The 54,377-nt window shown below is 68.9% G+C and carries 61 protein-coding genes (2 of these 61 running past the window's edge); 36 read left to right on the top strand and 25 right to left on the bottom strand.

The window, feature by feature from the left end:
* Positions 1–512: the 3' portion of an oxygen-dependent coproporphyrinogen oxidase gene (hemF, locus tag HNP73_RS14435; protein ID WP_184151054.1), read on the top strand. The gene continues 373 nt to the left of window position 1, outside the view; 512 of the gene's 885 nt are visible here — the last part of the coding sequence; its start codon lies off the left edge, out of view; the stop codon is at positions 510–512.
* A gap of 215 nt (positions 513–727) precedes the next feature.
* Here hemF and HNP73_RS14430 read toward each other — a convergent pair whose 3' ends face one another.
* Positions 728–1,630 carry a LysR family transcriptional regulator gene (locus HNP73_RS14430; RefSeq protein WP_184151051.1) on the bottom strand — a complete coding sequence of 301 codons (903 nt, stop codon included), beginning with the start codon at positions 1,628–1,630 and terminating at the stop codon, positions 728–730.
* A 112-nt stretch (positions 1,631–1,742) separates the two neighbouring features.
* On the opposite strand from HNP73_RS14430, the gene HNP73_RS14425 reads away from it, so the two are divergent.
* From HNP73_RS14425 to HNP73_RS14410, 4 genes are all read left to right on the top strand, one after another.
* Positions 1,743–2,813, top strand: a complete 1,071-nt coding sequence (locus HNP73_RS14425) for a YeiH family protein (RefSeq protein WP_184151048.1) — start codon at positions 1,743–1,745, stop codon at positions 2,811–2,813.
* A 103-nt stretch (positions 2,814–2,916) separates the two neighbouring features.
* Entirely contained in the window at positions 2,917–3,531 is a 615-nt protein-coding gene (locus HNP73_RS14420; protein WP_246399841.1) for an alpha/beta hydrolase, read from the top strand.
* Positions 3,532–3,607: 76 nt separating this feature from the next.
* Positions 3,608–3,913, top strand: coding sequence for a GNAT family N-acetyltransferase (locus tag HNP73_RS14415; protein WP_184151044.1), 306 nt, complete (start codon positions 3,608–3,610; stop codon positions 3,911–3,913).
* Complete coding sequence (locus HNP73_RS14410) at positions 3,910–4,848, top strand: pirin family protein (RefSeq protein ID WP_184151041.1); 939 nt, start codon at positions 3,910–3,912, stop codon at positions 4,846–4,848. The genes HNP73_RS14415 and HNP73_RS14410 overlap by 4 nt, the downstream gene beginning before the upstream one ends.
* Before the next feature lie 6 nt (positions 4,849–4,854).
* Here HNP73_RS14410 and folK read toward each other — a convergent pair whose 3' ends face one another.
* Complete coding sequence (folK, locus tag HNP73_RS14405; protein ID WP_343063318.1) at positions 4,855–5,409, bottom strand: 2-amino-4-hydroxy-6-hydroxymethyldihydropteridine diphosphokinase; 555 nt, start codon at positions 5,407–5,409, stop codon at positions 4,855–4,857.
* A 124-nt stretch (positions 5,410–5,533) separates the two neighbouring features.
* Between folK and HNP73_RS14400 the strand changes: the two genes are divergently transcribed.
* From HNP73_RS14400 to HNP73_RS23930, 3 genes are read left to right on the top strand one after another with little or no spacing between them, the layout of a single operon-like run.
* The gene (locus tag HNP73_RS14400; RefSeq protein ID WP_184151035.1) at positions 5,534–6,106 is read left to right on the top strand and encodes a LabA-like NYN domain-containing protein; all 573 of its coding nucleotides are present in this window, start codon (positions 5,534–5,536) and stop codon (positions 6,104–6,106) included.
* A 40-nt stretch (positions 6,107–6,146) separates the two neighbouring features.
* Positions 6,147–6,356: a hypothetical protein gene (locus HNP73_RS14395; RefSeq protein WP_184151032.1), complete on the top strand. Its 210-nt coding sequence runs from the start codon at positions 6,147–6,149 to the stop codon at positions 6,354–6,356.
* Positions 6,349–8,874, top strand: coding sequence for an HWE histidine kinase domain-containing protein (locus HNP73_RS23930; protein WP_184151029.1), 2,526 nt, complete (start codon positions 6,349–6,351; stop codon positions 8,872–8,874). Before HNP73_RS14395 ends, HNP73_RS23930 begins: the two co-directional genes overlap by 8 nt.
* A gap of 13 nt (positions 8,875–8,887) precedes the next feature.
* Here HNP73_RS23930 and HNP73_RS14385 read toward each other — a convergent pair whose 3' ends face one another.
* The 3 genes from HNP73_RS14385 to HNP73_RS23925 form a co-directional block, all read right to left on the bottom strand.
* A complete protein-coding gene (locus tag HNP73_RS14385) occupies positions 8,888–10,003 on the bottom strand; it encodes a THUMP domain-containing class I SAM-dependent RNA methyltransferase (protein ID WP_184151026.1) in 1,116 nt (371 codons plus the stop codon).
* A 32-nt stretch (positions 10,004–10,035) separates the two neighbouring features.
* Positions 10,036–10,578, bottom strand: coding sequence for a DUF1697 domain-containing protein (locus HNP73_RS14380; RefSeq protein ID WP_184151023.1), 543 nt, complete (start codon positions 10,576–10,578; stop codon positions 10,036–10,038).
* A gap of 61 nt (positions 10,579–10,639) precedes the next feature.
* Positions 10,640–12,247 carry a cation:proton antiporter domain-containing protein gene (locus tag HNP73_RS23925; RefSeq protein WP_343063317.1) on the bottom strand — a complete coding sequence of 536 codons (1,608 nt, stop codon included), beginning with the start codon at positions 12,245–12,247 and terminating at the stop codon, positions 10,640–10,642.
* A 325-nt stretch (positions 12,248–12,572) separates the two neighbouring features.
* On the opposite strand from HNP73_RS23925, the gene HNP73_RS14370 reads away from it, so the two are divergent.
* From HNP73_RS14370 to HNP73_RS14335, 8 genes are all read left to right on the top strand, one after another.
* The gene (locus HNP73_RS14370) at positions 12,573–13,445 is read left to right on the top strand and encodes a DMT family transporter (protein WP_184151020.1); all 873 of its coding nucleotides are present in this window, start codon (positions 12,573–12,575) and stop codon (positions 13,443–13,445) included.
* A gap of 70 nt (positions 13,446–13,515) precedes the next feature.
* A complete protein-coding gene (locus HNP73_RS14365) occupies positions 13,516–14,388 on the top strand; it encodes a glucose 1-dehydrogenase (RefSeq protein WP_184151017.1) in 873 nt (290 codons plus the stop codon).
* A 186-nt stretch (positions 14,389–14,574) separates the two neighbouring features.
* A complete protein-coding gene (locus HNP73_RS14360) occupies positions 14,575–15,693 on the top strand; it encodes an iron-containing alcohol dehydrogenase (protein ID WP_184151015.1) in 1,119 nt (372 codons plus the stop codon).
* Between the two features lie 14 nt (positions 15,694–15,707).
* Positions 15,708–16,466, top strand: coding sequence for an SDR family NAD(P)-dependent oxidoreductase (locus HNP73_RS14355; RefSeq protein WP_184151012.1), 759 nt, complete (start codon positions 15,708–15,710; stop codon positions 16,464–16,466).
* Positions 16,467–16,608: 142 nt separating this feature from the next.
* Positions 16,609–18,165 (top strand): S8 family serine peptidase, encoded by a 1,557-nt coding sequence (locus HNP73_RS14350; protein ID WP_184151009.1) that lies wholly within the window; start codon positions 16,609–16,611, stop codon positions 18,163–18,165.
* Between the two features lie 9 nt (positions 18,166–18,174).
* Positions 18,175–18,501 (top strand): hypothetical protein, encoded by a 327-nt coding sequence (locus HNP73_RS14345; protein ID WP_184151006.1) that lies wholly within the window; start codon positions 18,175–18,177, stop codon positions 18,499–18,501.
* A gap of 106 nt (positions 18,502–18,607) precedes the next feature.
* Positions 18,608–19,102 (top strand): hypothetical protein, encoded by a 495-nt coding sequence (locus HNP73_RS14340; RefSeq protein ID WP_184151003.1) that lies wholly within the window; start codon positions 18,608–18,610, stop codon positions 19,100–19,102.
* Positions 19,103–19,217: 115 nt separating this feature from the next.
* Positions 19,218–19,412, top strand: coding sequence for a hypothetical protein (locus HNP73_RS14335; protein ID WP_184151000.1), 195 nt, complete (start codon positions 19,218–19,220; stop codon positions 19,410–19,412).
* A 143-nt stretch (positions 19,413–19,555) separates the two neighbouring features.
* On the opposite strand, the gene HNP73_RS14330 is transcribed toward HNP73_RS14335, so the two are convergent.
* From HNP73_RS14330 to HNP73_RS14300, 7 genes are all read right to left on the bottom strand, one after another.
* Positions 19,556–20,071 (bottom strand): DUF2127 domain-containing protein, encoded by a 516-nt coding sequence (locus tag HNP73_RS14330; RefSeq protein WP_184150997.1) that lies wholly within the window; start codon positions 20,069–20,071, stop codon positions 19,556–19,558.
* Between the two features lie 31 nt (positions 20,072–20,102).
* Positions 20,103–20,609: a xanthine phosphoribosyltransferase gene (gene gpt / locus HNP73_RS14325; protein ID WP_184150994.1), complete on the bottom strand. Its 507-nt coding sequence runs from the start codon at positions 20,607–20,609 to the stop codon at positions 20,103–20,105.
* Positions 20,610–20,619: 10 nt separating this feature from the next.
* Complete coding sequence (locus HNP73_RS14320; RefSeq protein ID WP_184150991.1) at positions 20,620–21,234, bottom strand: LysE family transporter; 615 nt, start codon at positions 21,232–21,234, stop codon at positions 20,620–20,622.
* Positions 21,231–22,061: an enoyl-ACP reductase FabI gene (fabI, locus tag HNP73_RS14315; RefSeq protein WP_184150988.1), complete on the bottom strand. Its 831-nt coding sequence runs from the start codon at positions 22,059–22,061 to the stop codon at positions 21,231–21,233. Before fabI ends, HNP73_RS14320 begins: the two co-directional genes overlap by 4 nt.
* Before the next feature lie 73 nt (positions 22,062–22,134).
* Positions 22,135–23,277 carry an N-acetylglucosamine-6-phosphate deacetylase gene (gene nagA, locus HNP73_RS14310; protein WP_184150985.1) on the bottom strand — a complete coding sequence of 381 codons (1,143 nt, stop codon included), beginning with the start codon at positions 23,275–23,277 and terminating at the stop codon, positions 22,135–22,137.
* Complete coding sequence (locus tag HNP73_RS14305) at positions 23,274–24,305, bottom strand: SIS domain-containing protein (RefSeq protein WP_184150981.1); 1,032 nt, start codon at positions 24,303–24,305, stop codon at positions 23,274–23,276. Before HNP73_RS14305 ends, nagA begins: the two co-directional genes overlap by 4 nt.
* A 9-nt stretch (positions 24,306–24,314) precedes the next feature.
* The gene (locus HNP73_RS14300; protein WP_184150978.1) at positions 24,315–25,169 is read right to left on the bottom strand and encodes a glucosamine kinase nucleotide-binding domain-containing protein; all 855 of its coding nucleotides are present in this window, start codon (positions 25,167–25,169) and stop codon (positions 24,315–24,317) included.
* Positions 25,170–25,395: 226 nt separating this feature from the next.
* Between HNP73_RS14300 and HNP73_RS14295 the strand changes: the two genes are divergently transcribed.
* The 4 genes from HNP73_RS14295 to HNP73_RS14280 all read left to right on the top strand — a co-directional run bounded on the left by HNP73_RS14295 (position 25,396) and on the right by HNP73_RS14280 (position 29,564).
* The gene (locus HNP73_RS14295) at positions 25,396–26,658 is read left to right on the top strand and encodes an ABC transporter substrate-binding protein (protein WP_184150975.1); all 1,263 of its coding nucleotides are present in this window, start codon (positions 25,396–25,398) and stop codon (positions 26,656–26,658) included.
* A gap of 56 nt (positions 26,659–26,714) precedes the next feature.
* Positions 26,715–27,146, top strand: coding sequence for a type II toxin-antitoxin system PemK/MazF family toxin (locus tag HNP73_RS14290; RefSeq protein WP_184150972.1), 432 nt, complete (start codon positions 26,715–26,717; stop codon positions 27,144–27,146).
* Between the two features lie 62 nt (positions 27,147–27,208).
* Positions 27,209–28,645: an Nramp family divalent metal transporter gene (locus tag HNP73_RS14285; protein ID WP_184150969.1), complete on the top strand. Its 1,437-nt coding sequence runs from the start codon at positions 27,209–27,211 to the stop codon at positions 28,643–28,645.
* Positions 28,646–28,649: 4 nt separating this feature from the next.
* Positions 28,650–29,564: a carbohydrate ABC transporter permease gene (locus HNP73_RS14280; protein ID WP_184150966.1), complete on the top strand. Its 915-nt coding sequence runs from the start codon at positions 28,650–28,652 to the stop codon at positions 29,562–29,564.
* Here the strand turns inward: HNP73_RS14280 and HNP73_RS14275 are convergent.
* The 3 genes from HNP73_RS14275 to hisB are packed head-to-tail and all read right to left on the bottom strand — an operon-like array spanning position 29,558 to position 31,252.
* On the bottom strand, positions 29,558–30,016 hold the full coding sequence (locus tag HNP73_RS14275; protein WP_343063316.1) for a GNAT family N-acetyltransferase: 459 nt from the start codon (positions 30,014–30,016) through the stop codon (positions 29,558–29,560). The two genes, HNP73_RS14280 and HNP73_RS14275, sit on opposite strands and share 7 nt — an antisense overlap.
* A complete protein-coding gene (hisH, locus tag HNP73_RS14270; protein WP_184150963.1) occupies positions 30,013–30,654 on the bottom strand; it encodes an imidazole glycerol phosphate synthase subunit HisH in 642 nt (213 codons plus the stop codon). The genes HNP73_RS14275 and hisH overlap by 4 nt, the downstream gene beginning before the upstream one ends.
* A gap of 7 nt (positions 30,655–30,661) precedes the next feature.
* A complete protein-coding gene (hisB, locus tag HNP73_RS14265; protein WP_184150960.1) occupies positions 30,662–31,252 on the bottom strand; it encodes an imidazoleglycerol-phosphate dehydratase HisB in 591 nt (196 codons plus the stop codon).
* Positions 31,253–31,635: 383 nt separating this feature from the next.
* Here hisB and HNP73_RS14260 point away from each other — a divergent pair, with 383 nt between their 5' ends.
* The 9 genes from HNP73_RS14260 (at position 31,636) to HNP73_RS14220 (ending at position 39,789) form a co-directional block, all read left to right on the top strand.
* Positions 31,636–32,031, top strand: a complete 396-nt coding sequence (locus tag HNP73_RS14260) for a VOC family protein (protein WP_184150957.1) — start codon at positions 31,636–31,638, stop codon at positions 32,029–32,031.
* 52 nt (positions 32,032–32,083) lie between these two features.
* The gene (locus HNP73_RS14255) at positions 32,084–32,605 is read left to right on the top strand and encodes a Twin-arginine translocation pathway signal (RefSeq protein ID WP_184150954.1); all 522 of its coding nucleotides are present in this window, start codon (positions 32,084–32,086) and stop codon (positions 32,603–32,605) included.
* 16 nt (positions 32,606–32,621) lie between these two features.
* Positions 32,622–34,193, top strand: a complete 1,572-nt coding sequence (locus HNP73_RS14250; protein ID WP_184150952.1) for a GMC family oxidoreductase — start codon at positions 32,622–32,624, stop codon at positions 34,191–34,193.
* Positions 34,194–34,532: 339 nt separating this feature from the next.
* Complete coding sequence (locus tag HNP73_RS14245) at positions 34,533–35,846, top strand: glycosyltransferase (RefSeq protein ID WP_184150949.1); 1,314 nt, start codon at positions 34,533–34,535, stop codon at positions 35,844–35,846.
* 105 nt (positions 35,847–35,951) lie between these two features.
* Positions 35,952–36,410 carry a carboxymuconolactone decarboxylase family protein gene (locus HNP73_RS14240; protein WP_184150946.1) on the top strand — a complete coding sequence of 153 codons (459 nt, stop codon included), beginning with the start codon at positions 35,952–35,954 and terminating at the stop codon, positions 36,408–36,410.
* Positions 36,410–37,267 (top strand): sigma-70 family RNA polymerase sigma factor, encoded by an 858-nt coding sequence (locus tag HNP73_RS14235; protein ID WP_184150943.1) that lies wholly within the window; start codon positions 36,410–36,412, stop codon positions 37,265–37,267. The genes HNP73_RS14240 and HNP73_RS14235 overlap by 1 nt, the downstream gene beginning before the upstream one ends.
* Positions 37,268–37,402: 135 nt before the next feature.
* Positions 37,403–37,741 (top strand): hypothetical protein, encoded by a 339-nt coding sequence (locus HNP73_RS14230; protein ID WP_221288688.1) that lies wholly within the window; start codon positions 37,403–37,405, stop codon positions 37,739–37,741.
* 12 nt (positions 37,742–37,753) lie between these two features.
* Entirely contained in the window at positions 37,754–39,328 is a 1,575-nt protein-coding gene (locus HNP73_RS14225) for a PepSY-associated TM helix domain-containing protein (RefSeq protein WP_184150940.1), read from the top strand.
* Between the two features lie 2 nt (positions 39,329–39,330).
* Complete coding sequence (locus HNP73_RS14220) at positions 39,331–39,789, top strand: hypothetical protein (protein WP_184150937.1); 459 nt, start codon at positions 39,331–39,333, stop codon at positions 39,787–39,789.
* 42 nt (positions 39,790–39,831) lie between these two features.
* On the opposite strand, the gene HNP73_RS14215 is transcribed toward HNP73_RS14220, so the two are convergent.
* The 6 genes from HNP73_RS14215 to HNP73_RS14190 form a co-directional block, all read right to left on the bottom strand.
* On the bottom strand, positions 39,832–40,620 hold the full coding sequence (locus HNP73_RS14215; protein ID WP_184150934.1) for an amino acid ABC transporter ATP-binding protein: 789 nt from the start codon (positions 40,618–40,620) through the stop codon (positions 39,832–39,834).
* 301 nt (positions 40,621–40,921) lie between these two features.
* Positions 40,922–41,584 (bottom strand): amino acid ABC transporter permease, encoded by a 663-nt coding sequence (locus HNP73_RS14210; protein ID WP_184150932.1) that lies wholly within the window; start codon positions 41,582–41,584, stop codon positions 40,922–40,924.
* On the bottom strand, positions 41,581–42,225 hold the full coding sequence (locus tag HNP73_RS14205) for an amino acid ABC transporter permease (RefSeq protein ID WP_184150931.1): 645 nt from the start codon (positions 42,223–42,225) through the stop codon (positions 41,581–41,583). The genes HNP73_RS14210 and HNP73_RS14205 overlap by 4 nt, the downstream gene beginning before the upstream one ends.
* 10 nt (positions 42,226–42,235) lie before the next feature.
* The gene (locus HNP73_RS14200; protein ID WP_246399840.1) at positions 42,236–43,054 is read right to left on the bottom strand and encodes a transporter substrate-binding domain-containing protein; all 819 of its coding nucleotides are present in this window, start codon (positions 43,052–43,054) and stop codon (positions 42,236–42,238) included.
* Positions 43,055–43,228: 174 nt separating this feature from the next.
* Entirely contained in the window at positions 43,229–44,617 is a 1,389-nt protein-coding gene (locus HNP73_RS14195) for an MFS transporter (protein ID WP_184150927.1), read from the bottom strand.
* 98 nt (positions 44,618–44,715) lie between these two features.
* Complete coding sequence (locus HNP73_RS14190) at positions 44,716–46,038, bottom strand: FliI/YscN family ATPase (RefSeq protein WP_184150925.1); 1,323 nt, start codon at positions 46,036–46,038, stop codon at positions 44,716–44,718.
* A 94-nt stretch (positions 46,039–46,132) separates the two neighbouring features.
* Between HNP73_RS14190 and HNP73_RS14185 the strand changes: the two genes are divergently transcribed.
* The 4 genes from HNP73_RS14185 to HNP73_RS14170 are packed head-to-tail and all read left to right on the top strand — an operon-like array spanning position 46,133 to position 47,542.
* A complete protein-coding gene (locus tag HNP73_RS14185) occupies positions 46,133–46,516 on the top strand; it encodes a flagellar basal body protein (protein WP_184150923.1) in 384 nt (127 codons plus the stop codon).
* Between the two features lie 19 nt (positions 46,517–46,535).
* Entirely contained in the window at positions 46,536–46,946 is a 411-nt protein-coding gene (flgC, locus tag HNP73_RS14180) for a flagellar basal body rod protein FlgC (protein WP_184150920.1), read from the top strand.
* A gap of 11 nt (positions 46,947–46,957) precedes the next feature.
* Entirely contained in the window at positions 46,958–47,257 is a 300-nt protein-coding gene (fliE, locus tag HNP73_RS14175; RefSeq protein WP_184150917.1) for a flagellar hook-basal body complex protein FliE, read from the top strand.
* 18 nt (positions 47,258–47,275) lie between these two features.
* Positions 47,276–47,542: a flagellar biosynthetic protein FliQ gene (locus HNP73_RS14170; protein WP_184150914.1), complete on the top strand. Its 267-nt coding sequence runs from the start codon at positions 47,276–47,278 to the stop codon at positions 47,540–47,542.
* Positions 47,543–47,600: 58 nt separating this feature from the next.
* Here the strand turns inward: HNP73_RS14170 and fahA are convergent, their stop codons facing one another.
* A complete protein-coding gene (gene fahA / locus HNP73_RS14165; RefSeq protein ID WP_184150911.1) occupies positions 47,601–48,881 on the bottom strand; it encodes a fumarylacetoacetase in 1,281 nt (426 codons plus the stop codon).
* Positions 48,881–50,242: a homogentisate 1,2-dioxygenase gene (gene hmgA / locus HNP73_RS14160; protein ID WP_184150906.1), complete on the bottom strand. Its 1,362-nt coding sequence runs from the start codon at positions 50,240–50,242 to the stop codon at positions 48,881–48,883. The genes fahA and hmgA overlap by 1 nt, the downstream gene beginning before the upstream one ends.
* 169 nt (positions 50,243–50,411) lie before the next feature.
* Between hmgA and HNP73_RS14155 the strand changes: the two genes are divergently transcribed.
* The gene (locus HNP73_RS14155; RefSeq protein ID WP_184150903.1) at positions 50,412–50,873 is read left to right on the top strand and encodes a MarR family winged helix-turn-helix transcriptional regulator; all 462 of its coding nucleotides are present in this window, start codon (positions 50,412–50,414) and stop codon (positions 50,871–50,873) included.
* On the top strand, positions 50,845–51,486 hold the full coding sequence (gene maiA / locus HNP73_RS14150) for a maleylacetoacetate isomerase (RefSeq protein ID WP_425486636.1): 642 nt from the start codon (positions 50,845–50,847) through the stop codon (positions 51,484–51,486). Before HNP73_RS14155 ends, maiA begins: the two co-directional genes overlap by 29 nt.
* Before the next feature lie 130 nt (positions 51,487–51,616).
* Here maiA and HNP73_RS14145 read toward each other — a convergent pair whose 3' ends face one another.
* A complete protein-coding gene (locus tag HNP73_RS14145) occupies positions 51,617–52,525 on the bottom strand; it encodes an AEC family transporter (protein WP_184150900.1) in 909 nt (302 codons plus the stop codon).
* Between the two features lie 658 nt (positions 52,526–53,183).
* Entirely contained in the window at positions 53,184–54,182 is a 999-nt protein-coding gene (locus HNP73_RS14140; RefSeq protein WP_246399839.1) for a sugar-binding transcriptional regulator, read from the bottom strand.
* Between the two features lie 134 nt (positions 54,183–54,316).
* On the opposite strand from HNP73_RS14140, the gene HNP73_RS14135 reads away from it, so the two are divergent.
* Positions 54,317–54,377, top strand: the 5' end (the start) of a protein-coding gene (locus tag HNP73_RS14135; RefSeq protein ID WP_184150897.1) for a substrate-binding domain-containing protein. 887 nt of this gene lie beyond the right edge of the window; only the first 61 of its 948 coding nucleotides appear in the window; it begins with the start codon at positions 54,317–54,319; the stop codon falls past the right edge of the window.

The following is a 54,377-nucleotide window of genomic DNA, read 5'->3' as shown; positions in this document are numbered from 1 at the left end:
GGGCACCGGCGGTGCACATGAACACCCGGATGTTCTGGACGCCCGGCGCCGCCTGGTTCGGCGGCGGCGCCGATCTCAACCCGATGATCGAGATCCCCGAGGACACCGCGGATTTCCACGCCGCCATGCGCGGCGCCTGCGATGCGCACGACGCGGCCTACTACCCGCGGTACAAGGCGTGGGCGGACGAGTACTTCTTCATCCGCCACCGTGGCGTGGCGCGCGGCGTCGGCGGCATCTTCTACGACGACCTCGCCACCGGTGACTGGGAGGCGGATTTCGCCTTCACGCAGGACGTGGGCCGGGCATTCCTGAAGGTATTCCCCGAGCTCACCCGGCGGCGGATGGGCGAGGCGTGGACGGATGCCGAGCGCGAGATCCAGCTGGTGAAGCGCGGCTTCTACGCCGAGTTCAACCTGATCTACGACCGTGGGACGAAGTTCGGCCTCGAAACCGGCCACAACGTCGAGGCGGTGCTGATGTCGCTCCCGCCCGAGGCCAAGTGGCCCTGAGCGGGGGCGCGTCACGTTGGTCCCGGATCGGAGGCGCGTACCCGGGCCCCGACGGGTCCGGGCACGCAGCAGCCATACGCAGCGGGATTGAACCCGCCGAAAACAGACTCGAGAAACCTGCTGCTTTCCGACCCTGCTTCTGGCCAACGCGACGCCGGGCCAAGGTGAGGCGGAAAGCTTAAGGCGCGGTTAGCGGGGTCTGCGCCGCTCGCCCGTCACGTCTTCTCGCCCGTCACGTCTTTCAGCACGCCCTCGCCCGCGAGGAGCTCGACCAGCGCATCGGCGGCGCGCGGGCTGTAGCGCTCCTTGTGCCGGAGCGCGTGAAACGGCCGCGGGCCGAGGTCGAACGGCAACGCATGGAGCGTGCCGGCGGCAAGCGCCGGGCCCACCACGAGCGAGGAGAGCGCGGCAATCCCCGCCCCGGCCTCGACGGCCGTGCGCACGCTTTCGTTCGACGGCATGACGAGCGCGTCGAGCGCGTCAGGGTCGAGCCCGAGCGCTTCGAGCACCGCGTCGATCGTCGATCGGGTGCCAGACCCGGGCTCGCGCCGCACCCATCGCACCGCCGCGAGCCAGCGGGCGTCGATCGGCCGCGCATCCCACGGCAGCGACTGCACGAGGATCAGCCGATCCGCCCCCACCGGCCAGTGGGCGAGCACAGGATCATCGACCACACCCTCGACGATCCCGAGATCCGCCTCGCCGTCGCGGACCTTCGCCGCCGCCTGCTCGGTGTTGCCAAGCGCCAGGTCGAGCTCGATCCCGGGATAGAGCCGGTGATAGCGCGCGAGGATCGGCGGCAGCCAGTAAGCGGCAGTCGTCTGGCTCGCCACCACCCGCAGCGTCCCGCGCCGCAGGCTCCCGAGATCGTCGAGCGCCCGTTCCGCCGCCTCGGCGCGCGCGAGCACCTGTCGCGCTTCGCCGAGAAACAGCCGGCCCGCGTCGGTCAGCACGATCCCGCGCCCGACCCGGTGGAACAGCCGGACATCGTGGCGCGACTCGAGCGCCGCCACGGCCGCCGAGACCGCCGACTGGGTGAGATTGAGGGCACGGGCGGCCGCGGTCACGTGCTGCCGCTCCGCCACCGCCACGAAGATCCGGAGCTGGTCGAGTGTCATTGCCGGCCATCCTGCCACATTCGTTCGGATCAGTCGATTGAAACCATCGAAACGTTCGGTTGGATGGAACATACCGCAGCGCGGTAGAGACGGCTTCGAAAGGATACCCCCCATGAAGCTCGCCCTCCCCCGCCGCACCGAAACCTTCACCGAAACCTTCGGCCCCCTCCTGCCCGGCCTCGGCCTCGCGCTTGCCGTGACCGCCGTCGCCTACGGGCTCGAGACAGTGGAGACAGCGCTCTTCGGCCGAGCCTGGCTCGAGGCGCTGGTCCTCGCGATCCTGCTCGGGACGCTGGTGCGGAGCCTGCTTCTGACCGGGCCGCGCTGGCGGGCGGGCGCGAGCTTCGCGGCGAAGTATCCGCTCGAGGTCGCCGTGGTGATGCTCGGCGCCTCGCTCGGCATCGGGACGGTGCTCGCCGCCGGACCGGCGCTGCTCGCCGGTATCGCCGGGGTTGTCGTCGTGGCGATCATCGTCAGCTTCCTGATCGGGCGCTGCCTCCGGCTTCCGCCGCGAATGGCGCTGCTCGTGGCCTGCGGCAACTCGATCTGCGGCAACTCGGCGATTGCCGCGGTCGCGCCGGTGATCGACGCCGACGGCGAGGACGTGGCAGCGGCGATTGCCTTCACCGCGGTTCTCGGCATCGTGGTGGTGCTCGGCCTGCCGATCCTCGGGATCGCGCTCGGGATGAACCCGCTCGCCTACGGCGCCTTCGCCGGGCTGACCGTCTACGCCGTGCCGCAGGTCATCGCCGCGGCGGCGCCCCTCGGCGCCGTGGCGGTGCAGATGGGCACGCTGGTGAAGCTCGTCCGTGTCTCGCTGCTCGGGCCGGTCTGCCTCGCCCTCGCGATGCTCGCCCCGCGTCTCGGCGGCCGCCCCGGCGCGCCCGCCACCGACACGGCTCGGCGCCCGAGCCTCGGGCAGGTGATGCCGTGGTTCGTGCTCGGCTTTCTCGCGCTGGTGCTCTGCCGCTCCGCCGGTCTCATCCCCGACGCGGCCCTGCCCGAGATCGGCCGGATCGCCACCTTCCTGACGGTGCTCGCCATGGCCGGCCTCGGCCTCGGAACCGACGTTCGAGCCCTCGCGCGGGCCGGCGGCCGGGTGACGGCGGCGGTCGTTCTCTCCCTCGCCGGGCTCGCCGCAGTCAGCCTCGCGCTCCTCGCCGCGCTCGGCCTCACCGCCTGATCTGTAGCGGATCCGTCAACACACCGTCTAACGCTTGCTCGGTTTGTATCCGGTCTGATCGGCTCTATGTTGCGTGACAACAATCACTCAACGAGACGGGGCCATGACGACCAAGAGCGCCGACGCAGCCGAGAGCTACATCTACCACGCCGAGGGCCTTGCCGAAGGACGCCATCTGGCCTTCGTTTTCCACGGCACGGGGGGCACCGAAACGCAGTTCGTTCCGCTCATGCGGGAACTCCGGCCCGGTGCCGCCATCGTCGCCCCGCGCGGCGACGTGAACGAGGGTGGCGCCCTCCGCTTCTTCCGCCGCCTCGGGATGGGGCGCTACGACATGGCGGATCTCGCCACGCGAACCGAGGCGATGGCCGCGTTCGTCGAGGCGCACGTGGCGGCCGCGAAGCCGTCGGAGGTGATCGGCCTTGGCTATTCCAACGGCGCGAACATCCTCGCGAGCCTGATCTTCGCCCGGCCGAAGCTCTTCACCAAGGCGGTGCTCATGCACCCCTACATCCCGTGGACGCCCGCGCCGGAAGCGGTGACGACCGAGATCCTGATCACCGCCGGTGAGCGCGATCCGATCTGCCCGCCCCAGGCGACCCGGGATCTCGACAGCTGGTTCCGCGCGCAGGGCACCCCGGTCGAGACCGCATGGGAGCCCGGCGGCCACGAGATCAGCCGGGGCGAGATCTCGGCGATCGCGCAGTTCCTGCGTTGACCCCACGCACGGCGCGCCGGACCGGGCGCGCCGGCCCGACACGCATGAAGCCCCACACGCATGAAGGAGGAGAGCCATGGCGATCGATCCGAGCGACATCACCTTTGAGGACAACGGCTCCAAGGGCCGCTACGTCTACCGCGCCGATGGTGCGGAGGCGGAAATGACCTTCACCCGCGCCGGCGAAAGTCTCATCATCATCGACCACACCGAAGTGCCTGACGCCTTCCGGGGCCAGGGCGTCGGCGCGGCTCTGGTGGCAAGGGGCGTGGCAGACTTTCGCGCCGCCGGCGTGAAGGTGCTGCCGCTCTGCCCGTTCGCCGCGGCACAGTTTCGTCGGCACCCGGAGTGGGCCGATCTTTTGCAGGGAGGCAACTCGTGAGCTGGAATCCGACACTCGATCCGACCTGCCCCGACGCGGAGTCGGTCGACTCGATCGAGACTCTCATCGTGCCGCGTGCCCGTGATCTCGGCGGCTTCGAGGTGCGCCGGGCGCTGCCCGCACCGAAGCGCCAGATGGTCGGGCCGTTCATCTTCTTCGACCAGATGGGCCCGGCGGAGTTCCTGACCGGTCAGGGCATCGACGTGCGGCCGCATCCGCACATCGGGCTTGCGACCGTCACCTACCTCTTCCGCGGCGAGTTCCAGCATCGCGACAGCCTCGGCTCGAACCAGATGATCTATCCCGGCGCGGTCAACTGGATGATCGCCGGACAGGGTGTCACGCACTCGGAGCGCACCAGCGCCGAGACCCGCCAGCATCCGAGTTCGCTCTTCGGCATCCAGACGTGGGTGGCGCTGCCGGAACGCTCCGAGGACGACGGGGCGTCGTTCGAGCACGTTGGCAAGGAAGCCCTGCCCTACCTCGATGCCGAGGGGGTGAAGGCCCGGCTGATCCTCGGAACCGCGTGGGGCGAGCGGGCGCCGGTGAAGACCTTCACCGACATGTTCTATACCGACGTCGAGCTTGCCCCCGGCGCCAAGGTGCCGCTGCCGGACGGGCACGAGGACCGCGGGCTCTACGTGGTGTCGGGCAGCGTGATCGTCGCAGGCCAGACTTTCGAGTCCATGCAGATGATGACGTTCCGCCCCGGCGACCGGCTGTCGGTGACCGCCGGACCGGCGGGCGCGCGGATCATGCTGCTTGGCGGCGAGACGCTCGGCGGACCGCGCTACATCTGGTGGAACTTCGTCGCCTCCTCGAAGGAGCGCATCGAGGCGGCCAAGGAAGCGTGGCGTCAGGGGGACTGGGCACACGGGCGCTTCCAGCTGCCGCCGGGGGACGACTCCGAGTTCATCCCGCTGCCCGATCGCTGAGCCGCGTCAGTCGAGCGGAACCACCTCGGCCCGGACATCGGGCGGAAGCGCGGCCGCAAGGTCGCGCACCGTCCGCCCGAGCAGCGGGTGGCGCCACTCCGGCGCCACGTCCGCGAGCGGCACCAGCACGAACGCCCGCTCGTGCAGGCGCGGGTGCGGCAGGAGCAGCCGGGGAGGCACCTCGCGCTGCGCGTCGCCGACCCGGTCCATCCACGCCCGCACCGTCGCCGCGTCCGGGATGACCGCCGAACTACTCGCAATAAGATCAAGATCGCAGACGCGCGCCCCCCAGCGCTCTGCCCTCTCGCGCCCCAGCCGTGCCTCAACGCGATGCAGCGCCGCGAGCACATCCTCAGGCCCTGCTTCGGCCTCGATCGCGGCCGCGCCATTGACGTAGTCCGGCCCTGAACCTGGTGGCCAGGCCGGTGTCCGGTACCATCTGCTGCGGCGAATGACCCGCATGTCCTCGGCGCCAAGTTCCCTGAGCGCAAGTTCCAGAGTCTCACGAGATGATCGGTTGTCGATCGGCAGATTTGCGCCTATCGCTATCAGATAGTCCAACGTCAACTTTTCCCCCTAGGGCTTCCCCGTCGCACCGCTGCACCGTATAACGCGAACAATCCACTCAAGGGAGCCGCTTGGCCCTTGAGCCCCCCACGTTCTTCCTCTGGAGGATTTACAAGCAATGTTTTACCGCGACGAACGGCTTGCCCTGTTCATCGACGGTGCCAACCTCTACGCTGCAGCACGCGCGCTCGGGTTCGACATCGACTATAAATTGCTTCGCACCGAGTTCATGCGCCGTGGCAAGCTGTTACGGGCATTCTACTACACCGCGCTGCTCGAGACCGAAGAGTATTCCCCGATCCGTCCGCTTGTCGACTGGCTGAACTACAACGGCTTCGCGATGGTGACGAAGCCGGCCAAGGAGTTCACGGACTCGGCGGGCCGACGCAAGGTCAAGGGGAACATGGACATCGAACTTGCAGTCGATGCCATGGAAATGGCACCGCATGTGGACCACATCGTGCTGTTCTCCGGCGACGGCGACTTCCGCCCGCTGGTTGAATCGCTTCAACGTCAAGGTGTGCGAGTGTCGGTTGTCTCGACGATCCGCAGCTCGCCTCCGATGATTGCGGACGAGTTGCGCCGCCAGTGCGACAACTTCATTGAACTCGATGAACTGCGCGAAGTGATCGGCCGGCCGCCCCGTGGCGAGCCGGTGCAGAACGTGGTCACGGCTGACGAGGAGGACTGAGCGGCGCCTCGCTTCGCGCCCGCCAGCAGGGAACGAGACCATGCCCCCCTCGAACCGACGCCATCAGCTGCGCAACCATACCGCGAACTCTCACGCGGCTCTCGACGAGACTGTCGGCCTCCTCGACAGTCTCGCCGGCTATCGGCGCTATCTGCGCGGGGTGGCGGCAGCGGAAGCCGCGTTCGCCGCCGCCCGGGGTGCCTTCGCCGAACTGGACGCCGGGGCGCGAGACGTCGCCGTCCGTGGCTGAGCCGGTCGATCTCACGAACTGCGACCGCGAACCGATCCACGTCCCCGGTGCGATCCAGCCCCACGGCTGCCTCATCGCCTGCGACGCGACCGCAGGCCAGATCGGCCGCGTCTCGGCCAACGCCGCGGCGATGCTCGGCGCCGCCGGGCCGCTCGTCGGCCAGCGGCTCGAGGACGTGATCGGCAATCAGGCGGCGCACGACATCCGCAACGCCCTGACCAGTGTCATGGAAGACGGCCGGGCGGCCCTCGTCCCCGGTCTCGCCACCCGTGGTGGCAGCTTCGACGTGGCGGCCCATCGCCTCGCGGGCACGTCGATCATCGAGTTCGAGCCGCCGGGAGCGCATCCGCACCCACTGCACCGCGCCCGCGAACTCATCGGCCGGGTCAACGGCCTCGGGGACGTCGACCTCCTGATCTCGCGGGGCGCGCGGCTCGTCCACGCGGTGCTCGGCTACGACCGGGTGATGATCTACCGCTTCGAGCCTGACGGCTCGGGCAAGGTGGTGGGCGAAACGCGGCGGCCGGGGCTCGAGAGCTTCCTCGGCCAGTACTTCCCGGCCAGCGACATCCCGCATCAGGCCCGCGAGCTCTACCTGCGCAACACCCTGCGCATCGTCTCCGACACCGAAAACCCGAGGATCGCGATCACGCCGGAGTTCGACGCGGCCGGAGAGCCGCTCGACCTCTCCTTCGCGCACCTGAGAAGCGTCTCGCCGATCCATTGCGAATACCTGCGCAACATGGGGGTGGCCGCCTCCATGTCGATCTCGATCGTCGTCGACGGCCGTCTCTGGGGCCTCATCGCCTGCCACCACGGTTCGTCGCGCGTCCTGCCCATGGCCGAGCGGGTGGCGGCGGAGCTCTTCGGTCAGTACTTCTCGCTCCAGCTCCAGACGCTCATCCAGAAGCGCAGCCTCGACTCCGCGACCGAGGCACGCCGGACGCTCGACCGCTTCCTGGGCCGCGCGTCGCAACAGCCGGACATCGACACGCTGCTGCGCGACAACCTTGGCGAGCTGCGGCGGCTGATGCCTTGCGACGGCGTCGGGCTCTGGATGAACGGGCGCTGGAGCGGGCTCGGCTCGACGCCGCCTCCGGAGGCAATCCCGGCCCTCGCCCGCCACGTCGAGGCGAACGCCGATGGCAGGGTCTGGGCGAGCCACCGACTTCCGCACGAGCATCCCGCCGCGGGAGCCTACCATGCCGAGGCCTCCGGCGTGCTGGCGATCCCGCTGTCGCAGGTGCCACGCGACTATTTCTTTTTCTTCCGCAAGGAGTTGGTCGAGACGCTGAACTGGGGCGGCGACCCGAGGAAAGCCCCGACTCCCGGCCCGACCGGCGATCGACTGACGCCGCGGAAGAGCTTCATGGTCTGGAAGGAGACCGTCGACCGGCAGGCCCGGCCGTGGACCGAGGCCGATCGCGAGATCGCCGAGGCGACTCGCGCCGCGGCGGTCGAGATCGTGCTTCGCCACAGCGAGGCGATGGTGGAGGAGCGCGGGAGGTCCGAGTTCCGTCAGCGGATGCTGAACGAGGAACTGAACCACCGGGTGAAGAACATCCTCGCCGTCATCAAGTCGCTGGTCGCCCGGCCAGCCACGGCGGGGCGCTCGGTCGAGGACTACGTGGCATCGCTCGCGGGTCGGATCCAGGCGCTCGCCCACGCCCACGATCAGGTCGCGCGCGGCGACGGTGGCGGCACGCTCAGCGACCTCCTCACGGCCGAACTCGGCCCCTACCGTGGTCAGGGCGCGGCAGTGACGCTCGACGGCCCGCCGCTCTGGCTCGAGACCCGGGCATTCTCGGTGATGGCGCTCATGCTGCACGAGCTGGCGACGAATGCCGCGAAGTACGGCGCGCTCTCGGTCCCCGCCGGCAGCGTCCAGATCGCATGGCGCGTGACCGACGCAGGCGCCGCCGAATTCGTCTGGCGCGAGCGCGGCGGTCCCGAGGTGATCCCGCCGCGCCGCCCGGGGTTCGGCAGCGCCCTTATCCAGCGCAGCATCCCGTTCGACCTCGGCGGCGAAAGCCGGGTCGACTATCGCGCAGAGGGCCTCGAAGCCCACTTCCTCCTGCCCGCGCGCCACGTCTCGGCGGCAACAGCGCCCCGGCACGACTGGTCGCCGGGAGCCACGGTGCCCGAGAGAGCGGCGCAGATGCCGTCCGGGCTCGATATCCTGCTCCTCGAAGACCAGCTGCTGATCGCGGTCGATGTGGAGGACATGCTCGCCGGGCTCGGCGCGCGCCGGGTGCGGACCGCCTCGACGCTCGACGAGGCCCGCCGCAGCGTTGCCGTGAGCCAGCCGGACGTCGCGGTGCTCGACGTGAACCTCGGGCAGGGCACCTCGATGCCACTCGCGCGGGAGCTGATCGCGGCGGGCATCCCGTTCATCTTCGCCACCGGCTATGGCGACGAGGCGCTGATTGCCGCGGGCTTCACCGCGCCGGTCATCCGCAAGCCCTTCGATGCGGCGATCCTCGCCCGAGCGATCGCCGCTGCGCTCGGCAAGCCCTGACCCCGCGAGGCGGTCAGGGCAGAGGTCCGGTCCGGTGCAGCCCGATCTTCAGCCCGCCGTGCGGCACTGACGGCAGCGGCGGCAGGAACGGCAGGCCGGTGGCGCGGGCCAGCGCCGGCTCGCTCGTCACGATCCCGACCCGCCAGCCGGAGAAGCCCGCGCGCAGCACCTTGCCGAGCGTGCCATAGAGCCCGCGCAACAACTCCCGCTCGCCGATCCGCCCGCCATAGGGCGGATTGACCATGACGAGCCCCTTCGGCCCCTCCGGCGCCACCAGATCGGAGATCGCCTGCCGCCGGAAGTCGATGACGCCCTCGACCCCGGCACGCCCGGCGTTCGCCTCGGCCATGCGGATCGCGCCGGCGTCACGGTCGGCGCCGAGAAAGCGCAAGGGCGGCGCGGGCGGCGCCGCTTGCGTGCGCATCCGCTCCCAGACGGCGGCATCGAAGGTCGCGAGGCTCTCGAACGCAAAGCTCCGCGTCCGCCCGGGCAGCAGCCCGAGCCCGATCTCGGCCGCCTCGATCAGAAACGTCCCCGAGCCGCACATGGGATCGACCACCGGCTCGGTCCCGGCATAGCCGCACTGGCGCAGGAAGAGCGCCGCCAGCGTCTCGCGCATCGGAGCCTTGCCGACCGCAACCTTGTGGCCGCGCTTGTGCAGCGACTCGCCCGAGGTATCCACGCTGATCGTGCAGAGATCATCGTCGAGCCGGACCTTCACCACCACCATGGCATCGTCGCTGACCGGGGCGCCCAGCGTCTCGGCGATGGCGCGCGACACCCGTTCGGCGGCGGCACCGGCATGATAGATCCGCGACCGGGTCGAGCTCGCCTCCACCCGCACGGGCACGTCCGGCCGCAGCGTCTCGCCCCAGGGGAAGCGGCGCGCGCGCTTGTCGAGCTGTGCCAGATGCATCGCCCGGAACGCGCCGATCCGCGCCAGCACCCGGGTGGCGCCGCGAAGTTCCAGGTTCGCGCGCCAGACCTCGGGCCAGCCGCCGGTGATGCGCACTCCGCCCGGGCCCGGTTCGGCCGGCGCGAAGCCGCGGCTGCGCGCCTCCTCGGCCAGCACCGGCTCGAGACCGGGCGGCGCGACGAGAAGGATATCGAGGGAACCGGGGCTTTCCATGCCTTGCCTCTTAGCCGCCGCGAACGCCGCGGTCAGCCCCGAAGCAGCGCGTCGACCTTCCGGACGGTGTTCCAGTTGCGAAACGTGCCCACGCCGCCGGTCCGCGCCGGGGTGAGGGCGGCCGCGAGCTTCGAGTTTCCCTGCCCATGCGGAAACAGGCCCCAGAGATCGCCGTCGACCACCCGAAGCTCCTCACCCGGCACCCGGTAGCGGTCAAACGCCGTCTCGGCGCCGCCGGCAAGCGGCACGCGCATCACCCGCACCGCGACGCAGGACGGCATGCTGGCCGCCGCCTCGGGAAACGGGCAGCCGGCCACGAGGCGGGGCCACGCATCGCCGCGCCGGACGATGATCGGGATCGCCTTGCCGAACCGCGCCGCGAACCCCGGCTCAAGCCGCGCCTCGACCTCGCGCGGATCCTCCGTCTCCGCGTCGAGGATCAGGTTCCCGCTCGCGAGCAGCGTCTGCGGCGCGGCGAACCCGAGCTCCGCCGCGAGGGCGCGCAACTCAGCCATGATCACCCGCCGCCCCGGACCGAGGACGATCGAGTAGAGCAGCGCCACGTGCCGCGTCACCTCAGGCGCCCGTCCCGCCAGGCGCCCGTCCCGCCAGCGCCGGCAGCGATGGCGCAGCGGGTCACGGCGCAGGCTCCCCCATCGCGCGGCGGGCCTCGTCATCGGTACGGCGGTTGCCCGGCCAGCCCGGGATGTTGCCGCGGATGAGATCGCGCGCCGCGGTGATGCCGCCGACGAGCTGGCGCTCGAAGCGCTCGGCGTCCCGCTCGCGCACGTCCTGCATGATCTCGGGCACGCGCGCGGGGTCGGCTCCGAGAGTCAGGATCGCCTTCTCGCCAAGCGCCAGCGCCGCCTCGAAGGTATCGCGCACCTCGAAATCCACCCCCGCCGCCTCCAGCGCCAGCGCCGACTGCCGGTCGTAGGCGCGCGACAGCACTGGCACCATCGGGAACTCGGCCTTGACGAGCTCGACGATGCGGAGCTGCGTTTCGGGCTCTTCGACGCAGACCACGATCACCCCCGCCTCCGCCGCCCCCGCCGCCCGCAGGATGTCGAGCCGGGTTCCGTCGCCGTAGTGGACCTTGAAGCCGAACTCCGCCGCCGCCTGGATCATCTCCGGGTCGGTCTCGATCATGCTGATCGAGCAGTCCCGGCCAAGCAGCGGCTGGCTGACGATCTGGCCAACCCGCCCGAAGCCGATGATGAGCGCGCTGCCCTCCAGCCCGTCCGGAACATCGAGCCCTTCGGCCGAGACGACCGTCTGGCGAGTGGCGAAGCGGTCGTGCAGCATGACGAGCAGCGGCGTCAGCGCCATCGACAGGATGATGATTGCCGTGAGGTTGGCGTTCTCCTCCGGCGTGAGCAACCCGACGCCCACCGCCGCGGCGTAGAGCACGAAGGCGAACTCGCCACTCTGGATCATCAGGACCGCCCGTTGCAGCGCCTCGGCCCGGCTGGCGCGCGCCACCCGCGCCACCAGGTAGATGCCAAGCCCCTTCAGGATCATGAAGGCCACCACGCTCGCGAGAATGAGCCAGAGGTTCTTCCAGACCACCGCGAGGTCGAGCGACATGCCGACACTGAGGAAGAACAGCCCGAGCAGGATGCCCCGGAACGGCTCGACGTCGGCTTCGAGCTGATGGCGATAGGTCGACTCCGAGAGCATGACGCCGGCGAGGAACGCCCCCATGGCCATCGAGAGCCCGGCCGACTGCATCAGAAGCGCCGACCCGAGCACGATGAGCAGCGCGGCGGCGGTCATCACCTCCCGCGCCCGAGCATTCGCCAGCACCCGGAACAACGGATCGAGCAGCCAGCGTCCGGCCGCGATCAGCGCCGCGATGGCCGCAAGACCGATGACGACACTCTGGATCCGCTCGGCGAGGGTCACCGCCTCGCCACCACCCGGCGCGAGAAAGGCCACCAGCGCGAGAAGCGGCACGATCGCCAGATCCTCGAGCAGGAGGATCGCGATGATCCGCCGCCCCGGCGCCAGGTTCAGTTCGCCCCGCTCGTCGAGCACCTGCATGACGATCGCCGTCGAGGTCAGCACGAACCCCGTCCCGGAGATCAGCGCCGTTGCCAGCGGATAGCCGAGCGTGATCCCGACGGTCCAGAGCATCAGCATGCAGAGCCCGACCTGCGCGAGGCCGAGCCCGAAGATCTCGCCCCGCATCGACCAGAGCCGCGACGGCCGCATCTCGAGGCCGATGATGAAGAGAAAGAGCACGACGCCAGCTCGGCCACATGGAGCATCGTCTGCGGGTCCGAGAAGAGCCCGAGCCCGAACGGTCCGATGGCGAGGCCGGCGGCAAGGTAGCCCAGCACCGAGCCGAGGCCGAGCCGCCTGAAGAGCGGCACACCCACGACGCCGGCCGCGAGCAGCACCACGATGCTGACCAGATCTGGGCCATGGGCGGCCACTTCCGCAGCTTGAGAGACGTCGGCCATCGGAATCGTTTCCTGACGAGTACGGGCCGAGGCGATGTTAGGCAGGTGCGTGCCACCGGGCAACGCCCCTTCCGTCCCGCGACCGGGCAGGCTACCGATGCACCATGCAACAGGTGAATTACACCAAGGCCGGCCTCTGGATGCTCGGCGCCATCTTCTCCTTCGTCCTGATGGCGATCTCCGGCCGTGCGATTCAGGTCGAGATGAACACCTTCGAGCTCATGCTCTACCGCTCGACGGTCGGCTTTCTCATCGTCCTCGTGGCTCTGGCCGCAAGTCCGAAGGGCTTCGCGCAGATTCGCACCAGCCGCTTCGACCTCCACCTGAAGCGCAACATCTTCCACTACACCGGCCAGAATCTCTGGTTCTTCGCGCTGATGCTGGTCCCGCTCAGCCAGCTCGTGGCGCTCGAGTTCACCAACCCGATCTGGGTCGCCCTCCTCGCGCCGTTCCTGCTCGGCGAGCACCTGACCCGGGCGCGGATCTTCGGCGCAATCCTCGGCTTCATCGGCGTTCTCGTCGTCGCGCAGCCGGGCAGCTCGCCCCTCGAGATCGGCCACGCGGCGGCGCTCGCATCGGCGATCTGCTTCGCGCTCAACACCATCTTCACCAAGCGGATCATGGCGCACGACAGCGTGCTCTGCGTGACGTTCTGGATGACGCTGATCCAGGCGCTGCTCAGCCTCGGCCTGTCGGCGCCGGGCGGCATCCCGCTGCCCTCGCTCGCGGTGATGCCGTGGATCTTCATCGTCGGGCTCACCGGCCTCACTGCGCACTACGCGCTGACCTCGGCGCTCACCTATGCGCCGGCAACGATCGTCGCCCCCATGGAATTCCTGCGCCTGCCGCTCATCACCGCGGTTGGCGCCCTGCTCTACGGCGAGGAACTGCGCGTCGCGGTCTTCGTCGGTGCCGCGATCATCATCGCCGGCAACCTCGTGAACATGCGGACGGGCAAGCCGCGCATCCCCGCCTGAGACGGCTGGAACGAAGGGCACGGGAAGCGGTTTTCACTCCAAGCCCCGAGTGAGTTCCAAAGGACACGTGATGCCCCCCGATCCGACGACGCTGCACCCGAGCCCGCCGCAGCCCGAGCAGCAGCAGGAGATGCCCGGCGAGACCGCCGCGATGGTGCCGCCCCCCGATCACGGCGAAGAAAGTTACCGCGGCAACGGGCGGCTGACCGGGCGCGTCGCGCTCATCACCGGCAGCGACAGCGGCATCGGCCGCGCCGTCGCCATCGCCTTCGCCCGGGAAGGCGCCGACGTCGTCATCTCCTACCTGGAGGAGGACGCCGACGCACAGGAAACCGCGGCGTGGGTCGAGGCGGCCGGACGCCAGGCCCTGCTCCTGCCCGGCGACGTGGGCGATGCCGACCACTGCCGCGCCCTCATCAACCGCTCGGTGCAGGCGTTTGGACGCCTCGACATCCTCGTCAACAACGCCGCCCATCAGGCGACCATCGACCGGATCGAGGAGATTGACGACGAGGAATGGCGCCGCACGATGCGCACCAACCTCGACGCGATGTTCTACCTCTCGAAGGCCGCGGTGCAGGTGATGCAGCCGGGCGCGGTGATCATCAACACGTCCTCGATCCAGTCCAAGTCTCCCTCGCCCGGACTTCTCGCCTACGCCACGACCAAGGGGGCGATCTCGAACTTCACCGCCGGGCTCGCAGCGATGCTCGGGCCGCGCGGGATCCGGGTGAATGCCGTCGCTCCGGGTCCGATCTGGACCCCGCTCATTCCCTCGACGATGCCGGAGGAAAAGGTACGGGAGTTCGGCGGCGACACCTCCCTCGGACGGCCGGGCCAGCCGGCCGAACTCGCCGGCGCCTACGTGCTGCTCGCCTCCGACGAAGGCAGCTACATGACCGGCGCCGTCATCCCCGTCACCGGCGGCCGGCCGATGCTCTGAGGCGCTTCCGGCAATCGCGCGCCTCTCATCCGCTTCGGTGACCTTGACATTCCGCGCCTGAGCCGCAGCATCGGGCGACAGCCGGACGCGGAGGCAATCCGCGCGTTCCGAAGGGAGATCCATGCTCACCGCACCCCGTACCGCGCCCGCATTCCGCGCGCCGACCACCTGCCGCGTGGCCTGACCATGGCCCGCATCGTCTATCTCACCACCATCGACTTCGGCCCGGGCGAAGTCTCGGCCCTCACCGCCGCCTGTGCCGAGCTTTCCATCCGCCGGCCTCTTCTCGTCTCCGACCAGGGGCTCGCGGCCGCCGGGCTGATCGAGCGGGTGCGACCGCTGATGCCCGCCGCCGCGGTCTTCCTCGACACGCCGACAAACCCGACCGAGACGGCGGTCAACGCCGCGCTCGAGGTCTATCGGCGCGAGGACTGCGACGGCATCGTGGCGCTCGGCGGCGGCTCGCCCATCGACCTCGCGAAGGGCGTGGCCCTCCTCGCGACGCACGAGGCACCGCTCGAACACTACGCCGCCATCCTCGGCGGGATCGACCGCATCGGCCCGGTGGCGCCGGTCATCGCCATCCCGACCACCTCGGGTACCGGCGCCGAGGTCGGCCGCGCCGCCCTCCTCAGCCTCGACGACGGCCGGAAGCTCGGCTTCATCAGCCCGCACCTCATCCCGAAGCGGGCGATCTGCGACCCCGAACTCACCCTCGGCCTGCCGGGCTGGCTGACCGCCGCCACCGGGCTCGACGCCCTCTCGCACTGCATCGAGACGTTCCTTTCGCCGCGCCTGAACCCGCCCGCCGAGGCGATCGCCCTCGACGGGGCCGGGCGGATCTGGCGCAATCTCGAGACGGCGGTGGAAAGCCCCGCCGACCTGCCGGCGCGCACCGACCTCATGATGGGCGCGCTGGAGGGTGGCCTGTCGTTCCAGAAGGGCCTCGGCGCGGTGCACTCCCTCAGCCACGCCCTCGGCAGCCTCGGCGATCTGAAGCTGCACCACGGCACCCTCAATGCCCTGCTCCTGCCGCCGGTGCTCCGGTTCAATGCGCCGGTCGTCGGCCAGAAGCTCGCCCGGCTGGCCGCCGCCATGGGGCTCGCCGCCGATACCGATCTCGCCGAAGCGGTGGCCGCGCTCAACCAGCGCCTCGGCCTGCCGGTTGGTCTCGCGGCAATTGGTGTGACGCCCGACCGCCTCGATCTGGTGATCGAGCGCGCGCTGGCCGATCACAGCCACGCCACCAACCCGCGCGAGGCGAGCGCGTCGGACTACCGCCGCCTGCTTGCCGAAGCCATGTGACAGGACGAGACACGATGCCCGCCACCTACCCCGACCTTCGTGACCGCACCGTCATCGTCACCGGCGGCGCTTCCGGCATCGGCGCGGCGATCGTCGCCGCCTTCGCGGCACAGGGCGCGCGCGTCGGCTTTCTCGACTTCGACATCGAGGCGGGCGCGGCCCTCGCCGACCGCCTCGCGGGCGAAGACGCCACCGTCCGGTTCGAGCCGGTCGACCTGCGCGACATCCCGGCATTGCGTGCGGCGATCGCGTCCGTCCGCGAGGCATTCGGGCCGGTCGGCACGCTCGTCAACAATGCCGCGCGCGACGACCGGCACCCGACCGAAGACGTTGAACCCGACTATTTCGACGAACGCATCGCCACGAACTTCCGCCACCACTTCTTCGCCTCGCAGGCCGTACTTCCCGACATGATCGGACTTGGCGGCGGCGCGATCATCAGCCTCTCGTCGATCGTGCCGCTGGCCGGGATCGGCGGGATGCCCGTCTATTCCGCCTCGAAGTCGGCCGTGGTCGGCCTCGTGCGCTCGCTGGCGCGCGACTATGGCCAGCACAACATCCGGGTGAACGCGATCGCGCCCGGCTGGATCATGACCGAGCGACAGAAGACGCTCTGGCTCACCCCCGAGGCCGACGCCACGCGCGCCGAGCGCCAATGCCTCGCGCGCCGCCTCGTGCCCGAGGACATCGCCCGGCCGGCGGTCTTTCTCGCCTCCGAAGACGCCTCCGCGATCACCGGCCAGACCGTCGTGATTGACGGTGGCTGGGTCTGACGTCCGGGCACCCGACGACAGGACTCCCGAGAGACCCGGACTTCTGCTAGGCTTGGACCCGCGCCCCATTTGCGGTGCCGATTGAGCCCAAGTCTTTTTTCCCGTGCTGTTTTCGTGGCACCAGTGTCGAGGTCCCTATCCGATGGCAGGCAAGAACCGCCGGAGTCCCGCTCCCTCGCCGTCTCCGTTGCCGAAGATGGTGTTCGCGCAGGCCTCGCCGCACTCGCTGGGCGGCCGGTCGCTGTTCGAGGCCGACGGCCGGCTCGACGCCTCGAACGTCGATGACTTCCGCTCCGAGGCGAAGATCTGCGACCGCGCCATCGAGGACCTCCGGCGCGCGGGCTTTACCATCCTGCGCGCGCATCCCGACCGGATCACCATCAACTTCGCCGGGCCGCCCCGGCTCTTCGCCGATGCCTTCGGCGCGCCGATCGTCACCGAGGAACGCGAGGTCATCAAGCCCGGACAGGTCCACACCACCGCGACCTTCCTCGACTGCCGCAACACCGAGCGCCGCGGCCTCGTCGCGACCCGGCGCGGCCGTTTCGCCCAGGCGCTCGAAGGCGTCGCGCTCGAGGCACCGCGCTTCCTCATGGGCAAGCCCAACCCCGTGCCGCCGGCGGTGGACTACTGGCACCTCGACGTGCCGGACGGCGTCGCCGTCGCGAGCCGCGCCACCCATGCGCATCGCGCCGGCATCACCGGACGCGGCATCCGCATTGCCATGGTCGACACCGGCCACGAGGCCCATCCCTTCTTCACCCGCCACGGCTTCCGCGTGGCACCGGTCGTCCTCGGCCCCGGCGCCACCGAGCCCTCGCGTGACACCGACGGCCACGGCACCTCCGAGAGCGCCAACATCTTCGCTCTCGCGCCCGACGCGGAGCTCGTGCCGGTCAAGGCGTCGATGGTGAACACCGCCGCCGCCTTCAACGTGGCGGTGAGCCTCAACCCGCACATCATCTCGCTCAGCTGGGGCGGCAACCTGAAGCCACCCGCGACGCTCGAAGCCCCGGACTTCGCGCTCGCCGCTGCTGTCTCCGCCGCGGTACAGGCCGGGATCGTCGTCGTCGTCTCGGCCGGCAACGGCGAGTTCGGCTTTCCCGGCATGCACCCGGACGTGATCTCGGCGGGCGGCGTCTTCATGGGGCAGGACGGCCGGCTCCGCGCATCGGACTACGCGAGCGGCTTCAACGCCGGCTACGTCTATCCCGGGCGCCACGTCCCGGACCTCTGCGGCCTCGTCGGGATGCTGCCGAAGGCCGCCTACATCATGCTGCCGATGCCAAAGGGCTGCCGCATCGACGACGTCCGTGCCGGCGGGCGGCACCCCCATGCCGACGAGACCACCGGCCATGACGGCTGGGCTGCGATCAGCGGCACCTCGGCGGCCGCGCCCCAGCTCGCCGGCGCCGCCGCACTGGTGCTGCAGGCCTGCCCGAGCCTGACGCCGCATGAGGTCCGCTCGATCCTCGTCGGCACGGCGCGAGACGTGAAACGCGGACGCTGCCACCCGAACCAGTCCAACAGGGCGCGCACCGGGCACGATCTCGCGACCGGCGCCGGGCTGATCGACGCGGGCCGCGCGGTAATGGCGGCAAAACTTCGCGGCCTCGGCGCGCCCGGCGTGCAGCCACTCACCCCAGAAGAGGCCGGTCGGCTCGCAGACCTTCTGACCGGACCGCAGCGGCAAGGATAGGCAAGCCCCATGCCCCCAGAACTTCCCGACATCGTCTCCGCACAGGTGCTGGTGGCCGGCAACGGTGATCAGGGCCGCGTGGAGCGCGTGCGCGTCGCCTGGCGCCACGCCGGCTTCGAGACCGGGCCAGCGGTCGGCGGCTCCTTCTCGGTGGCCGCCGGCCCCGCCCGCTTTGAGGCACTCGTCGGCCGGCGCCTCGAACTCGATCGCGAGGGCGGTGTCCTCGCCGGGGGTGAGCGGGCGCTGCCGCTCTCCCGCCTGCCGGATGCGCTGCGCGACGGCGTCTCGCTCGTCAGCTTCGGCCGCCCCCCGAGCTTCGGCCCCCGGAGACGGTAGCCCGGGGCGGAGTTGTGCCGCCGACGGCGGGATCCCGACGCGAGCCGTCGCACGGACTACCGCGCCCGGCGCTCAGCGGCTATCGTCGCGCGCAAGAGGAGGACTTATGCCGCGCAACACCCCGATGCCCGTCTCCGCCGTCGGTCCCCGTGCCGATCGCCTGCGCCGGCCAGTTGCTGCCCGATGGCTCCGCCGGCTGGCGCTCTGCGCCCTGCTCGCCCTGCCGGCCGGCTGCTCCTGGGTCGGCCTGCCGAGCCCGGCGATGCCTGGCTCCGGCAACGAGGGGATGGAAGAGCTGCTGCGCGACCGCGTCTGGCTCGACGAGTCCCCCGGCGTGGCTCCCGGCACCCTGCGGGCGTTCCTCTCCGACGGCACGCTCCTGATGACGAGCTGCGTCGAGACCTACCGGCTGGCGCCCTGGCGCTGGGTCTCCGACGCGCGCATCGTCTGGGAAGAGGACGGCGTCAACATCAATGCCGAGGTGGTCGTCGTCAGTGACGAGACCCTCGGCCTCGCCATCGACCTCGCCGACGGCACCACCCAGACCCACACCTTCAAGGCTGCCCGCTCGCCCGTCGTCTGCGCTGATCTGCCGTACTGAACGCAACACCACGGCGGGCTCGGGCAAGCGCCCCTCAAGCGCGCCGAGCCGCGCCGTCCTCCGGGCGAGTTCCGCAAGGTAGGCCTCATGGCGCGGTCGTTGCAGCCGGAACGCCGTGATCCAGACCCCGATCTCCGCGACCCCGACCTGCCAGACCGCGGGATCGCCCGGCCCGTCCGGCAGGAACAGCGCCAGCATCGGCAGCGAGGCCATCAGCACGGCGATCATCGACACGGCCTCCGGCGCCACCGCCCGCCAGCCGAACTCCGCCGCGGTCTCCGCGTGCAGCCGCTCGAACTTCGCCCGGTAGTCCGCGAGGCACGCCGCCGCCTCAACGTCGCTTGAGCTCCGAAGTCGGGACATTCTGGGCCTTCCGGTCAGCCGTCAGCACGGTCTGATCCATCGCCCGCCTTGCTTAAGAACCCGTTTCAACCCGAAGCTGAAGCAACCGCGTCACGCCACCTTGCGCGCCGGCAGCCGCCGCCACTCACGCCAGATGAGGGCGATGAGAATCGTATCGAAAACGCTGAGCGCCAGCAGCCCGAGCCCGTGGGTCATGTCGAAGCGCCACATCTGGTAGACGACGAACATCGCCGTGACGACGATCGACGTCGGATAGGCCCACCGCTTGCGCAGGAAGAGACCAAGCACCAGCACGAGCTTCACTGCGCCATGCGCGATCAGGTAGATGGCGAAGAAGTGTTCGGCCTGCACCGAGAAGCTCGCGGCCGCATGCAGCAGCGTCGTCACCAGCCAGTCGCCGTGCTGCGCGGGATGCACCGCGTTGATCCGGGCGATGAGCTTCAGGATCGGCGTCGGCCCGATCAGCCAGAGCATGAGCCCCGCGGCCGCCTCAAGCACCGCGAAACCGCCCTTGAGCAGGATCGCCCCCTCGAAGGTCTCATGTGCCAGCCGGTCGAACCGCTCGTGCGTCTCACCGCTGCCATGCGCCACCGCGGGCGTCGCCATCCGACTGGTCGCCGCGGGCTCCGCCATCCGACTAGTCGCCGCGGAACGGCCGCACGTACTGCAGCGCCATGTCCCACGGGAAGAAGATCCAGGTGTCCTGGCTCACCTCGGTGATGTAGGTGTCGACCATCTCCCGGCCATGCGGCTTGGCATAGACCGTCGCGAAATGCGCCTTGGGGTACATCTTGCGCACGACCTCCAGCGTCTTGCCGCTGTCCACGAGATCGTCGATCACGAGGATCCCGGTGCCGTCGCCCATCAGCTTCGGGTCAGGGGCCTTCAGCACCGTCGCCTCGCTGGCCTGCTTCTGCCAGTCGTAGGACTTGACGCTGATCGTATCGACGGTGCGCACGTCGAGTTCACGCGCGATGATCATCGCCGGGGCCATGCCGCCGCGGGTGATGGCGACGATCCCGCGCCACTCCCCGCCCTCGCCCGGACCCCGCTTGTCGAGCCGCCAGGCCAGCGCCCGGCTGTCCCGGTGGATCTGGTCCCAGGAGACGTGAAAGCCCTTTTCATGCGGCAGGCGGTCGTTCATCGGGGGGACCTCAGGTGGCGATGATCTTCACGCCGAGGAACGCGATCAACCCGCCAAACGCCCGGTCGATCACGCCCTTGAGCCGCAAATAGGCGGCACGCGAGCGCTCGAGCGAGAAGATGCGGGCGACGAAGACGTTCCAGAGCGTTTCGTTCAGAAACACGACGGCCAGCAGCGCGGCCTTGACGGCCAGCGGCGTCCCCGGCGGCACGATACCGACGAAGATCGCCGAGAACATGACCGCGGTCTTGGGATTGGCAAGCTGCATCAGCAGACCGTGGCGGAATGCCGCGAACGAGCTGCGCGGCGCACGGGGCGCGCCCGCGTCGACCAGCGGCAGGTCGGCGTTGCGCCAGAGATGCCAGGCGGTCCAGAGCAGATAGGCACAGCCCACGATCTTGAGCCCGACGAGCAGCGTCGGCGCAAGGCTGAAGACGATGGCGAGGCCAAAGAATGCCGCCGCCGCCCAGATGGTGGCACCGATGCCGATGCCGACCGCGAGACAGGCGCCCGCGCGCATCCCTTCCGTCAGGCCGGTGCGCGCGCTCAGCATCACCGCCGGCCCCGGGCTGAGCGCGGCCATCAGTGAGAGAAACGCAATCGCGGCGAAGCCTGCGATCGTCACGGGGCCTCCTTGCGACCCGACACCACGTCGATGTCGGGCGCGTCCTCGGCCTTCATGCCGACCACGTGATAGCCGGCATCGACGTGATGCGTCTCGCCGGTGACGCCGGAGGAAAGATCGGAGAGCAGATAGAGCGCCGACTTGCCGACGTCGGCCTGCGTGACATTGCGCCGCAGCGGCGAATTCAGCTCGTTCCACTTCATGATGTAGCGGAAATCGCCGATGCCCGACGCCGCAAGCGTCTTGATCGGGCCGGCGGAGAGCGAGTTCACCCGGATGCCGCGCGGTCCGAGGTCCATGGCCATGTACTTGACCGACGCCTCGAGCGCGGCCTTCGCCACGCCCATGACGTTGTAGTGCGGCATGACCTTTTCGGCGCCGTAGTAGGTGAGGGTGAGCAGCGAGCCGCCCTCGGGCATGAGCTTCGCCGCCCGCTGCGCCGCGGCGGTGAAGCTGTAGACCGAGATCAGCATGGTCTGCTGGAAGTTCGCCGCCGTCGTCATGTCGGTGTACGAGCCGCGCAGCTCGTTCTTGTCCGAGAAGCCGATGGCGTGGACGAGAAAGTCGAGCTTGCCCCAGCGCTCCGCCACGGTGGCGAAGGTCGCGTCCATCGACGCCTCGTCGCTCACGTCACAGGGAATGACGATGTCGGAGTTGACGCTGGCCGCCAGCGGCTGCACCCGCTTGCCGAGTGCGTCGCCCTGATAGGTGAACCCGAGTTCCGCGCCCGCGTCGTGGCAGGCCTTGGCGATGCCCCAGGCAATGGACTTGTCGTTGGCGACCCCCATGATCAGGCCGCGCTTGCCGCTCATCAGTCCGGTTGCCATCGTCTCTTACCCCCCGGGCGTTTGGCCCTTCCTCTAAGGGAAACCCCACGGGGCTTCAAGCGCGGCTCCACGCTCAGAGCGGCACGCCCCCGCGCCAGACACCCGTGAGACACAGGTCCGTGTCGAGATGCACGAGATCGGCCGCACTTCCCGCGCTCAGCCGCCCCAAATCCGGGCGCCCGAGGGCGAGCGCGGGCGCCACCGTCGCCATGCGCAGCGCCTGTCCGAGGGTCAGCCCGACGTCGCGGGTCAGCACCCTGAGGCTCGCCGCCATGTCGATATCCGCCCCGGCCAAGGTGCCGTCCGCGAGCGTCAGGCGACCGTCGCGCCGCGAGATCGTGCGGCCGTTCAGCGTGAAGCTCATGGCATCGGTGCCGGCGACCGCCATTGCGTCCGTCACGAGAAAGATCGTGTCCGGTGCCGATTTCGCCGCGAGCGCCACGCGGATCGCGAGCGGATCGACGTGGACGCCGTCGGCAATCAGCCCGGCGCGCACGCCCTCGGCAGCAAGCGTCGCGCCGACGAGGCCGGGCGCGCGCGAGGCGAACTGACTCATGGCGTTGAAGAGATGCGTGACGACGCCGGCCCCGGCCGCGAACCCGGCGGCCGCGACCTCGGCGCTCGCGTCGCTGTGGCCGAGGCTGACGATGGCGCCGGCGGCCGTCAGCGCCGCGATCTGGCCCACGTCGGCCGCCTCGGGGGCAAGTGTCACGAGAAGCGCCGGCAGGCGCCGCGCCGCGTCTTCCAGAACCGCGAGATCCTCCGCCGTCATCGGCCGGATCAGCTTCGGGTCGTGCGTCCCCTTGCGGCGCGGATCGAGGTGCGGCCCCTCCAGGTGCAGGCCGAGAAAGCCCGGCACGCCCTCCGCCGCCGCGGCGACCCCCGCGGCAATCGCCGCGCGCGTAGTCTCGGGCGCGTCGGTGATGAGCGTCGGCAGCAGCCCCAGCGTGCCGAGACGCGCGTGGGTCTCACAGATCGTGCGGATGCCCGCGACGCTCGGCGCGTTGTTGAGCAGGATGCCGCCGCCACCGTTCACCTGCAGGTCGATGAAGCCCGGCGCCAGCGTGCCCCCCTTCAGCAGCACGCGCGGCCCGAGCGGCGCCTCGTCGGGGGGCAGGATATCCACGACCGTGCCATCCTCGACCACCAGCGTCGACGTGGCATGTAACCGATCGCCATCGAAGATCGAGGCGCCTTCGAAAACGGTGATGCTCATCGCGTCTCCGTGACCTTGCGCAGGTGCGGCGGCGTGTCGGGATTGAAGCCGCGGCGGCGGGCGAGTGCCTCGATGAAACGGTAGAACGACACCGCGGCGACCAGCGGCGCGGTCAGCGGATGGACGCCCTCCACCGAGGGCAGCGGTGTCACCGGCGGCCGGGCGCCCGGCGCGGTGAGAAAGACATCCGCCCCCTGCCCCGCCAGCCGCTCGGCGGTGGCGATGACCTGGCCCAGCGCCGCATCCGCGACACCGAGCGCGAGAATCGGGAAGCTCGCCTGCACCAGCGCCGCCGGCCCGTGCAGAACCTCCGCCGCCGAATAGCTCTCGGCGTGGATCGCGCAGGTCTCCTTGAACTTCAGCGCCATTTCCGCGGCGATGGCGAAGCCGGGGCCGCGGCCGAGGACGAACGCCTGGTTTGCCCGCACGAGGCGATCCGCCAGCGGCGTCCAGTCGCAGGCGAGCGCCCGGTCGAACTGCAACGGCAACTCGGCCACCGCCTCGCGCAGGTCGTCGTCCTGCCGCCACTCGGCGAGAAGCGCGAGCCCGGCGAGCACCGAGACCACGAAGGTCTTCGTCGCCGCGACCGACAGCTCCGGCCCCACATGAAGCGCCAGCGTATGATCGCAGGCGAGCGACATCGGCGCGCCGGCGGTGTTGGTGATCGCGACGGTCAGCGCGCCGCTGTCCCGCGCGCTCTCCATCATCGCGACGATGTCCGGGCTCTGTCCCGACTGCGAGATGCCGAGGCAGGCCGCGCCGTCGAGCCGCAGGCGCCGGCCGTAGACCGAGGCGACCGAGGGGCCGACCGACGCGACCGGGATGCCCGCCGTCATCTCGACGGCGTACTTGAGATAGGTCGCCGCATGATCGGACGAGCCGCGCGCGACGGTGACGAGCAGCCGCGGGTCGATCTCGCGCATCGCCTCCCCCGCCGCAGCGGTGGCGTCCGCCGCCTCGGTCAGGAAACGCGCGGCGGCGGCGGGGATCTCCGCAACCTCGGCCGCCATTTTGGTCTGTTGTGTCATGAACCGCTCCTAGACGAGACCGCGCGCCAGCGCGAGAGCCCCGTCGAGGGCACAGCCCTTGGCGAGGTGAATGAGGCTCGGATAACGATGCCCGAGACGGGCAGCGAACAGGGGTCCGAGCCCGCCGGTGAAGACGATGGGAAGCGCCCCGTCGGACTCGAGATGGTCAAGGGCACGGGCGATCCCCGCGTCGGCGGCGCCGAGGATCCGCTGCGCCGCCGCGTCGTCGCCCGCATCGAGAATGCGCGGCGCGGCCCGGGCGAAGTCGGCCGGCGTCGCGCGCCTTGCGAAGGCGACGATGGCGTCGGGCGAGCCCATCTCGCGCAGGATGGCCGCAAGCAGCGGCGTCTTCTCGACGAAACCGTCATGGGCCAGCAGCGCCGCCTCAAAGAGTCCGCGCCCCATCCATCCGCCCGAGCCGTGATCACCGAGAATGAGCCCCCAGCCGCCGGCGAGCCGCACCGTGCCCGCGCGCTGTACGCCGTAGACCGCGCCGGTGCCGATCGCGGCGACAATCCCGTCGTCGGCCCCGAGCGCCCCCTTCACCGCCACCACCACATCGTTTTCCACGCGCGAGCTGGCAAACGGCAGGCGCGCGCGAAACGCGGCCGCGGCCTCGACCACATTGGCGCCCGCAAGCCCGAGCACCGCCGTCAGCCGGGTGAGATCACGGCCCTCTTGTGCCGCGGTCATGGCGCCGGAGGCGGCTTCGAGGACGCTCGCAAGCGCCATGTCGGGATCGCTCACCACGTTCGCCGGCCCGCCCCGGCCTTCCCCGAGAATGCGCCCCGTCTCGTCCGCGAGCGCCGCACGGCACCCCGTGCCGCCGCCGTCGACACCGAGAAAGAGCTGCCCGCTGGTCATGCCGCAACCCCGCGATTGATCCGAGCCCCCGCGAGGCGCATCCCGGCGCAGCGAATCGCCGGCCGGGCCGGGCGCGCGTCGGGGGGCAGCGGCGCTCGGCGCACCATTCTCGCTCACTCCGACATTCCTAGACAAGAGATCGATCGCGCCTCGCGCACGAGAAGAGCGGTACACTCGACGGCACGAAAACCCGGCGCTAGGCTCATCGGACGCAGGGAGAGAAAACATGCACATCGGACTGAAAGGTCTCCTTCTAGGGACCACGCTTCTCGCCGGCAGCGCAGCGTCCGCTCAGGATGTGACGCTCACGATCGAGAGCTGGCGCAACGACGATCTCGCGATCTGGCAGGAGAAGATCATTCCCGCCTTCGAGGCGTCGCACCCCGGCGTCAAGGTGGCGTTCGCGCCATCGGCGCCGACCGAATACAACGCCGTACTGAACTCGAAACTCGACGCCGGATCCGCGGGCGATCTCATCACCTGCCGGCCATTCGACGCGAGCCTCGAACTCTTCAACAAGGGCAAGATCGCCGACCTGACCAGCCTCACGGCAATGGCGAACTTCTCCGACGTCGCCAAGGCCGCCTGGTCGACCGACGACGGAACGAAAACCTTCTGCGTGCCGATGGCGAGCGTGATCCACGGCTTCATCTACAACAAGGCCGCGTTCACCGAAGTCGGCGTCGAGCCGCCAAAGACCGAGGCCGAGTTCTTCGCCGTGCTGGAGAAGATCAAGGAAAACGGCAGCTATATCCCGATGGCGATGGGCACCAACGACCAGTGGGAAGCCGCGACGATGGGCTACCAGAACATCGGGCCGAACTACTGGAAGGGCGAGGAGGGCCGGCTCGCGCTCCTCAACGGCACCCAGAAGCTGACGGACGAGGGCTGGGTGGCACCGTTCCGCGAACTCGCGAAGTGGCGGGACTACCTCGGCGACGGCTTCGAGGCGCAGACCTACCCCGACAGCCAGAACCTCTTCACCCTCGGACGCGCCGCGATCTATCCGGCCGGCAGCTGGGAAATCTCGCCGTTCCGCACCCAGATCGCCGACGCCTTCGAAATGGGCGCCTTCCCGCCCCCGGTCCCGGCCGAGGGTGACAAGTGCTACATCTCCGACCACCCCGACATCGCGCTCGGGCTGAACGCGGCGTCGAAGAATGCCGACGCGGCAAAGCAGTTCCTCGAATGGGTCGGCACGGCCGAGTTCGCGACGATCTACGGCAACGCGCTGCCAGGCTTCTTCCCGCTGCAGAAGGAGACGGTGAAGATCGACGATCCGCTGGCACAGGAGTTCCTGTCCTGGCGCGAGACCTGCGCGTCGACGATCCGCTCCACCTACCAGATCCTGTCGCGCGGCACGCCGAACCTCGAAAACGAGACCTGGAACGCCGCCGCCAACGTGATCCGCGGCACCGAGACCGCCGAGGCCGCCGCGAAGCGCCTGCAGGAAGGCCTCGAAACCTGGTTCAAGCCGGCCGGCCAGTAAGGTCTGCGGAAAGCGCCGCCCGCAGGGCGGCGCTTTCCAATGTAAGCAAATTCCTCATGACACCGGCGGATGCGGCCGGACATGCCGGCTTCTGGTCTCTCGTGCCGGCCCGGCACGATCGGTCCGGTGCCAACACCGACGGCCGGACCAGCCAGTACCGTCCCGCGATCGTGGTCGCGGAAATCGGGCCTCGGGCGGGCGAGAGGACACCTCTGCTCCGGGTGGTGATGATCACGTCCGCCGCGAACCGTGGCTGGAGGGGTGACCTGGCGGTTCCCGACGACGACGCGACCGGCCTGCCGATCCCCCCGGTCGTCCGCAGCGCCAGGATCGCCACCATCGAGAGATCGCGCGCGGAGCCCCGCGGGACGGTTCCGCCGCAGGTTCACGCCCCGGTCGCGACCTATCTGCCATGGTTCCGCCCGCGCTACGCGCCGGAAGAGGTCACCCTTGCCCGTCGCGGGCTGGTGGATCGCCGGGCTGGTTGACGATTCGACAAGCGGACAGCAGCCTTGCCGCATGACGATTTCCAGGGGGGGGGACACCGTCAATGGCACACCACAAGCCCGGCGCTTCGGCCGCAGATCTCTTTCCGACGCACGTCCTCGGGCGGCCGGAAGTCCGCGAGCTGCCCGCGCCACCGGCAGATACCGCGAAGATCATCGGCCCCGGCATCATCGCGGCCGGTGTGGGGCTCGCGTCGGGGGAGTTCGTTCTCTACCCGTACATCGCAAGCCAGGTCGGCCTCGTCTTCGTCTGGGCCGCGCTCCTCGGGGTGATGACCCAGTTCTTCCTCAACATGGAAATCGAGCGGTACACGCTCGCGACCGGTGAGACCGTGCTGACGGGCTTCAGCCGCTTCTGGCGGCACTGGGGCCTGGTCTTCGCGGTCATGACCTATTTCGCCAACCTCTGGCCCGGCTGGGCGACGAGCTCGGCCACCATGCTCACCTATATCGTCGGCGGCGACCCGAAGTGGATTGCCGTCGGGATGCTGATCACCATCGGGCTCATCCTGACGCTCGCGCCGGTCGTCTACGTGATGCTCGAGCGGATGCAGATGGTGAAGGTGGCGGCGGTCGGCCTGCTCATCATCGTCGCAGGCATCTTCGTCATCACCGCCGACGACTGGGCGGCCCTGCCGCAGATCGTCACCGAGGCGCGGATCCCCGCGCAGGAACTCGGCTTTGCCGTGCTGCTCGGCGCGCTCGCCTTCGCCGGCGCGGGCGGCGGACAGAATCTCTGCCAGTCCAACTGGATCCGCGACAAGGGCTTCGGCATGGGCAAGTACGTGCCGCACATCAAGAGCCCGATCACCGGCGAGCCCGAGGCGACACCGAGCACCGGCTACGTGTTCGAACCGACGACCGAGAACCTTGCCCGCTGGCAGCGCTGGTGGCGCTTCGCCAACGTCGAGCAGCTCTCGACCTTCGTGCTCATCACATTCGTCACCATCACCTTCACGTCCCTTCTCGCCTACGCCACCGTCTACGGACAGGCGGGGCTCGCGAACAGCATCGGCTTCGTGCTGAACGAGGGGCAGGTCCTGCAAGAGCGCGTCGGCTCCTGGTTCGGCTATCTCTTCTGGTTCATCGGAGCGTTCTCGCTCTTCGCCGCCGCGACCGGCATCGTCGACTACACGAGTCGGCTGGCGGCGGACGTTCTGCGCACCTCGTACATGAAGCGCGCGAACGAGAGCCGGCTCTATTTCTTTCTGGTCTGGGGGCTCGTGCTGATCGGCATCCTCGTGCTGGTCTTCGGCGCCGCGCAGCCGCTCGTGCTCCTCGTCATCTCCGCCTGCGTCGGCGGGTTGATGATGTTCATCTACTCCGCTCTGCTCATCATCCTGAACCGGCGCGTGCTCGTCCCCGCGATCCGTCCCGGCATCGGTCGGGTCGCAGCACTCGCTTGGGCTTTTGTGCTTTTTGGCATACTCTCCATCCTCACGCTCGTGCAGCAGATTCCGAAACTCTGGACAGGATCGTGATGAAATGACCGAACGCCGCCCCTTCCCCTGGCATGTCGCGGTGTTCCTCGCACCGGCGGTGATCGTCTACACCGCCGTCATGATCGTTCCGCTGTTCGGGACGCTCCAGCTCTCGCTCTTCCGCGTGGTGGAGGACGTGCAGAAGTTCGTCGGGCTCGACAACTTCCGCACGCTCTTCGGCGATCCGCGCTGGTCGGCAAGCTTCTGGAACGCGCTCGGCAACAACTTCTGGTTCTTCCTGATCCACATGATCGTGCAGAATCCGATCGGCATCCTGCTCGCTGCCCTGCTCTCCGCGCCGCGGCTCCGCTTCGCGGCGTTCTACCGCTCGGCGATCTTCGTGCCGACGGTCCTCAGCTTCGTCGTCGTCGGCTTCGTCTGGAAGCTGATCCTGTCGCCGGTCTGGGGCATCGCGCCGTCGATGCTCGACGCGGTCGGGCTGAAGTCCCTGTTCCAGCCGTGGCTCGGCAAGGAAGGCACCGCCCTCACCACCCTCGCGCTCATCTCGGTCTGGCAGTTCGTCGGCATCCCGATGATGCTGATCTACGCGGCGCTGATCTCGATTCCCGAAGAGGTGCTGGAGGCCGCCGACATGGACGGGATCACCGGCTGGTCGCAGTTCTGGAAGATCAAGCTGCCGATGATCCTGCCGTCGATCGGCATCATCTCGATCCTGACATTCGTCGGCAACTTCAACGCCTTCGACCTCATCTATGTCAGTCAGGGCGCCCTCGCCGGGCCAAACTTCGCCACCGACATCCTCGGCACGTTCCTCTACCGGACGTTCTTCGGCTTCCAGCTCCAGCTCGGCGACCCGCACATGGGCGCTGCCATCGCCACCGCGATGTTCGCGATCATCCTCGTCGGCGTGTCGGCCTACCTCTTCGGCATCCAGCGGCGGCTCCGGCGCTATCAGTAGTCGCGCCGGGGGATGCGCTTCTCGAAGAACACCCGGTCGTAGCCCTCATCGCGGCGGCGGCCGGTCTCGACGTAGCCGAGATGCGGGTAGATCGCGACGTTCTCCACCATCTTCGCGTTGGTGTAGAGCCGCACCCATCCGAGCCCGAGCCGCCGCGCCTCGTCCTCCGCAAACCGAATGAGCGCCTTGCCGATGCCCTCGCCCGCAAACTCCGGCAGCACGGCGACGGCATCGAGCAGCAGTTCGTCCCCGGCCGGATTGATGTGGAGGTAGCCCGCGACGGTACCCTCCAGCTCAGCCACATGGATCTGGTCCGCCGCGATGGCGGTGGCGACGTCGGTGTCCATCGGCGCGGGCCGGCGGCCGATCGCCGCCACATAGCGGGCATATGCCGCCTCGGCGCAGCCACGGACCGCCGGCGCGTCCGAGGCGACGGCCGGCCGGATCCTCACGGCCGCCAGGCGAGGAAGTTCGCGATCAGCCGCAAGCCCGTCGCCTGACTCTTCTCCGGATGAAACTGCGTGCCGATCAGGTTGTCGCGGGCAATCACCGCCGTCACCGGGCCACCGTGATCGGCGGTGGCCAGCCGGTGCGCCGGATCCTCCGGGATCAGGTGATAGGAATGCACGAAATAGGCGTGATCGCCGGTGGCGATGCCGGCAAGCACCGGATGTTCGCCGCTCAGCTCCAGCGCGTTCCAGCCCATGTGCGGCACCTTCAGCCCCGGATCCGTCGGCGCGAGGCGCACGACCTCGCCCGGGATCCAGCCGAAGCCCGCGTGATCGCCGAATTCACGCCCGACGGTCCCCATCATCTGCTGGCCGACGCAGATGCCGAGAAACGGCGCCCCCTGCCGGATCGCGCGGGTCTCGATCGCCTCGAAGAGACCGGGGATCGCCGCAAGCCCGGCACGGCAGTCCCCGAACGCCCCGACGCCGGGCAGCACGATGCGCTCGGCCTTCAGCACCGCCTCGGGGTCGGCGCTGACGACGACCCGGCCACCCTGCCCGGTCTCCGCCGCCATGCGCTGGAAGCTCTTCTCCGCCGAGTGCAGGTTGCCGCTCTCGTAGTCGACGATGATCGTGGTCATGGGGCGGTCACTCCGAGAGCGTCCCCTTGGTGGAGGGAATGCCGCTGCTGCGCGGATCGGGCTCGACCGCGGTGCGCAGCGCCTGTGCCACGGCCTTGAACGTCGCCTCGGCGATGTGGTGGCTGTTCTCACCATCGAGCATCGCCACGTTGAGGGTCATCCGCGCGTTCATCGCGAAGGCGGTGAAGAACTCGCGCACCAGCTCGGTGTCGAAGCGGCCGATCTTTTCGGCCGGAAACTCGACCTTCCAGACGAGAAATGGCCGGCCCGAGAGATCGAGCGCGGCGCGCACCAGCGCCTCGTCCATGGCGAGGTGGCACGAGCCGTAGCGCCGGATCCCGCGCTTGTCGCCCAGCGCCTCGGCGAGCGCCCGGCCGAGCGCGATACCCACGTCCTCGACGGTGTGGTGGTCGTCGATGTGGAGATCGCCGGCGGCGCGAACCTCGATGTCGATGAGCGAGTGGCGGGCGAGCTGGTCGAGCATGTGGTCGAAGAAGCCGACGCCAGTCTCGATAGAGTGCCGGCCGGTGCCGTCGAGGTTCAGCCTGACGCTGAGATTGGTCTCGGCGGTGCCGCGGCTGACTTCGGCTTCACGCATGGTCTGCAAACTCCGGGGAAACGACGCGCGCGGGTTATAGCCGCGCCCGCCCGGGGGTCCAAGCGTGGATTGCGCGTCGGCCTCGGGGGGCAAGCCCCCGCTCGGCCGGCGCGGGTCGGTCGGCCGCCTTTGCGGCCTCGCTTCAGCGGCACGGGCTGACGCCCGTTCAGGGATTCATTCTCCCCGCTGTTGCGGGGCCCCTCGTCCCTGCCCGATAGGCTTCTGCCAGTATGAAAACCAGGACGCCCGCGAGACGGGGTTCCGCATCACCGGCGTTCCGGCGTCCGTGCGTTCACGTGGTGTAGTATGGGGATACTACCCGCCCAGTTTCCCCGAAGCCTACCCTTCTCAAAACGGGCTTGAAACCCCGCACAGGAGGAAACATGACCAAGGTCGTCCACAGCATGATCCGCGTGCTCGACGAAGCGCGATCGGTTGCATTCTACCGCGAGGCCTTCGGGCTCGGGATCGCTGACCGGCTGGATTTTGACAGCTTCACGCTCATCTACCTCTCCAACGCCGCCGCCGACTTCGAGATCGAGCTTACCGTCAACAAGGATCGCACCGAGCCCTACGATCTCGGTGACGGCTACGGCCACATCGCCTTCGTCGTTGAAGACGTGGACAAGGAGCACGCCCGCTTCGAGGCGGCGGGCCTCGCCCCGCGCAAGCTCGTCGATTTCAGGAACAATGGTGAACTCGTCGCGCGCTTCTTCTTCGTCGCCGATCCGGACGGATACATGATCGAGGTGATCGAACGCGGCGGCCGCTTCCGCTGACGCACCGCTCACCCACGCCAGCCAGATAACAAGAGCCAGTCGGGAGGATATCATGACAGAGTTGAGATCGCGCGGCCTCACCCGTCGCGCGCTGCTTGCGCACGCGGTGGTGGCAGGCGCGGCATTCTCGATCGGCAGCGGGTTTGTCGCCGCACGCGACGCCGCATGGGCCCTCGAGGTGACAAACCTGAAGCCCGAGACGATGGCGACGCTGATCCAGATGGCGCGCGACGTCTACCCGCACGACAAGGTCGCGGACAACTTCTATGCCATCGCCGTCAAGGGCTATGACACCGCCGAGGACGCCGCCGCGATCGAGGCCGGGGTGGCCGCGCTCGACGCCGCGGCTCAGGGCGCGGGGTATGCGAACTACCTCGCCGTCGGCTGGGAGAGCGACCGGGTCGCGATCCTGAAGGGCATGGAGAACAGCCCGTTCTTCCAGACGATCCGTGGCGGCCTCGTCACCGGTCTCTACAACCAGAAAGAGGTCTGGCCGATCTTCGGCTACCAGGGTGAGAGCTACAGCCAGGGCGGCTACATCCACCGCGGCTTCGACGACATCAGCTGGCTCTGAGAGGGAGGACGCAATCATGGTCGCGAAGTTCGATCTCAACGACGACAGCGTGGTGGTGATCGTGGGCTCCGGCGCCGGTGGCGGCGTGCTCGCGAACGAGCTGGCGCAGAAGGGCGTCAAGGTGGTCTCGATCGAGGCCGGCGGGCGCTATCTGCCCGAGGACTACATCAACGACGAGTGGGCAAGCTTCCAGCAGCTCGCCTGGACCGACATGCGCACGACCTCGGGCGACTGGCGCGTGGCGCGTGACTTCGCCAACCTGCCGACCTGGATCGTCAAGGCGGTCGGCGGCACCTCGATCCACTGGGCGGGCGCCAGCCTGCGCTTCCAGGACCACGAGTGGAAGGCGAAGACCACCTACGGCCCGATCTCCGACGCCAACCTGCTCGACTGGCCGATCGACACCGCCGAGATGGACCCCTGGTACACCAAGGCCGAGCACAAGCTCGGCGTGACCCGCACCGAGGACCGCGCCGGGCTGCCGCCCAGCAACAACTACAAGGTGTTCGAGGCCGGCGCCAAGGCCATCGGCTACAAGGACGTCCACACCGGGCGGATGGCGATCAACTCCGCCGAGTTCGACGGACGCAGCGCCTGCCAGCAGACCGGCTTCTGCTTCCAGGGCTGCAAGTGGGGCGCGAAGTGGTCGACCGCCTACACCGACATCCCGCGCGGCGAGGCGACGAACAACCTCGAAGTGCGTGACCGCTGCTTTGCGGTCAAGATCGAGCATGATGACAAGGGCAAGGTGACCGGGGTCGTCTACATCGACGCGGACGGCAAGCAGCAGCTCCAGAAGGCGCGGGTGGTCTCGGTCGCCTGCAACGCGATCGAGAGCCCGCGGCTGCTTTTGAACTCGGCCTCGTCGATGTTCCCGGACGGTCTCGCGAACTCCTCGGGTCAGGTCGGGCGCAACTACATGCGTCACACCACCGGTTCGGTCTACGCGGTCTTCGACAAGCCGGTCAGCATGTGGCGCGGCACGGTGATGGCGGGCTACATCGGCGACGAGCGCCACCACGACCCAAACCGTGGCTTCGTCGGCGGCTTCGAGTTCGAGACCCTCTCCCTCGGCCTGCCGTTCACCGCGGCGTTCCTCGATCCGGGCGCCTGGGGCCGCGAGTTCACCTCGGCGCTCGATTCGTACCAGAACATGGCCGGGCTCTGGATCGTCGGCGAGGACATGCCGCGCGAGACGAACCGCGTCACGCTCAACACCGACGTCAAGGACACGAACGGACTTCCGGTGCCGAACGTGCACTTCGACGATCATCCGAACGACAATGCGATGCGCGACTACGCCTACAAGAAGGGCGAGGAGATGTATCGCGCAGTCGGCGCGACGCGGGTGTTCCCGACGCCGCCCTATCCCTCGACCCACAACCTCGGCACCAACCGGATGAGCGAGAAGCCGCAGGACGGCGTGGTGAACAAGTGGGGTCAGAGCCACGACGTCGCGAACCTCTTCGTTTCGGACGGCAGCCAGTTCACCACTGGCGGGGCGGAGAATCCGACGCTCACCATCGTCGCCCTCGCCATCCGGCAGGCCGACCACATCGCGGGCGAGCTCTCCAAGGGCAACCTCTGAGCGATGCCCTTCCGGAGGCGTCGCCCGGCGCGCCGCCTCCGATCCCGCGCGACAACGCCCTATAGTTGTCGAAAACGATCACGAACGCCCGAACTCCGGCTGAGCTGGTTTGAAGGCGGTGGATGTTGAGAAATCACTCCTTGCGTGGAATCTCGCGCTAACGTACTTTTAATCTATAGCATGTCTGGGGCCTGCCTTCATGGTTAGGTAACGGTCAAGCCATTGATTTGAAAGAGGGGGGGCTCTTTCCAGTATTCTGGGCGCCTCCGTGGGGATTCTGACGTGAATGTTCTGCCGCCGGGCTCTTCGGGTTCATCCCGTCGCGTGTTGCTGTTCTCATTGCATGACCTCGTTCCTGCTCCGTGGAACGGTGTCATCTACGAGTTCATGGACGTCGTGCGCCGGATGGAAGATGCGACACTCGTCGCACCGGTCGTGCCCGACCCGTACAATCGTTCGTTCTGGAAGAATTGCCGCAAGACGATGCGGAACACGCTGGGGAGGCTCCTCGCGCTCGCCGCGATGCCGACTGCTTCCGAGGCACCCAGAACCGAGGTAGAGGGCGATTTCGACCTCACGTTCTACGCCTGCCAGTTCCCGCACGAGATCCGCGAGATCAACTGCGTCCCCGGCTGGCGCAAACGGACGCGCAAGGCGTGCATCTTCCTCCTCGAAACCTGGTCTCGCGACGTGGAGAAGCTGCGCCAGCACTACCGCCACCTCGACATGTTCGACCACGTCTTCGTCTTCAATGCCGGCAGCGTCCCGCTCATCCAGCGGCACACCCGCACCCCGGTGACCTATCTCCCGACCGCCGTCGACACGCTCCTGCTCCCGGCGAGCCGCTACACCGTCAGCCAGCGCTGCGTCGACTACGTCTGCATCGGCCGGCGGCTCAATCGGGTGCATGGCCGCATGCTCGAACTCTGCGGCCGCGACAATCGCTTTTACGTCTTCGACCTCTGGCGCGGGATGAAGGCGAAGGACTGGGATGCCGTGCGCCTGCAGAATGCCGACCTCGCCGCCAGGGCGCGTCACTACGTCGTTTGGAAGCCGGTCAAGGGCACGGGCGCCGCCGCCGAGACCACGCTCACCACCCGCTACTTCGAGGGCGCAAGCTCCGGTGCGGTGATGATCGGCTCGACCCCCGACATCCCCGAGTTCAAGGGGCTGTTCAGCTCGCCCGAGGCGATCGTCAACATGCCGACGGACCCGGACAGGACGGCCGACTTCCTCGAACAGCTCGAAGCCGATGCCGATCGCTACGCCGCCATCGCGCGCGCGAACCGCCTCGACGTGCTGTCGCGGCATGACTGGGCGCACCGCTGGGCAGAGATGCTCGCCGTCCTTGGCCTCGCTTCGAGCCCCGGGCTCGACGCGCGCCTGGCCGAGCTTCGGCGGCGCCATGCGGTCGAAAGCGGCGCCGAACCGCACCTGATCGAAGTGAGGCTCCCCGCCGCGATGCCGGTTGCCGCGCCGACCCTCGCGGCGGCCTCCGCGATGGCCTCCGCATCGAGCCCGGTGTCGGCCGCGCCCCCCGGCGGATTGCACAACGCGATCCCCGGCACATTGTCGGGCGCATTGCCTGGAACGATACCGGGCGACGCGGCCCTCCCGAACCCGGAGCCGGCCCAGGCGCGGCAGGCCCACTGAGCCGGCGCCGCGCGGGCAGCAGATGCGCGAAATAACCGCAGGCCATGTCACACCGGCGGGTGTAGGCTCGTCATGAAGTCGGAACCCAAGAGAAAGGAACCGACCATGACCCCGAAGTTCGACCCGTTCGCCGCCGCGCCCGCCCTCATGAAGGCCTGGCGTGAGACGGGACAGGCGGTCAGCGCCAGTCTCGACCCGACGCTCGTCCACCTTATCGAAATCCGCTCCTCGCAGATCAATGCCTGCGCCAACTGCATCAACATGCACACCATCGCGGCGCGCGCGGCCGGCGAGACCGACCAGCGCATCGACCTGCTGCCGGCGTGGCGCGACGCGCCCTGCTACAATGATCGCGAGCGCGCGGTGCTCGCCTGGACCGAGGCGCTCACCCGGCTCTCCGAAGGCCATGAGCATCTCGATGCCTACGACGCGCTGGCAAAGCAGTTCACCGAGGAGGAGCGCACGAAAATCACGCTGATGATCAACATGATCAACGGCTGGAACCGCATTTGCGTCGGCTTCGGGCTCTGGCTCGACCCCGCCCGGGGTCGCAAGGCGGCCTGATGGCGAGCCTGCGCCACGATGACGCGGCGGCGAGCTTCGACCCCCTGCGACCGAAGCTCGTGCGTGTCGCCTACCGGATGCTCGGCTCGGTCGCTGACGCCGAGGACGCGGTGCAGGAGGCCTTCATCCGCTGGATGCGGGCCGACCGCGCGGCCGTGCGCGAGCCGGAGGCATTCCTGCGCCGCACCGTCACCCGCCTCTGCCTCGACCAGCTGAAATCGGCCCGCAGGCGCCGCGAGACTTACGTCGGCCCGTGGCTCCCGGAGCCGGTGATCGAGGAGGAGGAGGCAGAGGACGTCACACTGCCCCTCATGCTGGCGCTCGAGCGCCTCTCGCCGCTCGAACGTGCGGCGTTCCTGCTGCACGACGTCTTCGGCGTCGGCTTCGAGGAGGTCGCCGCCACCATCGAGCGCGACCCCGCCGCCTGCCGCCAGCTCGCGGCCCGCGCGCGCAGCCATGTGCGCGAGGCGCGGCCGCGCTTCCGGCTGGACCGCCAGCGAGGCCTCGACCTCGCGGCAGCGTTCTTCCAGGCATCGCGCAGCGGTGACATGAGCGCGCTCGGCGAGATGCTCGCCGCCGACGTGAGCGTGCACGCCGATGGTGGCGGCAAGCGTCCGGCAGTCGGCAAGCCGATCGAGGGCTTCGATGCGGTGACGCGCCTGCAGACTTCGCTCGCGGTTTTCTTCCGGAAGAACGCCTCGACGCTGCTGCGCACGGTCTTCGTCAACGGCCTGCCCGGATTCATCACCCGCGAGGCCGATGGCGAGCTCCAGACCACGGCGCTCGAGATCGAGGGCGACCGGATCGCTGCGATCTACGTGGTCCGAAACCCCGACAAGCTCCGCCACCTGCACTGATCCCGGCGAAAGGCCGCCTCCCTGCGGGGCGGCAGCCAACTCCCGGGTTGAATTCTCGACTGATTTGCTCGATTGAAAGGCCAGCCAAACGCTGCACCCGCGCTCAGCCACTGTCCCGAACCGATGGAGTGGCGTGTGCAGAGTTCCCTTGAAACGAACCGGACCGGCCGGCGGAGCGTCCTGCCGCGCGACGCAGCCCGCTGGATCGAGGCGCGCCCGGCGCTCGTGCGCTGGCTTCTCGCCGGGCCGGGCGCGATCCTCGCGGCGCTCGCCACCATGGCCGCCATGCCGCTCTGGATGCCCGCCGGCGCCGCGGGCGTGAACGACATCGCCCTGCCGATCCTGCTCATGCCGCTGCTCTGGGCCGTGCCGTTCTTCCATGCGGTGCTCGCCCCGAACCTCGTGCGCGCGAGCGCCATCCTCTCGGCGGTGATCCTCGTGCAGGTCGCCGCCGTCCTCGTCTCCCTCGCCTGAGGAGGGCACAGAATGGCAATCGGACAGATCGAACTGAAGCGCCTGACCGCGATCCATGGCTGGTCGGCGGTGATCCTCGGGCTCCTGCTCTACGTCGTGGTCGCGACCGGCGCCGTCGCGGTCTTCGCCGAGGAAATCGGCCGCTGGTCGGCGGGTGGCCTGCGCACCGCCGCGCCGCTGGAACAGCCGGTCGACGCCACCCTCCGCCGCCTCTCCCGTGAGGTCGAGCCGGAATATCGCGAGGACGTCGCGGTCTGGGGCGGCGCGGGGCGCAACCTCTTCGCGTTCTTCCACACCCACGCGGTGAACCCGGACACGGGCGTGCTCGAAGACAAGGGCACCATGTTCCGCGCCGACAGCGTCACCGGCAAGGTGATCGACCGGCATGATGGCTTCATCTGGAACGACCCGGCGGCGTGGGACGACAGCGCGCTGCGCCACTTCCTCGTGGAACTCCACGTCCAGCTCTACCTGCCCTCGCCGTGGGGGCTCATCCTCACCGGCATCCTTGGCCTCACGATGATGGCCGCGGTCGTCTCCGGCGTGCTCATGCACCGCCACGTGATCCGCGACCTCTTCGTCGCCGAGCGCGGCGGCGGCCGGCTCGTCGGCGCGCGCGACCGGCACGCGCTGGTGTCGAGCTGGAGCATCCCCTTCGCATTCCTGCTCGCCTTCACCGGCTCGTTCTTCAGCCTCGCGGGCACCATCGGGTTCCCGCTCGTCGCGACGGTGGCGTTCAGCGGCGATCAGGAGGCGCTGAGCGCCACGCTCTTCGAGCCGCCCGCCCCGGTCGACGAGACGCCCGCGACGCTCGCCAATCTCAACGCGATGATTTCCGATTCCCGTGCCCGGGCCGACAGCGAGGCGACGTATCTCGACGTGGCGCATTTCGGCCGCAGCGATGCCCGCGTCACCGTCTGGCACGCTCCCGGCCACGGCGGCATGATCTACCCGGTCAATCGGTACGACGGCGCGACCGGCGTCTGGCTCGGGGCGCAGGCCCCGCTCGGCACCGCGCCCTCCCTCGGCGGCACGCTCTACGGACTCATGTATCCGCTGCACTTCGGCCATTTCGCCGGGGTCTTCTCCCGGATCGTCTGGGGCGCCCTCGGCGTCACCATGTGCGTGGTGATCCTCTCGGGCTTCCGCCTCTGGGTGCGCCGCCGCGAGGCCGATCCCGCATGGCGCCGTTTCGGGCAGGCAGTGCAGATCACGGGCTACGGCCTGCCGATCGGCATGCTGGCCTCGGGCTATGCCTACTACCTGAGCCGCCCGTCCGCCGACCCGTTCTTCTGGACGCCGCTCGGCTTCGTCGTCGGCGTGGCTCTCGCCGTGGCACTCGGCCTCCGGGTGCCCGACGAACGGCGCTACGGTACGCTGGCACAACGACTGCTGGCGGTGCTCTGCGCCGGCCTGCCGGTGCTGCGCCTCGCCACCGGCGGCATGGACTGGGCGACGGCGCTGATGCACGGCCAGACCGACATCGTGACCATCGACCTCCTGCTCGTCATCGCGGGCGCCAGCCTCTGGTGGTTCGCCCGGCCAAAGCGCCCGGTGGTGCGCCTTCTCACCGAACCCGCGGAGTGACCATGGCCGCCACCGCTCTCGCCATCGCGCTCAGCCTCGTCGGGCTCGCCTGGCTCACCGGCACCGATCCGAAGCGCCGGCGGGCCTTCCGCCTGCCACCGGCGGCGGCGTCGCACCCCCGCGCCGGCTGGGCCGTCGCACTCCTGCCCGGGCTCGCCCTGCCGTTCCTTGCCGGCGGCGGCGGCTTCGTCATCTGGATCGGCGCGGTCTCGGTCGCAGGCTGGGCCATCGCCGCCCTGCCCCCGGAGCGCACCGCGCGCCTCGCCGGGCACTGCGCCACGCTCATCGGCCGGATCACAGCACGTCCCGCCCGGGGGGCGAGCTCGCCGTCAGGCGACCGCATCGCCGCGCTCGAAGCCCGCATCCTTGCCCTCGAGGCACGGCTCGCCGCCATCGCCCCGGAGCCGGCCGCAGGGCAAGTCGAGCCTCGCCGATCATCATCTTCCTTGCGATCCGCCTGACGCAGCGAAAGCTATTCAATAGCTTGATCTCCTGCGCCGCGCTCAGAGCAGCGTCGCCGCCCCACGATCGAGGTAGGTCTCGAGGAACCGGTCGATCCGCGGGTTCCGCGGCTTGCCGAAGACCTCGCCCGGCCTGCCCTCGACGAGGATCCTGCCGTGGTCGAGAAAGACGATCTTTGATGCCACCGACGCCGCGAACCCGATCTCGTGCGTCACCACCAGCATCGTGATCCCCGTCACCGCGAGGTCACGCATGACGTTCAGAACCTCGCCGGTCAGCTCCGGGTCGAGCGAGGCGGTCGGCTCATCGAACAGCAGGATCCGCGGCTCCAGCGCCAGCGCCCGCGCGATCGCCACCCGCTGCTGCTGGCCGCCCGAAAGCTGGCTCGGATAGTGCTGCGCCCGGTGCGCCAGCCCCACCCGCTCCAGCTGCGCCATCGCCTTCACCTCGGCCTCGCGCCGCGACAGCCGCAGCACGTGGGTCAGCGCCTCCGAGACATTCCCGAGCGCCGTCATGTGCGGCCAGAGATTGAACTGCTGGAAAACCATGCCGATCCGCTTGCGCACCGCCCGGATCTGCCCGGCCGACAGCCGCACCCGCTTGCCGCCCGGCCCGGGCCCGAATCCGAGCGGCTCGCCGTCGATCTCGATCAGCCCGCCGGTTGCCTCTTCCAGGAACGCCACGCAGCGAAGCACCGTGCTCTTGCCCGACCCGGACGGCCCGATGATGCAGGTCACCTCCCCCCGCGCCGCCTCGAACGACAGCCCGTCGAGCACCCGCGTCTCGCCGAAGTCCTTCACCAGCCCCTTGATCGCAACTGCCGGCGTCATGGCCGCCTCCCTTCGTTCGCTGAGGGAAACCTCGGCCGCCCCTCTGGTCGCAACGCCGACGCCAGACGGATTTGGCGGGTGACAAATCCGTCCGCGCACGCCCCTGCGGGGGGCGGGCGCGTTTCCGCGCCCACCCGGGGCGCACACGGCCGGATTGGCGCCCTTCCGCAGAAATCTTCACCCCTGCGGCCCTCCGCGCGTCCCGCGCTCCAGCCCGCGGCCCGGCCGAGGCATTGCCTCGGCTTCTCGGGCCGGATCTCGCGCGGACCTTCGGCGCGCGCCTCGCTCGACTGTTCCCGCATCATGCGAACCGATACTTCGCCAGCCGCCGCTCCGCCCAGCGCCCGGCGCCGCCGCAGGCTTCGACGAGCGCCCAGTAGATCAGGGCGAGCACCGTGAAGCTCTCGACGAACGCATAGTTCTGCGTCCCGAGCGCGCTCACCGTCAGCGTGAGTTCCGGCACCGAGATGATCGAGAGGATGGCCGTCTCCTTCAGCATGAGGATCGTCATGTTCACCATCGCCGGCAGGATGAGCGTGGTCATCTCCGGCAGCATGATCCGCGTCATGGTCTGCACCGGCCCCATCCCGACGCAATCCGCCGCCTCGAGATGCCCTTTCGGGATGGCGTCGAAGCCGGCACGCCAGAGCTCGGAATAGTAGGCCGCCGCATAGACCGACAGCGCGATGATCCCGGCCGGCAGGTTGTCGAGGCTGAGGCCGATCAGCGGACCGCCGTAGTAGAGCAGGAACACCTGCACGAGGAACGGCGTGCCCCGGATCACCTCGACCGGCACGAAGAGCACCGCGTTCGCCACCCGGCCGCCATAGCGCCGCGCCACCGCGATCAGGAACCCGAGCGCGAGCCCGAGCGCGACGCAGACCACCCAGATAAACAGGGTCACCCCGATGCCGCGCAGGATGTCGGGCGCCGAGGCGAGGATCAGGCTGAAATCGAACTTCATAGCCGCCCCCATGAGAGCCGCGCCTCAAGCCCCCGCCCGACCAGCGCCACGACGATGCTGATGCAGAGATAGATGAACCCCGCCGCCGCATAGAGCTCCAGCGGCCGGTAGGTCGAGGCCGCGAGGTCCTGCGCCATGCGGGTCAGCTCGACGACGCCGACCACCGAAACGAGGGACGACGACTTCAGCATCATGATCCACTCGTTGATGAGCCCGGGCAGCGTCAGCTTGAACGCGATCGGCAGACGGATGCGCCGGAACGTGGTGAGCCGCGACATCCCCGCCATGTCCGCCGCCTCGACGAGGCCAGTCGGGACCGCCGCGAAGCCGCCCCGCATGATCTCGGCCTGATAGGCCGCGGTACAGAGCGACATGCCGGCGACCGCCGCCACCTCGGAAGGCACATCGAGGCCGATCGACGGCAGCAGGTAGTAGATCAGGAGCAACTGCACGAGGAGCGGCGTGCCGCGGAAGAAGCTGACGAAGAGCCACCCCGCCCCGCGGGCGAAGCGGTTCTGCGACATGTTCGCGGCACAGACCCCGGTGGCGAGCAGAAAGCCGATGACGCCGATCGAGACGACGCTGAGAATCACCGTCAGCCGCGCCGCCTCGAGCAGCAGGAGGAAGAGCTTCCAGCTCAAGACCGGCCCGTCAGAACGCGGCGTCGGTCAGGGGCGCGTCCGGCGTCTCGAAGGTGATGCCGAACCACTTCTTCTGGAACTCCGCGAGGCGGCCGTCCTGCTTCATCGCGAGGATCGCCGCGTCGACCGCATCCATCAGGGTCTTGTACTCGGGATCCTTGCGGCCCGGGTAGCCGAAGTAGGTCTTGGCACCGAAAGGCGGCTCGACCAGCTCGAACGTCTCCGGCCGCTGCTGCGCCACGTAGGCGATGTTCGGGAACGAGTTCGCCACCGCCACGACGCGCCCGGCGGCGAGATCGGCGTAAGCCTCGTTGAAGCTCACGTACTCCTTGGTCTCGATCGGCTCGGGCAGGGTCTTGGCGAATTCGAGCAGCTGGGCAAGCTGTGCCGTCGCCTTGCCAGAGCCGACGGTCTTGCCGGCGATGTCCTCGGGCTTGGTGATCTCTTCATCGCCCGCCTTCTTCAGCAGCGCCACCGTCGCCTCGGCGACCGGCACGCTCCAGCGATAGCGCTCCATGCGGGCCTTGGTGATGGTTGCCGGTCCGGCGACCATATCGAACTTGCCGCTCTCGAGGCCCGGAAGCACGCCGTCCCACGGCAGCGTCACCCACTCGATCTTGACGCCCAGCGCCTCACCGATCGCGCCGAAGACGTCGATGTTCATGCCGGCGTGGTCGCCCGCGTCGATGAAGTCGAACGGCGCGAAGGCGGTCTCGGTGCCGACCTTCAGCACGCCGGCCGCCTTGACCCGCTCGAGCGCATCCTCGGCGTGCGCGACCGTGCCGAGAGCGAGCGCGAGAACGCCCGCCGCGATTGTCTTGAGAAGCATGCTCGCCATCCTTGATGCTCCGGTGTCCATCGCCGGAATTCGGCGACCCCGGGGCGCATATGACACGAATTCCGACAACGCACGCCAGCTTTTGTGACTGTTGAGCGGTGCGCGGCGTAAATCGCCCGGGATCGCATCGGGCGGAACAGCGGCGGTCTGGCGGACAGACAGGTTTCAGGCGCGCGATGGCATCCGGCGATGACCGGAGACCGCGGACCCTGCGTCGCTCGGCAAGCGGAGGAAGACGATTGCCGAAAGCGAAGCGACGATGGCAACCACCACGAAGGCGATGTGGAAGTCCTCAAGCCGCAGCGGGCCGCCGTGGACCCGGGCGGCGAGGTCGAGAATTCCGCCGGCGAGGGCCACGCCCACCGCCAGCGACACTTGCTGGAAGACCGCGTTGATCGTCGTCGCCTGCGCGCTGTCACGGTCCTCGATGTCAGAGAAGACCAGCGCGTTCACGCCGGTGAACGAGATCGACCTGAGGATTCCGCCCACGAGGAGGCAGAGCATGATGAGGCTCTTCGGCGTGTCGGGGAAGAACAGCGCGTTGACCCCGATGAGCGCCGCCGACCCCACCGCCCCGACGACGAAGACGTTGCGGAAGCCGAAGGTCCGATAGATCCACTGCACGCCGAACTTCGAGAACAGCGCCCCGACCGCGCCCACGAACGTGATGAGGCCCGACTGGAACGGCGACAGCCCGAAGCCGAGCTGCAGCATCAACGGCAGCAGGAACGGGATGGCGCCGATGCCGATCCGGAACAGCGACCCGCCGATGATCGCGGACCGAAACAGCGGATAGCGCATCATCGCCGGGTCGAGCAGCGGATAGGGTGTGCGCCGGGCGTGCCAGAGGTAGACCCCGCCCGCGACGATGCCGGAGGCGACGGCGGCATAGCCCCAGGCGATCGGCAAGGCGGGGAGGCTCATCACCGACAGGCCGAAGACGAAGCCGCTGAACGCCACACCCGAGAGCAGGAACCCGACGGCGTCGATCGGGCGCGGCTCGACCGTCTCGCCGGCAGGCAGATAGCGGGAGACGAGGATGATGCCGACGATGCCGATCGGCACGTTGATGAGAAAGATCCAGTGCCAGGTGGCATAGGTGGTGATGAAGCCGCCAAGCGGCGGGCCGAGGATCGGGCCGACCAGCGCGGGGATGGTGAGCCATGCCATGGCGCCGACGAGCTCGTTGCGCGGCGTGCCGCGCACCAGCAGCAGGCGGCTGACCGGAGTCATCATCGACCCGCCCATGCCCTGAACGAAACGCGCGATGACGAAGGCGTGGATCGAGCCGGAGAGGGCGCAGGCGATCGAGCCAAGCACGAAGACGCCGATGGCGACGCGAAAGACGTTCCTGGCCCCGAAGCGATCGGCCATCCATCCCGAGATCGGGATGAAGATCGCCAGTGCGACGAGGTAGGACATGACCGCGAGCTTGAGAGTGACCGGCGAGGTCCCGAGATCCGCCGCGATCGCCGGCAGGGATGTGGCGATGACGGTCGAGTCGATCTGCTCCATGAAAAGAGCGACCGCGAGGATGAGCGGGAGAAGCGGCATGAGAAGGGGGCTTAGTGCGCGGCCCTACCCTTGGCAATGCCGCGACTGTGATTTTCGCGCTTCGATACTTCAGCAGTGACGGATCTGTAGAGGCCCCGTCATCCGACAACTTCTCCCAGCCGCTCGAAGCTCTGCCCGACGCCCTCGGGGGCCCGTTCGGTGAAGAACGCGTCGAGCTTCGGCCAGACGCGGATCGCCTCGTCGATGCCGGGGTCACTGCCCGGAGCGTAGAGGCCTGTCTGGATCATCAGCGCAGCATTCTCGTAGGCGGTCAGCACCCGGCGGGTGCGGGAAATCATGGCGTTCTCCGCCTCGCTCGCGATGCCGGGCAGGCTGCGCGACACGCTGCGCCGCACGTCCACCGCGGGAAAGCGCCCGCGCTCGGCAATCGCCCGATCGAGCACGATGTGGCCGTCGAGCACGCCCCGGGTGATGTCGGCGATCGGCTCTTCCATGTCCGAGGCGGCGACCAGCACCGAGAAGATCGCTGTGATGTCGCCCTTGCCGAACGCCCCGGGCCCCGCCCGCTCGCAGAGTGCGGCGATGAGGTTCACGACTGACGGCGGAAAACCCCGGAGCGTCGCCACTTCGCCGGCGGTGAGGGCGATCTCGCGGTGCGCCTCGGCGAAGCGGGTGAGCGAGTCGATGAGCAGGAGGACGTGGCGCCCCTGATCGCGGAAGACCTCGGCCGTTGCCATCGCCATCCAGGCGGCGCGGCGCTTGATGAGCGGCGCCTGATCCGAGGTGGCGGCGACGACCACGGCGCGCGCCATGCCCGCCGGGCCGAGGACGTTGTCGACGAAGTCGCGCAGCTCCCGTCCCCGTTCGCCGATCAGGGCGAAGACGACGATATCGGCCTCGATGCCGCGGGCGAGATCGCCGAGCAGCGTCGACTTGCCGACGCCCGATCCCGCGAAGACGCCGATCCGCTGACCACGGGCGAGCGGCAGCACCGTGTCAAAGACCGTGAGGCCGGTGGCGAGGCGCCCGCCGAGGCCCTTGCGCGTGGCAGGCGCCGGCGGGCTGCGCCGCAGCGTCGCGCTGGCGGCACCAGGGGAGAGCGGCCGGCCGTCGAGCGGCAGGCCGAATGCATCGACGATCCGCCCGACCCAGGTCTCTGCCGGGTGGACGCCGGCGGCGCCGAGAAGCGTCGCCGCGTTGCCGACAGCCGCGCCGTCGAGCGGCCCGTAGGTCATCGCGCGGACCACCTGCTCCGAGACGCCAACGACCTCGCCGCCGATCTCGCTCACCTGCGCCGCGCCATTGCCGACGCCGATCGCCACCTGATCGCCGATCCGGGCATGGTTCGACAGCCCGGCGATCTCGAGGGCGGCGGTGCCGACAGCCGTGACCCGGCCGACCCGGCGCTGGTTCGGGATGCGGGCGAGCTCGGCGGTGAGGGCGGAGAAGTCAGTCAGCACCGTCAGGGCTCCCGGACGTGGTTAAGCGATTACACTTTCTCAACCATCGAGCGTTAAGCCCGCGTTGACGCAGAGACGCAGGAGCCCCCGACTGATGGATCTGAACATCCTGAACCTCGCAAGCGCGCTTGCCCGCCACGCATCGGCCCGCCAGCAGGTGATCTCGGAGAACGTGGCGAATGCCGACACCCCCGGCTACCGCGCGCGCGACATCAGGGCCTTTGGCGAACTCGTCGATACCGGCCCGGCCTTCGAGGCGAAGCGCACGCGCCCCGGGCATGTGGCGTTCGGCTCGACGATCAACGGCTTCGAGCCGGAGCTTTCCGCCGGCTTCGGCGCGGAGACGCCGAACGGCAATTCGGTCTCGCTCGAGGACCAGATGATGCGGGGTGCAGAAGTGCAGCAGGCGCACGGCCTCGCGATCGGCGCCTACTCCAAGTCCCTCGCGATCCTGCGTTCCGTCGTCGCCACCCGCTGATCCGCTGAAAGACTCCCCCATGAACGAGATGATGAAGACGATGGCCGCCTCGGCGAGCGGGATGGCGGCGCAGGCCGCGCGAATCCGGCTCGGCTCGGAGAACATCGCGAACGTCGACACACCCGGCTATCACCGCAAGACCGTCAGCTTCGAGCAGACGTTCGGGCAATCGTTCGGGCAACCCTTCAGCGACGACAGCCGCGCCGTGGTGACCGGACCGGTCCGGCTCGACCAGAACGAGCTCGCGCGCACCTACGATCCGACCAACCCGCTCGCCGGCAAGGACGGCTACACCGAAGGCTCGAACGTCGACCTGCTCGTCGAGATCGCCGACGCCCGCGAGGCAAACCGCTCCTACGAGGCGAACCTGAAGATGTTCGATCAGGCGCGGCAGATGGCGAGCTCGCTTCTCGATCTCATTCGCCGCTGAGAAAGAACCCCATGGACATCAAGACGACTCTCGCCTCGCAGATCTACTCCCAGACCCGGACGGTCGCGAAACCCGTGCCGCAGGACACCGCCGTCAGGAGCGCCGGTCAGGCCTTCGAGGCGGCGGCGAGCGACTTCATGGCGACCTTGCGCGAAAGCGAGGACACCGTGAAGGCCGGCCTCGCGGGCCGCGCCGATCCGCAGGCGGTCGTCGAGGCGCTGGCCGCGACCGAACTCGCGGTACAGACCGCCGTCGCAGTGCGCGACAAGGTGGTCGAGGCCTATCAGGAAATCCTTCGGATGCCGGTCTGACGGACGAAGGGCGCTTCCATGGACGAGGCCGCGGTCCTCGACATCCTGCGGGCGGCGCTCTGGACCGCCCTGACGGTCTCGACGCCCGTGCTTGCCGTGGCGCTCGCCGTCGGCCTCGCGATCGGCCTCCTGCAGGCTCTCACCTCGGTGCAGGAAGCAACGCTTACCTTCGTGCCCAAGCTCTGCGCGATCCTCGCGGTCTTCTGGCTGACCATGAGCTTTTCCGGGCATACGCTGGTGCGCTTCTACCAGGACCAGATCATTCCCAAGATCGTGCTCGACTGAGTGAAGCCCCGCCGCCCGGGAGGGCGGCGGGGCCGAAGAGTCGTGTGCGGAACGCGCGTCAGGACGCCGCGGCGGCGCCCGTCTCGCTGGCCCACTCGGGCAGGTCGATCGCCGGAACGACGACGCCGGTGCACTCGCCGAAGCCGATCCGGTAGCCCGGACCCTGCGCGTAGCCGCGCAGCGTCAGCCGGTCGCCATCCTCGATGAACGTCCGCGTCTTGCCGTCGGCAAGCTCCACCGGCTCCTTGCCGTTCCACGACAGCTCGAGCAGGCTCCCCCGGTTGCCCTTTTCCGGGCCCGAGATCGTCCCCGACCCGAGAAGGTCGCCCGTCGACATCGGGCAGCCGCAGGTCGTGTGGTGGGCGAGCTGCTGCGCGGCCGAGTAATAGAGCTCGCGCACGTTCGACCGGCTGATGATCGTCTCGGTGCCGCCCGCCGGCGTCAGCCCGACCTCGAGCGCGATGTCGTAGCCGAGTGGCCGCGGCTCGCGCAGGTAGGGCAGAAGCGGCCGCTCGCGCTCCGGCGTCGGCGTCCGGAACGCTTCCAGCGCCGCCCGGGTGACGATCCACGGCGAGATCGTCGTCGCGGTCGCCTTGGCCTGGAACGGCCCGAGCGGCTGGTATTCCCAGGTCTGGATGTCGCGCGCGGACCAGTCGTTCAGCAGGACGTAGCCGAAGATCATCTCGTCCGCCTCGGCGACCGAAACCATCCCCTTCGACGGCCGGCCGACGATCGTGCCGAACTCGAGCTCGATGTCGAAGCGTGCGGCGGGGGCGAAGCGCGGCAGCTCCTCATCGGGCCGCTTCACCTGCCCCCACGGACGCACCACCTCGGTACCCGAGACGACGACCGAGGACGCCCGGCCATTGTAGCCGATCGGGATCGACAGCCAGTTCGCCGGAAGGGCGTTCTCCGGGCCGCGGTACATGGTGCCGACGTTGAAGGCGTGGTGCTTGCCCGCATAGAAGTCGGTGTACTCCGACACCCTGAAGGGCATGTGCAGAGTCGCCTCCGCCAGCGGCACGAGGTGCGGCTCGACGGTCGCGCGATCTGCCGAACCCTCCGTCAGGAGCGACGTCAGCCGCTCCCGCAGGGCCGCCCAGACCGTCGGGTCCGCCGCCATCAGCGGGTTCCACCGAGGCTCCGTCAGGTACGGCCCCCCGTCGAGCCCGATGACCCCCGTCGCCTCCAGCGCCGCCACGTCGAGGACGAAGTCCCCGATGGCGACACCGCAGCGCGGCTCCCCGCCGGCGGTCGAGAACACGCCGTACGGCAGGTTCTCCAGCGGAAAGTCGCTGGATCCCCCATTGGCGCTCTCGACCCAGGAAAGAGCCGCCATCACTTCACCCCCGGCGTGCCGTCGAACTTCTTCTCCAGCTGGTCCCAGACCTCGATGTACTCCTCCTGCATCGGCGCCTCCTTGGCGGCGAACACGGTCAGGTGCTGCGGGAAGCGGGTCTCGAACATGAACGACATGGTCTCGTCGAGCTTTTCGGGCTTCAGCTCGCCGTTCGAGGCGTGCTCGAAGGCATCGCGGTCCGGTCCGTGCGGCAGCATGCAGTTGTGCAGGCTGATCGACCCGGGCGCGAAGCCCTGCGGCTTGGCGTCGTAGACACCGTAGATGTTGCCCATGAGCTCGGACATGATGTTCTTGTGGTACCACGGCGGCCGGAAGGAATGCTCGGCCACCATCCAGCGCTCGCGGAACAGCACGAAGTCGATGTTCGCCGTGCCTTCCTGCCCCGAGGGCGCCGTCAGGACCGTGAAGATCGACGGATCGGGATGGTCGAACAGGATCGCGCCGACCGGCGAGTAGGTGCGCAGGTCGTACTTGTAGGCGCAGTAGTTGCCGTGCCACGCAACGATGTCGAGCGGCGAGTGGTCGATCCAGGTCTCGTGGAACTGGCCGCACCACTTGATGACGACGCGAGAGCGGACTTCGCGGTCCTCGAAGGCCGCGACCGGGCACTTGAAGTCACGCGGGTTCGCCATGCAGTTCGCGCCGATCGGCCCGCGGCCGGGGACGTCGAACTTCTGACCGTAGTTCTCGCAGACGAAGCCGCGGCACGGCCCCTCCAGCACCTCGACGCGGTAGACGAGGCCGCGCGGGATGATGGCGATCTCCTTCGGCTCGAGATCGATGATGCCGAGTTCGGTGCAGAACCGCAGCCGGCCCTCCTGCGGCACGACGAGAAGCTCGCTGTCGGCCGAGAAGAAGTACTCGTCTTCCATCGACTTCGTGACGAGGTAGACGTGGCTCGCCATGCCGACCTGGGTGTTGACGTCACCCGCCGTGGTGATCGTGCGCATGCCCGTCACCCAGGTCAGGTCTTCTTCGGGCACGGGGATCGGATCCCAGCGGTACTGGCCGAGGCTGATCACGTCGTGGTGGATGTTCGGCGCCGTCTTCCAGTAGGGCACGTCGATCGGAGTGAAGCGGCCGGTATGATGCACCGACGGCCGGATGCGGTAGCACCAGGTCCGTTCGTTCTGCCCGCGCGGAGCGGTGAAGGCGGTACCGGAAAGCTGCTCGGCATAGAGGCCGTACTCGCACTTCTGCGGGCTGTTCTGCCCCTGTGGAAGCGCACCGGGGAGGGCCTCGGTCTCGAAGTCGTTGCCGTAGCCGGGCATGTAGCCCTCGACGGTTCCGGTGGTCACGGCCGCGCGGATCATTCCCGCCGGCAGTTCGTATTTTGTCATGCTTGCTTCCCCCTTCTCGCGATCGACTCGTTGCATCTGCAATGATCAATACCGTTGCATATGCAATGAGTCAAGCGCCCTGTTACCCGCTCCCGCGGAAATCTACCGTTGCACGTGCAACGACTGCGACGGTAGGATCGTGGTCCCCCCAATGTGCCGGCTCGCCGAGATGACATTCGAACTCGATCGTTTCCTGCCCTACCGTCTGAGCGTGGCCGCAGGCCGCGTCAGCAGGCGTTTCGCCCGACTCTACGAGACCGAGAGCGGCCTCACCAACCCGGAATGGCGCGTCCTTGCGCATCTTGCGCAGGCCGGCACGGTGAGCGTGCGCGATATCCACGCTCGTGTCGACATGGACAAATCCAAGGTCAGCCGCGCTGCCGCGCGCCTTGAGGATGCCGGGCTGGTGCGCAAGCAGGATCACGAGACCGACCGGCGCCTCGTGGCACTGTCGCTGACCGAGGAGGGTGCGGCGATGATGGCACGGCTCGGCGCGATCGCCGGAGCGTTCCAGACCGAGCTCCTGGCCGAGCTCGGACCCTCCGCCAAGGCCTTTGAAGATGCCCTCAACCGGCTTTCCGCCGCCGGCAACACTGGAGACGATGACCACGATGACGACGACGCTGCATGACTACTGGCGGTCCTCCGCCGCCTATCGCGTGCGGATCGCCCTCGGGCTTCTCGGGATCGACTGGGACTCGATCTCCGTAGACCTGACCAAGGGCGAGCAGCGTGCACCGGAGCATCTGGCCCGGAACCCGCAGGGTCTCGTGCCGGTGCTCGATATCGACGGGCTGAGCCTCACACAGTCACTCGCGATCGTCGAATACCTCGACGAGACCCGGGACGCGGGCTTCCTACCCTCCGACGCCGCCGGCCGCGCCCGGGTCCGGGCGCTCGCCTATGCGATCGCCATGGAGATCCACCCGGTCTGCAACCTCCGCGTCGCCCGCCACGCAACCGAAGCTTCCGCCGGCGCAATCACAATGGAGGGCTGGATGCGGGCCTTCATCGCCCCGGGGCTCGAAGCTTTCGAGGCGATGCTCGACGACCCGGCGACCGGGCGCTTCTGCCACGGCGACACGCCCGGCCTCGCCGACATCTGCCTGGTCCCGCAGCTCTACAACGCCGACCGCTGGGGCGTCTCCCTCGACACCATGCCCCGCATCCGCGCCATCCGCGAAGCCCTCGACACCCTGCCAGCCGTCGTCGCCGCGCACCCGGACCGCCACAAGCCCGCATGAGCCCGGGGCACGGGCGGCGGCCGGAAGACGGCCGACCGCCCCCTCCGAGGACGCTCCACAAGGGCTCGACGCGCTCGCAGTTCGTCGTCGGTGACGCTGCCCGGCGCCGCCATGCCGGCGATCCGGGTTGTCACCGAACGTGCAGGAGCAGGAGAACCAGCGGGATCGTCACGACCGCCGCCATGGTCTGCGACGTCACGATTCCGGCCATGAACGTCGCATCGCCGTCCAGTTGTCGCGTGAGGACATAGGATGTCGGCGCCACCGGAACGGCCGAGAATACGATGAGGACTAGGGACTCGACCCCCGACAGGCCGAAGAGAAAGCCGGTGATCGCGGCAAGCGCGGGCATCACGAACAGACGCGCCGCGCCAGTCCCGATCAGGCCGGCCATGTCCTGACGCAGCGTTTCCGGCTTCAGTGCCGCGCCGACGCACAGAAGCCCCAGCGGCAGGCTGGCCTGCCCCATCAGGTCGAGAAAGCTCCCGGTTCCGAACGGCAGGCCGACCCCGGTCAGGGCCAGCGCGAAGCCGGCGACGCAGGCGAGGATCAGGGGATTCCGCGCGACGGTACCGAGGAGGGTGAGCGGCGAGCGCGACCCGGGCGCATCGGTCAGCGCGATGATCGAGACGACATTGCCGACGGGCACCGCGGCCGCGAGATAGATCGCCGCGCGCTCAAGCCCCTCGGAGCCGGCCAGGAGCGCCAGGATGGGCAGGGCGAGATAGGTGTTGAAGCGCACCACCCCCTGCAGGACAGGGCCGAACCGGGCCGCCGGCATCGGCCGGAGCCGTCTGGCAAGGCTGAGGACCACGGTGGCGATCAGGATGGTCGCGACCGCAGCCGCGCCGAGCCGCAGGACGTCCCGGTCGTAGACGGGCGCCTTCGCGAGACTGGAGACGAGCAACGCCGGAAACAGCAGGAAATAGTTGATGCGCTCGGCCGCCGGCCAGAAATCCGCGGAAGGGAACGCGCGGCGCGCGAGGAGGAACCCGAGGCAGATCAGCGCGAAGATTGGCCAGATCGTGATCAGCAGCATTTCAGTCTCGTCCCGGGCGCCCGGGGCGTTGAAACATGCCGGTCAGACGCCTGCAACTCCGGTCTGGCGGGACCCCGACCACTCAGGCCCGGTAACGCCGTCGCACAGGTCTCCCGCCTCGGCGCGCGGGCGAAGCCGCCCGAAGCGCGGCCAGCAGTGGCCAGCGCCGGGCGGGCGATCACCGACAGGCTGTCGCCGACGGGACGGCGTGCCAATCGGCGATGTCTGCCGCGAGGCCGGGCAGACAGGCGACGCTTTGCACTTGGTGGAAGAAGGACGCGGGCATGTCGTCACCAGAGTGCGGCTGAAGAAGATGGTGGGGGAGCGCAGCCTCGACCGGATGTCGCGAGGCATCGCGAGGCATGTTGTCCGGCCAAAGCTCTGAAGCCTGCCCGACTGGGGCGTGTCGCCGCGTCGGGCGCCCGCATCAAGGAGACCTGCGAGACCCGCCTGCGCTGCGGCGACCGCTGCCTGCACACACCGAAGCCCAACCCAAAACTGGAAAGTCCCGGCTTCGCGCGATCCGGAAGAGAGCAGGTCAAACTCTGCACGGCTTCGGGCTTTGTACGGGCTGCGATGGATCAGAAGGTCAGAGAATTCGGGCAGCCCTGAACTATCAGCAACATTTTCACAGCTGCGCGTCTCCATTCCGGTCAATCTATTTACCCAGGATTCTCAGGGCGGTGTCGCCGTCGATGACAAGGCCGCGCGCCACGCCGCTCCGAAGAAAGGCGTCGGCGGCGTGCTGTTTGGCAACTCCGGCGACCAGGGCGATAACATTCGTTTGCCGCAGATCGTCAAAGCCAAGTGCGATCGTGCGTGAGTTCAACTCGTGGTCGACGGGCGATCCCGCCGCATCAAAGAAGAGGCCGTTGGTATCGCCAACCGCGCCGGCCGCGCGGAGCGAGACAAGCTGATCGGCGGAAATCATCTCCTGCCGACGCAACAGCGAGGTCTCGGTCAACTCGCCGATAGAGATGTAGGCGACGGTCGCCTCCCGGGCGAGCACGAGCGCCTGCTGGACGCTGCGCTGTGCAAGCAAGACCTGCCTGTCGGCAGCAGAGTCGGCAATGAATGGCACCGGCAGGAAGTGACCCTCCCCTCCCGTCGCCCGCGCCAGCGCATGGACGACCTCGAACGGATTGTAGGCCGAATTCGCCGTCAGTGAGCCCATCAGGCTGATGAAGCGCGCGTCCGGTGCCGAGATGCCAGTGCTGTTGAGGGTCATCTGCTCGAGCGTGCGACCCCAGCCGGTGCCGATCACCGCCGTCCGGTTCGCCTGAAGGTGCCGTTTCAGGTGTGCAGCGGCGGCCATGCCGACCGCGCGGAAGGCATAGCCGCGGAGAAACTCCTCCGCCGCCTCGCCCTGGTCCCCGGCGTCGGTCTGACCAAGCTCGGGCGTACAGACGCAGAAGTCCAACCCATAGCGGCTGCGGAGTTCCTCCTCGACCGGCAGCAGCCCGACGTATGCCTGGTTGATCTGGATGCTGACGAGTCCGGACTCGCGCGCGTCGGCGAGGAGCTTGTTGATTCGGGCTCGCGTGATCCCGAGCCGTTTCGCCGCGGCCTCCTGATTGAAGCCGGCGACGTAATAGAGCCACGCCGCACGAGCCATAAGCATCTGGCTTTCATGGCCTTCCGCGCTCATCTCCAGCATACCATTCCCTCTATGACAAATGTAATCAAACTTGACATTTGTAAGATCCCGACACAAAGTTTCTCTGGCGGCGCGGACAAGCCGTCAATCGAAAGGCGCCACGCAACCAACGGCGCCAAGGGGGGAAATCTGATATGACACACCGGTTTACCGGACTGCTCGCTGCTGCCTCGGCGGCCGCCCTGCTTCTCGGCG

The sequence above is a fragment of the Amaricoccus macauensis genome (genome assembly GCF_014201905.1).
Classification (GTDB): domain Bacteria; phylum Pseudomonadota; class Alphaproteobacteria; order Rhodobacterales; family Rhodobacteraceae; genus Amaricoccus; species Amaricoccus macauensis.
Note: the sequence above shows the minus strand (reverse complement) of the source record. Positions and strands in the feature narration are given on the sequence as shown.

Coding starts and splice junctions, on each gene's coding strand:
- HNP73_RS14370 (WP_184151020.1), top strand. CDS start 12,573: ATGCAACAGGTGAATTACACCAAGGCCGGCCTCTGGATGCTCGGCGCC.
- HNP73_RS14330 (WP_184150997.1), bottom strand. CDS start 20,071: ATGGCGACGCCCGCGGTGGCGCATGGCAGCGGTGAGACGCACGAGCGG.
- HNP73_RS14385 (WP_184151026.1), bottom strand. CDS start 10,003: ATGGAAAGCCCCGGTTCCCTCGATATCCTTCTCGTCGCGCCGCCCGGT.
- HNP73_RS14345 (WP_184151006.1), top strand. CDS start 18,175: ATGCCCCCAGAACTTCCCGACATCGTCTCCGCACAGGTGCTGGTGGCC.
- HNP73_RS14255 (WP_184150954.1), top strand. CDS start 32,084: ATGACAGAGTTGAGATCGCGCGGCCTCACCCGTCGCGCGCTGCTTGCG.
- HNP73_RS14420 (WP_246399841.1), top strand. CDS start 2,917: ATGACGACCAAGAGCGCCGACGCAGCCGAGAGCTACATCTACCACGCC.
- HNP73_RS14235 (WP_184150943.1), top strand. CDS start 36,410: ATGGCGAGCCTGCGCCACGATGACGCGGCGGCGAGCTTCGACCCCCTG.
- HNP73_RS14305 (WP_184150981.1), bottom strand. CDS start 24,305: ATGACACAACAGACCAAAATGGCGGCCGAGGTTGCGGAGATCCCCGCC.
- HNP73_RS14210 (WP_184150932.1), bottom strand. CDS start 41,584: ATGAAGTTCGATTTCAGCCTGATCCTCGCCTCGGCGCCCGACATCCTG.
- HNP73_RS14425 (WP_184151048.1), top strand. CDS start 1,743: ATGAAGCTCGCCCTCCCCCGCCGCACCGAAACCTTCACCGAAACCTTC.
- HNP73_RS14415 (WP_184151044.1), top strand. CDS start 3,608: ATGGCGATCGATCCGAGCGACATCACCTTTGAGGACAACGGCTCCAAG.
- HNP73_RS14360 (WP_184151015.1), top strand. CDS start 14,575: ATGGCCCGCATCGTCTATCTCACCACCATCGACTTCGGCCCGGGCGAA.
- HNP73_RS14220 (WP_184150937.1), top strand. CDS start 39,331: ATGGCCGCCACCGCTCTCGCCATCGCGCTCAGCCTCGTCGGGCTCGCC.
- HNP73_RS14400 (WP_184151035.1), top strand. CDS start 5,534: ATGTTTTACCGCGACGAACGGCTTGCCCTGTTCATCGACGGTGCCAAC.
- HNP73_RS14170 (WP_184150914.1), top strand. CDS start 47,276: ATGGACGAGGCCGCGGTCCTCGACATCCTGCGGGCGGCGCTCTGGACC.
- gpt (WP_184150994.1), bottom strand. CDS start 20,609: ATGAACGACCGCCTGCCGCATGAAAAGGGCTTTCACGTCTCCTGGGAC.
- HNP73_RS14365 (WP_184151017.1), top strand. CDS start 13,516: ATGCCCCCCGATCCGACGACGCTGCACCCGAGCCCGCCGCAGCCCGAG.
- HNP73_RS14355 (WP_184151012.1), top strand. CDS start 15,708: ATGCCCGCCACCTACCCCGACCTTCGTGACCGCACCGTCATCGTCACC.
- HNP73_RS14295 (WP_184150975.1), top strand. CDS start 25,396: ATGCACATCGGACTGAAAGGTCTCCTTCTAGGGACCACGCTTCTCGCC.
- maiA (WP_425486636.1), top strand. CDS start 50,845: ATGACCACGATGACGACGACGCTGCATGACTACTGGCGGTCCTCCGCC.
- HNP73_RS14215 (WP_184150934.1), bottom strand. CDS start 40,620: ATGACGCCGGCAGTTGCGATCAAGGGGCTGGTGAAGGACTTCGGCGAG.
- hisB (WP_184150960.1), bottom strand. CDS start 31,252: ATGCGTGAAGCCGAAGTCAGCCGCGGCACCGCCGAGACCAATCTCAGC.
- HNP73_RS14185 (WP_184150923.1), top strand. CDS start 46,133: ATGGATCTGAACATCCTGAACCTCGCAAGCGCGCTTGCCCGCCACGCA.
- HNP73_RS14430 (WP_184151051.1), bottom strand. CDS start 1,630: ATGACACTCGACCAGCTCCGGATCTTCGTGGCGGTGGCGGAGCGGCAG.
- hmgA (WP_184150906.1), bottom strand. CDS start 50,242: ATGACAAAATACGAACTGCCGGCGGGAATGATCCGCGCGGCCGTGACC.
- HNP73_RS14285 (WP_184150969.1), top strand. CDS start 27,209: ATGGCACACCACAAGCCCGGCGCTTCGGCCGCAGATCTCTTTCCGACG.
- HNP73_RS14240 (WP_184150946.1), top strand. CDS start 35,952: ATGACCCCGAAGTTCGACCCGTTCGCCGCCGCGCCCGCCCTCATGAAG.
- hisH (WP_184150963.1), bottom strand. CDS start 30,654: ATGACCACGATCATCGTCGACTACGAGAGCGGCAACCTGCACTCGGCG.
- HNP73_RS14250 (WP_184150952.1), top strand. CDS start 32,622: ATGGTCGCGAAGTTCGATCTCAACGACGACAGCGTGGTGGTGATCGTG.
- HNP73_RS14395 (WP_184151032.1), top strand. CDS start 6,147: ATGCCCCCCTCGAACCGACGCCATCAGCTGCGCAACCATACCGCGAAC.
- HNP73_RS14200 (WP_246399840.1), bottom strand. CDS start 43,054: ATGCTTCTCAAGACAATCGCGGCGGGCGTTCTCGCGCTCGCTCTCGGC.
- HNP73_RS14290 (WP_184150972.1), top strand. CDS start 26,715: ATGACACCGGCGGATGCGGCCGGACATGCCGGCTTCTGGTCTCTCGTG.
- HNP73_RS14140 (WP_246399839.1), bottom strand. CDS start 54,182: ATGCTGGAGATGAGCGCGGAAGGCCATGAAAGCCAGATGCTTATGGCT.
- HNP73_RS14300 (WP_184150978.1), bottom strand. CDS start 25,169: ATGACCAGCGGGCAGCTCTTTCTCGGTGTCGACGGCGGCGGCACGGGG.
- HNP73_RS14260 (WP_184150957.1), top strand. CDS start 31,636: ATGACCAAGGTCGTCCACAGCATGATCCGCGTGCTCGACGAAGCGCGA.
- fabI (WP_184150988.1), bottom strand. CDS start 22,061: ATGGCAACCGGACTGATGAGCGGCAAGCGCGGCCTGATCATGGGGGTC.
- HNP73_RS14225 (WP_184150940.1), top strand. CDS start 37,754: ATGGCAATCGGACAGATCGAACTGAAGCGCCTGACCGCGATCCATGGC.
- HNP73_RS14145 (WP_184150900.1), bottom strand. CDS start 52,525: ATGCTGCTGATCACGATCTGGCCAATCTTCGCGCTGATCTGCCTCGGG.
- HNP73_RS14280 (WP_184150966.1), top strand. CDS start 28,650: ATGACCGAACGCCGCCCCTTCCCCTGGCATGTCGCGGTGTTCCTCGCA.
- fahA (WP_184150911.1), bottom strand. CDS start 48,881: ATGGCGGCTCTTTCCTGGGTCGAGAGCGCCAATGGGGGATCCAGCGAC.
- flgC (WP_184150920.1), top strand. CDS start 46,536: ATGAACGAGATGATGAAGACGATGGCCGCCTCGGCGAGCGGGATGGCG.
- HNP73_RS14340 (WP_184151003.1), top strand. CDS start 18,608: ATGCCGCGCAACACCCCGATGCCCGTCTCCGCCGTCGGTCCCCGTGCC.
- nagA (WP_184150985.1), bottom strand. CDS start 23,277: ATGAGCATCACCGTTTTCGAAGGCGCCTCGATCTTCGATGGCGATCGG.
- HNP73_RS14155 (WP_184150903.1), top strand. CDS start 50,412: ATGACATTCGAACTCGATCGTTTCCTGCCCTACCGTCTGAGCGTGGCC.
- HNP73_RS14350 (WP_184151009.1), top strand. CDS start 16,609: ATGGCAGGCAAGAACCGCCGGAGTCCCGCTCCCTCGCCGTCTCCGTTG.
- HNP73_RS14195 (WP_184150927.1), bottom strand. CDS start 44,617: ATGCCGCTTCTCCCGCTCATCCTCGCGGTCGCTCTTTTCATGGAGCAG.
- fliE (WP_184150917.1), top strand. CDS start 46,958: ATGGACATCAAGACGACTCTCGCCTCGCAGATCTACTCCCAGACCCGG.